66 protein-coding genes (2 of these 66 only partly in view) are annotated in these 52,668 nt (G+C 67.2%); 53 read left to right on the top strand and 13 right to left on the bottom strand.

Annotation, left to right across the window (positions count from 1 at the left end; all coding sequences use genetic code 11):
• The 3 genes in view from mmsB to DKG75_RS02225 are tightly spaced (at most 34 nt apart) and all read right to left on the bottom strand, a layout consistent with a single transcriptional unit that may run on beyond the window.
• Positions 1 to 42 carry the beginning of a 3-hydroxyisobutyrate dehydrogenase gene (gene mmsB, locus DKG75_RS02235; protein ID WP_109919443.1) on the bottom strand. 849 nt of this gene lie to the left of the window's left edge, so the window shows 42 of its 891 coding nt (coding positions 1–42); its start codon is at positions 40 to 42; its stop codon lies beyond the left edge, outside the window.
• 34 nt (positions 43 to 76) lie between these two features.
• A complete protein-coding gene (locus DKG75_RS02230; protein ID WP_109919442.1) occupies positions 77 to 1,108 on the bottom strand; it encodes an enoyl-CoA hydratase/isomerase family protein in 1,032 nt (343 codons plus the stop codon).
• Between the two features lie 3 nt (positions 1,109 to 1,111).
• Positions 1,112 to 2,254 carry an isobutyryl-CoA dehydrogenase gene (locus DKG75_RS02225; protein WP_109919441.1) on the bottom strand — a complete coding sequence of 381 codons (1,143 nt, stop codon included), beginning with the start codon at positions 2,252 to 2,254 and terminating at the stop codon, positions 1,112 to 1,114.
• 149 nt (positions 2,255 to 2,403) lie between these two features.
• Here DKG75_RS02225 and hemB point away from each other — a divergent pair, with 149 nt between their 5' ends.
• Positions 2,404 to 3,432 carry a porphobilinogen synthase gene (gene hemB, locus DKG75_RS02220; protein WP_109919440.1) on the top strand — a complete coding sequence of 343 codons (1,029 nt, stop codon included), beginning with the start codon at positions 2,404 to 2,406 and terminating at the stop codon, positions 3,430 to 3,432.
• On the opposite strand, the gene DKG75_RS02215 is transcribed toward hemB, so the two are convergent.
• Together DKG75_RS02215 and DKG75_RS02210 are read right to left on the bottom strand one after the other, a co-directional pair.
• On the bottom strand, positions 3,419 to 3,820 hold the full coding sequence (locus DKG75_RS02215; protein ID WP_109919439.1) for a type II toxin-antitoxin system VapC family toxin: 402 nt from the start codon (positions 3,818 to 3,820) through the stop codon (positions 3,419 to 3,421). The genes hemB and DKG75_RS02215 overlap by 14 nt on opposite strands.
• Complete coding sequence (locus DKG75_RS02210) at positions 3,817 to 4,068, bottom strand: type II toxin-antitoxin system Phd/YefM family antitoxin (protein WP_425086478.1); 252 nt, start codon at positions 4,066 to 4,068, stop codon at positions 3,817 to 3,819. The genes DKG75_RS02215 and DKG75_RS02210 overlap by 4 nt, the downstream gene beginning before the upstream one ends.
• A gap of 149 nt (positions 4,069 to 4,217) precedes the next feature.
• Here DKG75_RS02210 and DKG75_RS02205 point away from each other — a divergent pair, with 149 nt between their 5' ends.
• Positions 4,218 to 4,919 carry a hypothetical protein gene (locus DKG75_RS02205; protein ID WP_109919438.1) on the top strand — a complete coding sequence of 234 codons (702 nt, stop codon included), beginning with the start codon at positions 4,218 to 4,220 and terminating at the stop codon, positions 4,917 to 4,919.
• 80 nt (positions 4,920 to 4,999) lie between these two features.
• On the opposite strand, the gene DKG75_RS02200 is transcribed toward DKG75_RS02205, so the two are convergent.
• The gene (locus DKG75_RS02200) at positions 5,000 to 6,130 is read right to left on the bottom strand and encodes a type III PLP-dependent enzyme (protein WP_109919437.1); all 1,131 of its coding nucleotides are present in this window, start codon (positions 6,128 to 6,130) and stop codon (positions 5,000 to 5,002) included.
• A 145-nt stretch (positions 6,131 to 6,275) separates the two neighbouring features.
• Between DKG75_RS02200 and DKG75_RS02195 the strand changes: the two genes are divergently transcribed.
• Positions 6,276 to 7,196 carry an oxidoreductase gene (locus tag DKG75_RS02195; protein ID WP_109919436.1) on the top strand — a complete coding sequence of 307 codons (921 nt, stop codon included), beginning with the start codon at positions 6,276 to 6,278 and terminating at the stop codon, positions 7,194 to 7,196.
• A gap of 39 nt (positions 7,197 to 7,235) precedes the next feature.
• On the top strand, positions 7,236 to 8,462 hold the full coding sequence (locus DKG75_RS02190; protein WP_109919435.1) for a threonine ammonia-lyase: 1,227 nt from the start codon (positions 7,236 to 7,238) through the stop codon (positions 8,460 to 8,462).
• Between the two features lie 35 nt (positions 8,463 to 8,497).
• Here DKG75_RS02190 and DKG75_RS02185 read toward each other — a convergent pair whose 3' ends face one another.
• The 3 genes from DKG75_RS02185 to DKG75_RS02175 all read right to left on the bottom strand — a co-directional run bounded on the left by DKG75_RS02185 (position 8,498) and on the right by DKG75_RS02175 (position 10,115).
• The gene (locus DKG75_RS02185; RefSeq protein WP_109919434.1) at positions 8,498 to 8,845 is read right to left on the bottom strand and encodes a HepT-like ribonuclease domain-containing protein; all 348 of its coding nucleotides are present in this window, start codon (positions 8,843 to 8,845) and stop codon (positions 8,498 to 8,500) included.
• Entirely contained in the window at positions 8,835 to 9,137 is a 303-nt protein-coding gene (locus tag DKG75_RS02180; protein ID WP_166646421.1) for a nucleotidyltransferase family protein, read from the bottom strand. The genes DKG75_RS02185 and DKG75_RS02180 overlap by 11 nt, the downstream gene beginning before the upstream one ends.
• Positions 9,138 to 9,209: 72 nt before the next feature.
• Positions 9,210 to 10,115, bottom strand: coding sequence for a DUF2272 domain-containing protein (locus DKG75_RS02175; protein ID WP_109919432.1), 906 nt, complete (start codon positions 10,113 to 10,115; stop codon positions 9,210 to 9,212).
• Positions 10,116 to 10,210: 95 nt separating this feature from the next.
• On the opposite strand from DKG75_RS02175, the gene motA reads away from it, so the two are divergent.
• Both motA and DKG75_RS02165 read left to right on the top strand, forming a co-directional pair.
• The gene (gene motA / locus DKG75_RS02170) at positions 10,211 to 11,071 is read left to right on the top strand and encodes a flagellar motor stator protein MotA (RefSeq protein ID WP_109919431.1); all 861 of its coding nucleotides are present in this window, start codon (positions 10,211 to 10,213) and stop codon (positions 11,069 to 11,071) included.
• Between the two features lie 14 nt (positions 11,072 to 11,085).
• The gene (locus DKG75_RS02165) at positions 11,086 to 12,147 is read left to right on the top strand and encodes a flagellar motor protein MotB (RefSeq protein WP_109919430.1); all 1,062 of its coding nucleotides are present in this window, start codon (positions 11,086 to 11,088) and stop codon (positions 12,145 to 12,147) included.
• A gap of 19 nt (positions 12,148 to 12,166) precedes the next feature.
• Here the strand turns inward: DKG75_RS02165 and DKG75_RS02160 are convergent, their stop codons facing one another.
• Entirely contained in the window at positions 12,167 to 13,900 is a 1,734-nt protein-coding gene (locus DKG75_RS02160) for a cation:proton antiporter domain-containing protein (RefSeq protein WP_109919429.1), read from the bottom strand.
• 121 nt (positions 13,901 to 14,021) lie between these two features.
• Here DKG75_RS02160 and DKG75_RS02155 point away from each other — a divergent pair, with 121 nt between their 5' ends.
• The 3 genes from DKG75_RS02155 to cysN all read left to right on the top strand — a co-directional run bounded on the left by DKG75_RS02155 (position 14,022) and on the right by cysN (position 17,451).
• Entirely contained in the window at positions 14,022 to 14,471 is a 450-nt protein-coding gene (locus DKG75_RS02155) for a molybdenum cofactor biosynthesis protein MoaE (RefSeq protein WP_109919428.1), read from the top strand.
• Positions 14,472 to 14,659: 188 nt separating this feature from the next.
• The gene (gene cysD, locus DKG75_RS02150; RefSeq protein ID WP_211315705.1) at positions 14,660 to 15,553 is read left to right on the top strand and encodes a sulfate adenylyltransferase subunit CysD; all 894 of its coding nucleotides are present in this window, start codon (positions 14,660 to 14,662) and stop codon (positions 15,551 to 15,553) included.
• On the top strand, positions 15,553 to 17,451 hold the full coding sequence (cysN, locus tag DKG75_RS02145) for a sulfate adenylyltransferase subunit CysN (protein ID WP_109919426.1): 1,899 nt from the start codon (positions 15,553 to 15,555) through the stop codon (positions 17,449 to 17,451). Before cysD ends, cysN begins: the two co-directional genes overlap by 1 nt.
• Before the next feature lie 39 nt (positions 17,452 to 17,490).
• Here the strand turns inward: cysN and DKG75_RS02140 are convergent, their stop codons facing one another.
• Positions 17,491 to 17,928, bottom strand: coding sequence for a methyl-accepting chemotaxis protein (locus tag DKG75_RS02140; RefSeq protein ID WP_279573918.1), 438 nt, complete (start codon positions 17,926 to 17,928; stop codon positions 17,491 to 17,493).
• Between the two features lie 98 nt (positions 17,929 to 18,026).
• Between DKG75_RS02140 and DKG75_RS02135 the strand changes: the two genes are divergently transcribed.
• Entirely contained in the window at positions 18,027 to 18,986 is a 960-nt protein-coding gene (locus DKG75_RS02135; RefSeq protein WP_166646422.1) for an AbrB family transcriptional regulator, read from the top strand.
• Between the two features lie 373 nt (positions 18,987 to 19,359).
• On the opposite strand, the gene DKG75_RS02130 is transcribed toward DKG75_RS02135, so the two are convergent.
• A complete protein-coding gene (locus tag DKG75_RS02130; protein ID WP_166646423.1) occupies positions 19,360 to 20,049 on the bottom strand; it encodes a S24 family peptidase in 690 nt (229 codons plus the stop codon).
• Between DKG75_RS02130 and DKG75_RS22620 the strand changes: the two genes are divergently transcribed.
• The 3 genes from DKG75_RS22620 to DKG75_RS02120 are packed head-to-tail and all read left to right on the top strand — an operon-like array spanning position 20,050 to position 21,029.
• The gene (locus DKG75_RS22620) at positions 20,050 to 20,388 is read left to right on the top strand and encodes a hypothetical protein (protein WP_166646424.1); all 339 of its coding nucleotides are present in this window, start codon (positions 20,050 to 20,052) and stop codon (positions 20,386 to 20,388) included. It abuts the gene before it with no gap.
• Positions 20,385 to 20,813, top strand: a complete 429-nt coding sequence (locus DKG75_RS02125) for a hypothetical protein (RefSeq protein ID WP_109919422.1) — start codon at positions 20,385 to 20,387, stop codon at positions 20,811 to 20,813. The genes DKG75_RS22620 and DKG75_RS02125 overlap by 4 nt, the downstream gene beginning before the upstream one ends.
• Before the next feature lie 3 nt (positions 20,814 to 20,816).
• Positions 20,817 to 21,029 (top strand): hypothetical protein, encoded by a 213-nt coding sequence (locus DKG75_RS02120; protein ID WP_109919421.1) that lies wholly within the window; start codon positions 20,817 to 20,819, stop codon positions 21,027 to 21,029.
• Between the two features lie 69 nt (positions 21,030 to 21,098).
• Here the strand turns inward: DKG75_RS02120 and DKG75_RS02115 are convergent, their stop codons facing one another.
• The gene (locus tag DKG75_RS02115) at positions 21,099 to 21,473 is read right to left on the bottom strand and encodes a hypothetical protein (RefSeq protein WP_133636878.1); all 375 of its coding nucleotides are present in this window, start codon (positions 21,471 to 21,473) and stop codon (positions 21,099 to 21,101) included.
• A gap of 180 nt (positions 21,474 to 21,653) precedes the next feature.
• Here DKG75_RS02115 and DKG75_RS23670 point away from each other — a divergent pair, with 180 nt between their 5' ends.
• The 40 genes from DKG75_RS23670 to DKG75_RS01930 all read left to right on the top strand — a co-directional run.
• Positions 21,654 to 21,785 carry a hypothetical protein gene (locus DKG75_RS23670; RefSeq protein ID WP_279573919.1) on the top strand — a complete coding sequence of 44 codons (132 nt, stop codon included), beginning with the start codon at positions 21,654 to 21,656 and terminating at the stop codon, positions 21,783 to 21,785.
• A complete protein-coding gene (locus DKG75_RS02110) occupies positions 21,782 to 22,258 on the top strand; it encodes a hypothetical protein (RefSeq protein WP_109919419.1) in 477 nt (158 codons plus the stop codon). Before DKG75_RS23670 ends, DKG75_RS02110 begins: the two co-directional genes overlap by 4 nt.
• On the top strand, positions 22,255 to 24,357 hold the full coding sequence (locus DKG75_RS02105; protein WP_109919418.1) for a Mu transposase C-terminal domain-containing protein: 2,103 nt from the start codon (positions 22,255 to 22,257) through the stop codon (positions 24,355 to 24,357). Before DKG75_RS02110 ends, DKG75_RS02105 begins: the two co-directional genes overlap by 4 nt.
• A 1-nt stretch (position 24,358) precedes the next feature.
• Positions 24,359 to 25,117: an AAA family ATPase gene (locus DKG75_RS02100; protein ID WP_109919417.1), complete on the top strand. Its 759-nt coding sequence runs from the start codon at positions 24,359 to 24,361 to the stop codon at positions 25,115 to 25,117.
• Positions 25,114 to 25,683, top strand: a complete 570-nt coding sequence (locus DKG75_RS02095) for a helix-turn-helix transcriptional regulator (RefSeq protein ID WP_133636880.1) — start codon at positions 25,114 to 25,116, stop codon at positions 25,681 to 25,683. The genes DKG75_RS02100 and DKG75_RS02095 overlap by 4 nt, the downstream gene beginning before the upstream one ends.
• A gap of 35 nt (positions 25,684 to 25,718) precedes the next feature.
• On the top strand, positions 25,719 to 26,054 hold the full coding sequence (locus DKG75_RS02090; protein WP_133636882.1) for a hypothetical protein: 336 nt from the start codon (positions 25,719 to 25,721) through the stop codon (positions 26,052 to 26,054).
• Positions 26,044 to 26,319, top strand: coding sequence for a hypothetical protein (locus DKG75_RS02085; RefSeq protein ID WP_109919414.1), 276 nt, complete (start codon positions 26,044 to 26,046; stop codon positions 26,317 to 26,319). The genes DKG75_RS02090 and DKG75_RS02085 overlap by 11 nt, the downstream gene beginning before the upstream one ends.
• Positions 26,316 to 26,597, top strand: coding sequence for a hypothetical protein (locus tag DKG75_RS22870; protein ID WP_170131900.1), 282 nt, complete (start codon positions 26,316 to 26,318; stop codon positions 26,595 to 26,597). Before DKG75_RS02085 ends, DKG75_RS22870 begins: the two co-directional genes overlap by 4 nt.
• 130 nt (positions 26,598 to 26,727) lie before the next feature.
• Positions 26,728 to 27,312 (top strand): DUF3164 family protein, encoded by a 585-nt coding sequence (locus DKG75_RS02080; RefSeq protein ID WP_166646426.1) that lies wholly within the window; start codon positions 26,728 to 26,730, stop codon positions 27,310 to 27,312.
• Positions 27,313 to 27,315: 3 nt separating this feature from the next.
• A complete protein-coding gene (locus tag DKG75_RS02075; protein WP_133636884.1) occupies positions 27,316 to 27,660 on the top strand; it encodes a hypothetical protein in 345 nt (114 codons plus the stop codon).
• On the top strand, positions 27,587 to 27,973 hold the full coding sequence (locus DKG75_RS23665; RefSeq protein ID WP_342352178.1) for a DUF2312 domain-containing protein: 387 nt from the start codon (positions 27,587 to 27,589) through the stop codon (positions 27,971 to 27,973). Before DKG75_RS02075 ends, DKG75_RS23665 begins: the two co-directional genes overlap by 74 nt.
• Positions 27,974 to 27,976: 3 nt before the next feature.
• Positions 27,977 to 28,306 (top strand): hypothetical protein, encoded by a 330-nt coding sequence (locus tag DKG75_RS02065; protein ID WP_109919410.1) that lies wholly within the window; start codon positions 27,977 to 27,979, stop codon positions 28,304 to 28,306.
• On the top strand, positions 28,303 to 28,842 hold the full coding sequence (locus DKG75_RS02060) for a hypothetical protein (RefSeq protein WP_109919409.1): 540 nt from the start codon (positions 28,303 to 28,305) through the stop codon (positions 28,840 to 28,842). The genes DKG75_RS02065 and DKG75_RS02060 overlap by 4 nt, the downstream gene beginning before the upstream one ends.
• The gene (locus tag DKG75_RS02055; RefSeq protein WP_109919408.1) at positions 28,839 to 29,078 is read left to right on the top strand and encodes a hypothetical protein; all 240 of its coding nucleotides are present in this window, start codon (positions 28,839 to 28,841) and stop codon (positions 29,076 to 29,078) included. Before DKG75_RS02060 ends, DKG75_RS02055 begins: the two co-directional genes overlap by 4 nt.
• 6 nt (positions 29,079 to 29,084) lie before the next feature.
• Positions 29,085 to 29,705 carry a regulatory protein GemA gene (locus DKG75_RS02050; protein WP_109919407.1) on the top strand — a complete coding sequence of 207 codons (621 nt, stop codon included), beginning with the start codon at positions 29,085 to 29,087 and terminating at the stop codon, positions 29,703 to 29,705.
• Positions 29,702 to 30,238 carry a hypothetical protein gene (locus tag DKG75_RS02045; protein WP_109919406.1) on the top strand — a complete coding sequence of 179 codons (537 nt, stop codon included), beginning with the start codon at positions 29,702 to 29,704 and terminating at the stop codon, positions 30,236 to 30,238. The genes DKG75_RS02050 and DKG75_RS02045 overlap by 4 nt, the downstream gene beginning before the upstream one ends.
• Entirely contained in the window at positions 30,225 to 30,743 is a 519-nt protein-coding gene (locus tag DKG75_RS02040) for a helix-turn-helix domain-containing protein (protein WP_109919405.1), read from the top strand. The genes DKG75_RS02045 and DKG75_RS02040 overlap by 14 nt, the downstream gene beginning before the upstream one ends.
• Positions 30,744 to 30,808: 65 nt before the next feature.
• Complete coding sequence (locus tag DKG75_RS02035; protein WP_109919404.1) at positions 30,809 to 31,411, top strand: glycoside hydrolase family 108 protein; 603 nt, start codon at positions 30,809 to 30,811, stop codon at positions 31,409 to 31,411.
• A gap of 10 nt (positions 31,412 to 31,421) precedes the next feature.
• A complete protein-coding gene (locus DKG75_RS02030; protein ID WP_109919403.1) occupies positions 31,422 to 31,889 on the top strand; it encodes a hypothetical protein in 468 nt (155 codons plus the stop codon).
• Positions 31,890 to 31,891: 2 nt separating this feature from the next.
• Positions 31,892 to 32,098, top strand: coding sequence for a TraR/DksA C4-type zinc finger protein (locus DKG75_RS23845; protein WP_109919402.1), 207 nt, complete (start codon positions 31,892 to 31,894; stop codon positions 32,096 to 32,098).
• Between the two features lie 2 nt (positions 32,099 to 32,100).
• Positions 32,101 to 32,487: a hypothetical protein gene (locus tag DKG75_RS02020; protein WP_109919401.1), complete on the top strand. Its 387-nt coding sequence runs from the start codon at positions 32,101 to 32,103 to the stop codon at positions 32,485 to 32,487.
• 5 nt (positions 32,488 to 32,492) lie between these two features.
• Entirely contained in the window at positions 32,493 to 32,792 is a 300-nt protein-coding gene (locus tag DKG75_RS02015; RefSeq protein ID WP_109919400.1) for a VpaChn25_0724 family phage protein, read from the top strand.
• Positions 32,793 to 32,794: 2 nt separating this feature from the next.
• The gene (locus tag DKG75_RS02010) at positions 32,795 to 33,340 is read left to right on the top strand and encodes a phage protein Gp27 family protein (RefSeq protein ID WP_109919399.1); all 546 of its coding nucleotides are present in this window, start codon (positions 32,795 to 32,797) and stop codon (positions 33,338 to 33,340) included.
• Positions 33,337 to 34,770, top strand: coding sequence for a phage terminase large subunit family protein (locus DKG75_RS02005; RefSeq protein WP_109919398.1), 1,434 nt, complete (start codon positions 33,337 to 33,339; stop codon positions 34,768 to 34,770). The genes DKG75_RS02010 and DKG75_RS02005 overlap by 4 nt, the downstream gene beginning before the upstream one ends.
• Positions 34,771 to 34,772: 2 nt before the next feature.
• Positions 34,773 to 36,296, top strand: coding sequence for a DUF935 domain-containing protein (locus tag DKG75_RS02000; RefSeq protein WP_109919397.1), 1,524 nt, complete (start codon positions 34,773 to 34,775; stop codon positions 36,294 to 36,296).
• Positions 36,297 to 36,300: 4 nt separating this feature from the next.
• On the top strand, positions 36,301 to 37,596 hold the full coding sequence (locus DKG75_RS01995; protein ID WP_109919396.1) for a phage head morphogenesis protein: 1,296 nt from the start codon (positions 36,301 to 36,303) through the stop codon (positions 37,594 to 37,596).
• A 364-nt stretch (positions 37,597 to 37,960) separates the two neighbouring features.
• A complete protein-coding gene (locus tag DKG75_RS01990; RefSeq protein ID WP_109919395.1) occupies positions 37,961 to 38,914 on the top strand; it encodes a peptidase in 954 nt (317 codons plus the stop codon).
• Between the two features lie 10 nt (positions 38,915 to 38,924).
• Positions 38,925 to 39,263: a capsid cement protein gene (locus DKG75_RS01985; RefSeq protein WP_109919394.1), complete on the top strand. Its 339-nt coding sequence runs from the start codon at positions 38,925 to 38,927 to the stop codon at positions 39,261 to 39,263.
• Positions 39,264 to 39,273: 10 nt separating this feature from the next.
• The gene (locus DKG75_RS01980) at positions 39,274 to 40,203 is read left to right on the top strand and encodes a major capsid protein (protein WP_109919393.1); all 930 of its coding nucleotides are present in this window, start codon (positions 39,274 to 39,276) and stop codon (positions 40,201 to 40,203) included.
• Between the two features lie 11 nt (positions 40,204 to 40,214).
• A complete protein-coding gene (locus tag DKG75_RS01975) occupies positions 40,215 to 40,511 on the top strand; it encodes a hypothetical protein (RefSeq protein ID WP_109919392.1) in 297 nt (98 codons plus the stop codon).
• Positions 40,508 to 40,726 (top strand): Acb2/Tad1 domain-containing protein, encoded by a 219-nt coding sequence (locus tag DKG75_RS01970; RefSeq protein ID WP_109919391.1) that lies wholly within the window; start codon positions 40,508 to 40,510, stop codon positions 40,724 to 40,726. Before DKG75_RS01975 ends, DKG75_RS01970 begins: the two co-directional genes overlap by 4 nt.
• A complete protein-coding gene (locus DKG75_RS01965) occupies positions 40,723 to 41,157 on the top strand; it encodes a gp436 family protein (protein ID WP_166646427.1) in 435 nt (144 codons plus the stop codon). Before DKG75_RS01970 ends, DKG75_RS01965 begins: the two co-directional genes overlap by 4 nt.
• Positions 41,154 to 41,732: a phage virion morphogenesis protein gene (locus tag DKG75_RS01960; protein ID WP_109919389.1), complete on the top strand. Its 579-nt coding sequence runs from the start codon at positions 41,154 to 41,156 to the stop codon at positions 41,730 to 41,732. The genes DKG75_RS01965 and DKG75_RS01960 overlap by 4 nt, the downstream gene beginning before the upstream one ends.
• Positions 41,725 to 42,156, top strand: coding sequence for a phage tail terminator protein (locus DKG75_RS01955; RefSeq protein WP_133636888.1), 432 nt, complete (start codon positions 41,725 to 41,727; stop codon positions 42,154 to 42,156). Before DKG75_RS01960 ends, DKG75_RS01955 begins: the two co-directional genes overlap by 8 nt.
• A gap of 1 nt (position 42,157) precedes the next feature.
• Complete coding sequence (locus DKG75_RS01950) at positions 42,158 to 42,370, top strand: hypothetical protein (RefSeq protein WP_109919387.1); 213 nt, start codon at positions 42,158 to 42,160, stop codon at positions 42,368 to 42,370.
• A gap of 2 nt (positions 42,371 to 42,372) precedes the next feature.
• Complete coding sequence (locus DKG75_RS01945) at positions 42,373 to 43,293, top strand: phage tail tube protein (protein ID WP_109919386.1); 921 nt, start codon at positions 42,373 to 42,375, stop codon at positions 43,291 to 43,293.
• Positions 43,294 to 43,310: 17 nt separating this feature from the next.
• Positions 43,311 to 43,664, top strand: a complete 354-nt coding sequence (locus DKG75_RS23325; protein WP_243746491.1) for a hypothetical protein — start codon at positions 43,311 to 43,313, stop codon at positions 43,662 to 43,664.
• Positions 43,661 to 44,074 (top strand): DUF1799 domain-containing protein, encoded by a 414-nt coding sequence (locus DKG75_RS01940; protein WP_244913128.1) that lies wholly within the window; start codon positions 43,661 to 43,663, stop codon positions 44,072 to 44,074. The genes DKG75_RS23325 and DKG75_RS01940 overlap by 4 nt, the downstream gene beginning before the upstream one ends.
• Positions 44,071 to 51,636, top strand: a complete 7,566-nt coding sequence (locus DKG75_RS01935) for a phage tail length tape measure family protein (RefSeq protein ID WP_109919384.1) — start codon at positions 44,071 to 44,073, stop codon at positions 51,634 to 51,636. The genes DKG75_RS01940 and DKG75_RS01935 overlap by 4 nt, the downstream gene beginning before the upstream one ends.
• Positions 51,633 to 52,668, top strand: partial view of a hypothetical protein gene (locus DKG75_RS01930; protein ID WP_109919383.1) — the 5' portion only. Its footprint extends 533 nt past the window's final position; the window shows 1,036 of its 1,569 coding nt (coding positions 1–1,036); the start codon lies at positions 51,633 to 51,635; its stop codon lies beyond the right edge, outside the window. Before DKG75_RS01935 ends, DKG75_RS01930 begins: the two co-directional genes overlap by 4 nt.

Below are 52,668 nucleotides of genomic sequence, written 5' to 3'. Positions count from 1 at the left end.
ACCGCCCATGTTGCCGAGGCCGATGAAGGCGATTTTTGCCATTTGGGGCGTTTCCTCTGTTCAGACGATCGTAAAATCAGGGGGCCCAGTCGCCACCGGCGAGGGGCTGGAAGGCGCTGTCGATCTCGGCCTCGGCAACCTCGGCCAGGGTGGCCGGGCTCCATTTCGGCGCCTGGTCCTTGTCGACGATGACGGCGCGGACCCCCTCGTAGAAATCCTTGCCCTTCAGGACATATTGGCCGAGGCGGAACTCGACCTTCATATTGTCCTCGAAGTCGAGCCTGGCCCCTTCCTGCAACTGGCGCAGCGTCAGCTTCAGGCTGGTCGGCGACTTGGTGCGGATGGCCGCGGCCTGGGCCTTGGCGAAATCGCCGCCGTCGGCATCGAGCGCGGCCAGCACGCCTTCGACCGTATCGGCAGCGAAAAGGCGGTCGATCTCGGTGCGCAGCGCATCGAGGGGGGCCGAGCCGGGGTCCTGGTGGATATCGGACAGGACGGCCTCGACCGCCTCGCCCGCCGCCAGGCGATCGATGATCGCGGGCAGGTTGGCAGCGGCGGTGTAATGGGTGGCGACACCGGCGGCATAAGTATCCGCCCCCTTCAGCCGCGCGCCCGTCAGGCCGAGGTAATAGCCGAGCCGGCCCGCAAGCCGGGGCAGGAAGTAACCGCCGCCGACATCGGGGAACAGGCCGATGCCGGTTTCCGGCATGGCGAACAGGGTCTTTTCCGTCGCCACGCGATAGGGCGCATGAACGGAAATGCCGACACCGCCGCCCATGGTGATGCCGTCGATCAGGGCAACATAGGGCTTGCCATAGCGCTTGATTTCGGTGTTCAGGCGGTATTCGTCGCCCCAGAAGCGCGCCGCCCCGCCGTCGCCCGCCTTGCCGCTTTCGGTCAGGAAGCGGATATCGCCGCCGGCGCAGAACGCCTTATCCCCCGCCGCCGTGACCACCACCGCCTTGACCGCGTCATCGCCGGCCCATTCGGCCAGCTTGGCGCGCATGGCATCGACCATCGGGACATTCAGGGCGTTCAGCGCCTTCGGCCGGTTCAGGGTGACGAGGCCGATGGCGCCCCGGATCTCGAACAAGACATCTTCGGTCATGGCTCAGCGCCCCTCGATCAGCTTTCGCGCGATGATGACGCGCATGATTTCATTGGTGCCTTCCAGGATCTGATGCACCCGGAGATCGCGCAGGTAACGCTCGATCGGGAAATCCTTGAGGTAGCCGTAACCGCCGTGGATCTGCAACGCGTCGTTGACGATGTCGAAACAGGCATCGGTCGCGAAGCGCTTGCCCATGGCGCAGGCGACGGTCGCGCCCGGGTCCTTGCCGTCGAGCAGGAAGGCGCCGCGATGAACCATGAGGCGGGCGGCGTCGAGGTCGGTCGCCATGTCGGCCAGCTTGAACTGGATGGCCTGGAGCGCCGCCAGCGGCTTGCCGAACTGCTGGCGGTCGCGGGCATAGTCGGTCGCCAGTTCCAGCGACCGGCGCGCCCCGCCCAGCGAACAGGCGGCGATGTTCAGGCGTCCGCCGTCCAGGCCCTTCATGGCGATCTTGAAGCCGTCGCCTTCCTTGCCGACGATATTTTCCGCCGGCACGCGGCAATCCTCGAAGATCACCTGGGCGGTCGGCTGGGAATTCCAGCCGAGCTTGCGCTCCTGCGCGCCGAACGACAGGCCGGGGGTGCCCTTGTCGACGGTGATGCAGGTGATGCCGCCGGCGCCATTGTCCCCGGTCCTGACCATGCAGACATAGACGTCCGAAACCCCGCCGCCGGAAATGAAGGCCTTGGAACCGTTCAGGATGTAATGATCGCCATCACGCACCGCCCGCGTCTTCAGCGAGGCGGCGTCAGAGCCCGCCCCGGGCTCGGTCAGGCAATAGGAGGCCAGCTTTTCCATCGAGGCCAGGGCGGGCAGATAGCGCTGGCGCAGAGCCTCGGACCCGAAGGTATCGATCATCCACGACGCCATGTTGTGGATGGAAATGAAGGCCGCGGTCGAGGGGCAGGCCGCCGCCAATTCCTCGAAGATCAGAGCGGCATCGATCCGCTGAAGCCCGGACCCGCCGACATCGTCGCGCACGTAGATCCCGCCGAAGCCAAGGGCCGCCGCCGCGCGCAAGACATCGACGGGCAGGTGCTTCCGCTCGTCCCAATCCGCGGCATGGGGCTGCATGCGATCCTCGGCAAAGGCGCGTGCCGTGTCGCGAAAGGCGCGTTGGTCTTCGGTCAGCTCGAAATTCATGCTTCCTCCCGGTTGGCCGTGACTTTATGGCGGGGGGGTCGTGTGTCAATTCCACCCCCTTGCAGAACCATTGTGCGGCGACGCAACCCTTGCACCGGACTGTCCAAGGGATTACGCACAGGTTCAGGCCCCAGCAGCGACAGGGTATCATGGCTCGTTCCCCCTTCTTTGCCTCACCCTTCTCCGGTCCCACCTTCCCGACCACGCGGCCGCGCCGCAACCGGGCGACCGACTGGTCGCGCCGCCTGGTGTCGGAGAACAGGCTGTCGGTCGACGACCTGATCTGGCCGCTGTTCGTGACCGAGGGCGCGGGCGCGGGCAAGGAAGTGGCGGCCATGCCCGGCGTCTATCGCCACGATATCGCCGGCATCGTCGAGGCGGCGGAGGAAGCGGCCGGCCTCGGCATTCCGGCGATCGCCCTCTTCCCCCAGACCGACCCCGCGCTGAAGGATCCGACCGGCACCTATGCCGTCGACGACGACAATCTGGTCTGCCGGACCGTGCGCGCCCTGAAGCAGGCGCGGCTCCCGGTCGGCATCATCTGCGATATCGCCCTCGATCCCTATACCAGCCATGGCCATGACGGCGTGCTGCGCGACGGCGCCATCGTCAATGACGAGACGGTGGCGCTCCTGGTCCAGCAGGCCCTGGTGCTGGCGGAGGCGGGGGCCGATGTCGTCGCCCCGTCCGACATGATGGACGGGCGGATCGGCGCCATCCGCCACGCGCTGGACGATGCCGGCCACCAGTCGGTGCAGATCTGCGCCTATGCCGCCAAATATGCCAGCGCCTTCTATGGCCCGTTCCGCGATGCGGTCGGCTCCGCCGCCAATCTCGGCCAGGGCGACAAGCGCACCTACCAGATGGACCCGGCCAACAGCGACGAGGCGCTGCGCGAGGTCGCCCTCGACCTGGCCGAAGGCGCCGACATGGTGATGGTGAAGCCGGGCATGCCCTATCTCGACATCATCCACCGGGTGAAGGCGAGTTTCGGCGCCCCCACCTTCGCCTATCAGGTCTCGGGCGAATACGCGATGATCCAGGCCGCCAGCCTGAACGGCTGGATCGACGGCAAAAAAGCCATGCTCGAAGCCCTCCTCGCCTTCAAGCGCGCGGGGGCGGATGCGGTTCTCACCTATTTCGCCGCCGAGGTCGCGAAAATCCTCAAGGCGGGGTGACCAGGGCCCGGCGTACCGGGCCGCCGTAGCCGCAGATCCGGTCGTCCGCGGTCAGCAGCAACAGCCCCTCGACACGCGCCTGGGCCAGCAGCAGCCGGTCGAAGGGATCCTTGTGCAGCGGTGCCAGATCGCCGACGGCAATGGCGTGGGCCCCGGTCACCGGAACCTCCAGGTAACCGTTGTCGACCAGCGACCGCCACAGGATCGCCGGGGGCAGGGTGAAATCCGGCCGCCCCAGCCCATGCTTGATCGCCACTTCCCAGATGCTGGCGGTACTGAAATGAAGCCGGTTGGCCTCGTCGACAATCAGCGCGGCCGTCTCGTCCGACAAGCGCCCGGGAGCCAGGGCTGCCCAGATCAGGATATGCGTGTCCAGCAGCAGGTTCACGGCACGCCGTCGAACAAGGCCGCGATATCATCCTCGCCGATCGTATCGAAATCGGCCGGAACCTCGAATTGTCCGGCCAGGAAGCCCAGCCGGCGGGGCACCGCCGGGATAGGCGCCTCGAGCGGCACGACCTTCACCATCGGACGGCCGGCCTTGGCGATGATGAAGCTCTCCCCCTTCGCGGCCTGTTCGACGAGGCGCGAGAGATGAGTCTTCGCATCATGGATATTGACCATACGCACGGCCATCCCGGCACCTCAGTAAACTAATACGGGTTAGTTTATTTACCCGCCCGGTCCTGCGCAAGCCTTCACCTCCGGCGTGACGGCCGACACGGAAATGACCGGCACGTCACTTTAAGGTCGCCGCATCGACAACGACGAACGAGGTGGCGGCCATGGCGCGCCAGATGACGATCGAGTTCCGCAATTTCACCGGTCTGGACCTTTCCACGGCGGTGCCCTATCGCCGGCCGCGCTACAAGGCGCCGGGTTTCGGCGAGCAGACCATGGTGCGGGGCGCGATCACGGGTGCGGCGGCGGTTTCCAACGCCGGCAAGGTGATGGCGGATACGCTGGCGTTCGAAAATGCGGCCGCCGGTTCGGTCCGGCTTGCCGGCACCATCCCCGGGGCGACGATCGCCAAGCCTCATCCCGACATCACCTATGCCTTCGGCGGCACGGTCAGCGCCGGCGCGGTCGCCACCGTCGGGGTTTCGGGCGGCGTCTATGTCTGGGCCAAGTTCCCGGGGATCGAAGTCGGCACCTATGCCGCGGTCGCGGTCGGAGCCGCCACCAATGTCGGCTATTCGGGCGGCGGCGAGCTGACCATCTATTTCGGCTCGGCGCCGGCCATGCTGGCGGGCGATTCGATTGCGGTGGCGGTGGACATCAGCCTGGGCGGGCCGGTCACCCTTTCCGGCCAGGTGATCCTGAGCGCGCCGCCCGGCACCACCGGCACGCCGCCCCGCCTGCCGCCCGGCTGGCGGCCCGAGGTCATCGGCATCGCCTTCGCCCTGACCGCGGGCTGGAGCGTGCTGCCGGTCAGCATTTCGGTGATGCCCACCCGGACCGCGATCCGCCCGCTCGCCAGCTTCTGAGCCCGCGTGCCGGCCCCTTTGCCGGGGCCGGCACGTCGCTTCAGCATCGTCAGGCGACGTGGAAACCGGTTCGCCGTCGGTCAATCCCCGATCTCGACCACCGTATCGGTATAGAAACCGTTGAAATGGCTGGCCAGCGCATTGGAATAGGCGCCCACTTGGCCGATCTCAATCCAGTCGCCGTCGGTCACGTCGTCGGGCAGGACGAAGGGTTCGGGCAGGACATCCAGGCTGTCGCAGGTCGGGCCGAAGATGCGGAAGGGGGCGAAGTCGCGCGACATGGGCTTGCCGCCCCGGCGGATCAGGCGCACCGGCGGCGTCAGCTTGCCGATATTGAGTTCCGACAGGTTGCCGTAGATCCCGTCGTTGACGTAAAGGCTGCCGCCCTTCCGCAGGTGGACCTGGACGATCTGGGTGCAGCCTTCGACCACCAGGGCGCGGCCCGGCTCGCACATCAATTCGCAATCGGGCGGCAGGTCGAGCTTGGCCGCGGCATCGCGGATCGTCTTGAAGAATATGTCGAGCGGGGCGATCTGGGTGCCGCGGTAATGGGCCGGGAAGCCGCCGCCGACATTGAGGAAGCGGAGCTTCACCCCCGCCTCGCGCATCACCTCGCCCGCCTCGTGGATGGCGCGGGAATAGGCTTCGGGCGTGCGGCACTGGCTGCCGACATGGAAGGATATGGCCGGGACATAGCCCCGGCGCTCGACGTCGCGCAGCAGTTCGACCGTCTCCGCCTTGGTGGCGCCGAATTTCAGCGACAGGTCGAAGGCGGCGTAACCGGATGCGGTCTGCAGCCGGACCTGGATGACGTCCGGGTGCTTGCCGACGTTTTCCTCGATCTTGTCCAGTTCATCTACCGAATCGACCACCCAGGCTTCGATGCCATAGATGTGGTCGGCCGCCTCGATCGCCGCCGTGCCCTTGACCGGGTGGTTGAAATAGCATTCCGCCTCGGGCAGCAGCTCCTGGACCAGCGCCACCTCGTTCAGCGAGGCGGTGTCGAAATGGCGGATGCCCGCCCGCCACAGGCTGTTCAGCACCAGGGGATGCGGGTTGCATTTGACGGCATAGAGCACCCGGCCGGGAAAGCCCTTGAGAAAGGTCTCGGCGCTGCGGGCCAGCCGGTCGGGATGGACGCAAAGGATCGGATAGGAGGGGTTCAGCACCTCGACCACCTGATCGACACTCGAAAACCGCCGATATTTCATCGCCTTCCCTCTTGCCGTCCGCTTCAGGGGATGATGGCCCGGTGCCGTGACGAAATCATGTCACCGCCATGACGGCGCCATGGGCCTCCAAATGGACGATCCGCCGCCCCTGCCCCGCCCGCAAGCTGAAACAGGGAGGTGGACCATGACCAATGCCATTCACGCCGGCCGCATTGCGCTCGTCACCGGGGCCAATCGCGGCATCGGCTTTGAAACCGCGCGCGGCCTTGTCGCCCAGGGGGCGGATGTCGTGATCGCCTGTCGCGATGCCGGCCGCGCCGAAGACGCGGTCCGCCGCCTCGGCGCCGAACGGCCGGGCGCGCGGGTGGCGGAGGTCCCCCTCGCCCTCGACGATCTTGCCAGCATCGAAGCATGCCGCGCCGAGGTGGCGCGGCGTTACGGCCATCTCGACCTGCTGGTCTGCAATGCCGGGGTCTTCGGCGTCGAGCACGGCCATACCGCCCAGGGGTTCGAGTGGCATTTCGGCGCCAATTGCCTTGGCCATTTCGCCCTGACCCTCGGCCTTCTGCCCCTGATGGCGGGGCGGCCGGATGCGCGGGTGGTGACGGTCACCAGCGCCATGTACAGGAAAGCCCGGCTCGATTTCAGCGATCTCGACTGGCGCCGGCGCAAATACGGCAAATGGCAGGCCTATGCCGATTCGAAGCTCGGCAATCTTCTGCTGGCGGAGGAATTGCAGCGCCGGCTGGACGCTGCGGGCATCGCGGTGAAGAGCCTGCTGTCCCACCCCGGCTATGCCGCCACCAACAGCCCCTGGGGCGGGCGCTCGATCAAGCCGACGTTGATGGAAACCGCCATGCTGGCCCTCGGCAATGCCTTGATGGCGCAATCGCCGGCCATGGGGGCCGCCCCCAGCCTGCTCGCCGCCGGCGACCCGTCGGCCCGGGGCGGCGACCTCTATGGTCCCTCGCGGCTTGGGGGCATGCGGGGGCCGGCGGCCAAGGCGGACAAGAAGATCCCGCCCGATCCCGCCACCGCCGCCCGGCTCTGGGACGTGGCGTCAAGCCTGACCGGCACGAACTGGGGGTTCCGCAGCGCCGCATGACATGCTCAAGTCGGGGCTGGACCAAGGACCCCCGCCCCGATGACCACCCCCGCCATCACCATCGCCGATATCCATGCCGCCGCCGCCGCCCTGGCCGGCCAGATCATCGCCACCCCTTGCGCCGAGGCGCGGACGCTGAGCCAGATCACCGGGGCGCGCCTGTTCCTGAAGTTCGAGAACCATCAGTTCACCGCATCCTTCAAGGACCGGGGCGCCTGCAACAAGCTGCAAAGCCTGGGCGCCGAGGAACGCAAGGCCGGCGTCATCGCCATGTCCGCCGGCAACCATGCCCAGGGGGTCGCCTATCACGCCGCCCGCCTGGGCATTCCGGCGACCATCGTCATGCCCCGCACCACGCCCTTCGTGAAGGTGCGCCAGACCCGCGACCACGGCGCCCGGGTGGTGCTGGAGGGCGAGATGCTGGCCGGCGCCTTCGCCGCCGCCCAGCGCATCGCGGCCGATAAGGGCCTCGTCATGATCCACCCTTTCGACGATCCCTTCGTGATCGCGGGCCAGGGCACCGTCGGCCTTGAAATGCTGGCGGCCGTGCCGGACCTCGAAGTCCTGGTCGTGCCCATCGGCGGCGGCGGTCTGATCGCCGGCATCGCCACGGCGGCCAAGACCCTGAACCCGGCGATCCGGGTGATCGGGGTCGAGGCCGCCCTCTATCCCTCGATGTACAATGCCCTGCGCGGCACGGCGGAAGTCTGCGGCGGCATGACCATCGCCGAGGGCATCGCGGTGAAGGAAGCCGGGCAATTGACCCGGGCCATCGCCCGCGACCTCGTCGACGATATCCTTCTCGTTACCGAGGCCGACCTGGAGCGCGCCATCGGCCTGCTGCTGGCGATCGAGAAGACGGTGGTCGAAGGCGCCGGTGCCGCCGGCCTGGCCGCGGTCATGGCTCACCCCGCCCTCTTCGCCGGGCGGCGCACGGGCATCGTGCTGTCGGGCGGCAATATCGATCCCCGCCTGCTCGGCGAGGTGATCCGCCGCAACCTGGTGCGCGAGGGCCGGATCGCCGGCCTCCGGGTGCAGATTTCCGACAGCCCGGGCACGCTCGCCACCATCGCCACCCTGGTCGGCGAGGCCGGGGGCAATATCCTGGACGTTTCGCACCAGCGCCTGTTCCTGGACGTGCCGGTGAAGAATACCGACCTCGACCTCGTGATCGAGACCCGCGACGCCGAGCATCTGGCCGAAATCATCGCCCGGATCGAAGCCGCCGGCTATCCGGTGCGCCGCCTGTCGACGACGGCGGATTGAGCGGACGGCTACGCGGGCCCCGAGACATCCGTCCGCTATTTCGCGTCAAGGATCCGGGCCAGCGCGGCGTCAAGGGCCGGGAGGTCATCCCGGATCGTCAGCATGACCCGCTCGTCGAGTATGTCGTCGTAGGTATGGGCCAGCGCGTTGCGAAATCCGGCGATCATCTTCGCCGGGATAGCGTATGCGGCGAGCAGGTCGGCGGGAATGTCCCGGACAGCCGCGTCGATGGCCATGAAGGCGCGCTCGATGGCATAGCGGGTCTTGCGATCCTCCTTGATGGCCTCGAGATCGCGGCCCGCCGCCCACTCCCGGACAAGCCGGACATTGTCCCGCGCCTCGGCGATGGCGAGGGCGACCTTTCCCGATCGCTCAGAAGACATCGAGCAATTGGCTTTCCGCCACGGCACGCAGGCGGCGGCCGGGCCGCAGGGCGTCGCGACGAACGACGAGATCGACCGGCCGGCCAAAGATACCGGCCAACGCGCTCTGGATGCCGCCGACGTCGAAGGCGCTGAACAGGGGCTTCCGGCCGCCCGGCCCCTCGTCGAGATCGACCATGACGTCGATATCGCTTGCCGCGGTCGCCGCATCACGGGCGACCGAGCCGAACAAATAGGCATGCACGACCCCGAGGGCGGCAAGACCCTCGCGGTTGTCACGGAGACGTTTCACGGCTTCGTCGCGGCGCATGGCTCATTTTTACCAGGGGATGCAGGGACTGTCATCGGCCGAGCGCCGTCCCGCTCACCCGCCCTGATTGACCAGGACGGCGATCCAGTCCCGCCCGGGGGCCCAGCCGCCGGGCATGACCCGGCCCCGGGCGTCGACGGCGATGCGGCTGAGAGTCACGCCCTGGAGAACATTGCCGCCGATCGCCTCGATGCATTGGCCGGAGGGGCTGAAACTGCAACCGGCGCGGCCGACCACGATATCGCAATGCATGGGGCGCGAGCCTTCGGCGACCAATTGCCGCCAATGGCGGGCCGGGGGCGCGCTGCGCGTGGCGCAGACGAGGTCGCCCGCCCTGGGCGCCGCCTCGTCGATGCCGGCGATGCGGAAGGCGCGGCCGGCATTGGCACTGTCGGCGACATAGTCCCAATGGGTGTCGCTGTAGCGGAAGCGGCTCTCGGGCACGCCGGCGCCATAGACCACCCAGGAGACGAAGGCGGCGGACCAGGGCTCGGCGAAGGGGCTGCGCCCGACCGGCAGGCGGTCCAGCGCCTCCTGCTCGATGGCGCCGTCGGCCGCGCGAACCTCGGCGAAACCGGCCGAGATCGCGGCGATTTCCCAATAGTTCCGGTGCGGCGGCGTGGCGCACCAATATTCGGCCAGCATGGGGAAGGCTTCGCGTTCGTGCTCCCAGACCGTGGCCGCGGTCGAGGGCAGCAGCAGGAGCGAGCGGCCGGGCTGGATCTCCACCTCGCGCCGGCCCCATCTGGTCCATTCGGCGGCGGCGATCCGCACCATGGCGGCGGCCAGGCCGTCGCGCGCCGGGGCCGGCGCCCGGTCGCCGCAGGCGAAGGGCACGGGAATGTCGCCGACCGGCCGGGCGGGCAGCGCCGCCCCCGGGCGCCCGCCCGGCCGGTTGGCGCAGGACCCGAGCATCACCAGGGCAATCGCGAGGCAAGCCAGCGATGCGGCGATTTTCATGAAATCCCCCGGCCCGACACCATGTCTAAGCGGTTTGTTAACCACCCGGGGTCAGAGTACAGACAGTCTTTCGCGCTGCAACCCCGGTTTCCTCCATGCTCCTCCTCATCGGTGTCGCCGTCGTCTTCGGTTGCGTGATTTCGGGCTATGTCCTCGCCGGCGGCCATATCGAGGTCCTGTGGCAGCCGCTCGAATTCCTCATCATCTTCGGGGCGGCGATCGGCGCCTATATCATCGCCAATCCCCCCTCGGTGCTGAAGAAGAGCGGCGCCGCGCTCGGCGCCGCCTTCAAGGGGCCGCGCTACAAGAAGGCCGCCTATCTCGAACTCCTCACCCTGCTCTATTCGACGTTCAAGCTGGCGCGCAGCAAGGGCATGCTGGCGCTCGAACAGCATGTCGAGAACCCGCACGACAGCACGCTGTTCCAGCAGTTCCCGATCTTCTACAAAGACCATCACGCCCAGGTCTTCCTGTGCGACTACCTGCGCCTGATGACCCTGGGCACGGAAAACGCCTTCGAAATGGAAAGCCTGATCGACCTCGAACTCGATACCCATGCGGCCGAGGAACACGAAGTCGCCCATGCGATCCAGAACATGGCGGACGGCATGCCGGCACTCGGCATCGTCGCCGCCGTCCTTGGCATCATCCACACCATGGGCTCGATCACCGAGCCGCCGGAAGTGCTGGGCCATCTGATCGGCGCGGCGCTGGTCGGCACTTTCATGGGTGTCTGGATGTCCTACGGCTTCATCGCCCCGATCGCCAATTCGGTACGCGCGACCCATGAGGCCGAGATGCGCTATCTTCACTGCATCAAGGCCGGGCTTCTCGCCCACCTGCAGGGCTATCCCCCGGCGGTGGCGGTCGAATTCGCCCGGAAGGCCTTGCAGACCCATGTCCGCCCGACCTTCTACGAGGTCGAGGAGGCGACCCAGAAACTCCAGGCGGTTTAAGGCGCGACCAGACCATGGCCAACGGCGACAACGGGCAGGCCCCCTCGATCATCATCAAGCGGGTGAAGAAAGTCGCCGGCGGCCATCACGGCGGCGCCTGGAAGGTCGCCTATGCCGATTTCGTGACCGCGATGATGGCCTTCTTCCTGCTGCTGTGGCTGCTGAACGCGACCTCGGAAGCGCAGAAACAGGGCATCGCCGATTATTTCGACCCGGTCAGCGTGAGCGAGACCACGTCGGGCGCCGGCGGCGTCCTGGGCGGGCAGAGCATTTCGAGCGACGGCAACCGCAACAGCGGCGGCAGCCCCGCCCTGATCACCCGGATCGAGCCGGACAGCGCCACCACCGACGCCGAGGAAAACGACGACAGCCAGCCCCTCAGCGACCTCGGCCAGGGCAGCGACGGCAACCGGCAGCGGAGCGCCGACGGCGGCCAGCAATCCTCCGCCCTGACCGCCCCCCTGCCCGGCGACCAGAACAACCAGAGCAACCAGAGCAGCGCGGCCGGCGCCGACCAGCCGCCCCCGGCCGACACCCGCGCCGAAGCCATGGCGCGGGCGGAGCAGCAGCGCTTCAAGGAAACCGCGGATGCCCTGCGCCAGGCGCTGCAATCCTCGCCGGAATTGCAGGTCATCGCCTCGCAGGTGCTGGTCGACATCACGCCCGAGGGCATGCGCATCCAATTGGTCGACGGCAGGAACGAAGCCATGTTCCAGTCCGGCTCGTCGCGCATGTCGCCCAAGATGGTCGAACTGCTGGGCAAGATCGCGGCGGTGATCGGGCGCCTGCCCAACCGCATCGCCGTCGCCGGCCACACGGATGCGGCGCCCTATCGCTCGTCGACCGGCTATACCAATTGGGAATTGTCGGCGGATCGCGCCAACGCCAGCCGCCGGGTGCTGATCGATGCCGGCGTGAAGCCCGAACGGGTCTACCAGATCTCGGGCAAGGCGGCGTCGGAGCCGCTGAACCCCGACAATCCGCTCGACCCCGCCAACCGGCGCATCACCATCACCCTGCTGCGCGAAAGCCCGGTGTTGCCACCGGGCATCGCGACCGTGCCCGCCCTGCCGTGAGCGCGCCCTGCCCTGAGCGTCAGGGCAGGGCTTCCTCCGATTGGGCCGCGTTCATCGCCCGGCGGGCTTCCGCGGTTTCCTCGAAGGCCCTCTTCACCTGCGGGTGCGTCGTCATGAAGTGACGGAAGTCGCGCTTGTCCAGGGTGAAGAACTGGCAATAGTCGAGGGCTGTCACATCCGCCGAGCGGCGTTCGCCCGACAGCAGGGCCATTTCGCCGAAATGCTCGCCCGGGCCCAGCTTGATCCGGGCATCGGCGATATCGACCTGCACCCGCCCGGCCGCGATGAAGAACACCGATTCCGCCCGGTCGCCCTTGCGGATCAGGCGCTCGCCCGGGTTGGCCGTGCGATGCTTGAACAGGCTGAGCAGGTCGTGGCGCTCGTGCGGGTCGAGCTTGGCGAACATGGGGAAGCTCTCGGCCAGTTGCTGGGCCTTCAGCACCTTTTCCGCCTCGCGCGCTTCCTGGCGGATATGGGCCTTCATCAATTCGCGTTCGAGCGAACGGAGATTGGCGGCGCCCCGCACCTCGCCCTCGGCCGGCACCAGCTTTTTGGCCAGCCGGTCCATAGCGTAGAAGACCAGGGGATTCAAGGTAATGGATAGCAGCGCCCCGGCCAGGATCAGGTCCTGCCCCTCCGCCGGCATGAGTTTCAGCCCGATGCCGAGCCCGGCCAGGATGAAGGAGAATTCGCCGATCTGGGCCAGCGCCGCCGAGACGGTCAGCGCCGTCGCCATCGGATAGCCGAGGGCGAGCACGATCGCCGCCGCGATCGCCGTCTTGCCGACCACGATGATGGCCAGCACCACGAGCACGGACAGCGGCTCGTTGATCAGCACCATGGGGTCGAACAGCATGCCGACCGAGACGAAGAACAGGACCGAGAAGGCATCCTGCAACGGCATCGATTCGCTGGCCGCCTTATGCGAGAAATCGGATTCGTTCAGCACGACGCCGGCGAAGAAGGCCCCGAGCGCGAAAGAAACGCCGAAGAGCACGGCCGAGCCGAAAGCGATGCCGAGCGCGATCGCCAGCACCGACAGGGTGAACAATTCGCGCGAGCCGGTGCGCGCCACCTGGGCCAGCACCCAGGGCACCACCCGCGGCCCGAGCAGCAGGGCAAGGGCGACGAAGGCCGCCACCTTGCCGAGCGTGATGGCCAGGCCGAGCCAGAGGCCGGTCCCGCCGCCCGCCGTCTCGCCGCCATGGGCGCCGTCGACGGTGCCGCCCAGCGCCTCGGCGAAGGCCGGCAGCAGCACCAGGGCGAGCACCATCGCCAGATCCTCGACGATCAGCCAGCCGACCGCGATGCGGCCGTTGACGCCGTTGACCGCGTTCCGCTCCTCCAAGGCCTTGAGGAGCACGACCGTACTCGCGACCGAAAGGCTGAGGCCGAAGACGATCCCCGCCCCCAGCGACCAGCCCCAGATCTGCGCGATGCCGATGCCGAGCGCGGTCGCCACGCCGATCTGGGCGATCGCGCCGGGCAGCGCGATCCAGCGCACCGCCATCAGGTCGGAAGCCGAGAAATGCAGGCCGACGCCGAACATGAGCAGAATGACGCCGATCTCGGCAAGCTGGGTCGCCAGCCCCGCATCGGCGACGAAACCGGGCGTGAACGGCCCGACCGCGACCCCGGCGATGAGATAGCCGATCAGCGGCGGCAGGCGTAACTTATTGGCAAAGAAACCGAAGATGAAAGCGATAACGAAGCCGATGGCCACGGTTGCAATCAGAGACGTGTCATGTGGCATCGGCCCTCCTATTCCGGTCGAACGACAAGCGTTAAATTATGGTGGCTAAAGTCTAATATCACATCGGGTGGAAGGTTCCCCCGAAACAGGGGCATCAGGACAAAAAAATGGAACCCGGGCCATGAAAGTACAGGTTCAGACGGCGGATTTCGACGTGGGCGCCATCCTCGACGGCATGACCGGCGACGGCGGAATCGGGGCGGTCGCCTCGTTCATCGGCATCGTGCGCGATCATGGTGACAACAAGGATGTCGTCGGCATCGAACTCGAACATTATCCCGGCATGACCGAAAAGGCCCTGCTCCGCCTCGCGGAGACGGCGCGGGACCGTTTCGGCCTGACCGGCGGCATCATCATTCACCGGGTCGGGCCCTTGCGCCTCGGCGAGCGCATCGTCCTGGTCGCCACCGCCGCCCCCCATCGCGCCGCCGCGCTCGAGGGCTGCGGCTTCCTGATCGACGCGCTGAAAACCACCGCCCCGTTCTGGAAGCGCGAACTGACGGCCGACGGCGCCAGCGCCTGGGTCGCCGCCAAGGACTCGGACGACGATGCTGCCGCTCGCTGGGGCTGAGATCGGCAAAGCCCGTTGACGGGCGATTTGGAAAATGGCAATTTTCCATTTGTGAGGAAACAGGCACGGCGCTTGACCTTCCCGGTCGGCGGCGCTTATCTGCACCCTCTTCGGAAATTGCAGATTTAGCGATTTTCGTACGTAAAATTGCCTTCAACGTTCGGAAGCCGATCGTGTCCATCGACACCCTGACCCACCTGCAACGCCTCGAGGCCGAGAGCATCCACATCATGCGTGAGGTGGTGGCCGAGACGGAAAATCCGGTCATGCTCTATTCGGTCGGCAAGGACAGCGCCGTGATGCTCCATCTGGCGCAGAAGGCCTTCTATCCGTCGAAGCCGCCCTTCCCCCTGCTCCATGTCGACACGACGTGGAAATTCCGGGAAATGATCAGCTTCCGCGACAATATGGCGAAGACCCTGGGCATGGACCTGCTGGTCCATATCAACCCGGAAGGCGTCGCCATGAACATCAGCCCCTTCGTCCACGGTTCGGCGCTGCACACCGACATCATGAAGACGCAAGGGCTGAAGCAGGCGCTGGACCAATACGGCTTCGACGCGGCCTTCGGCGGCGCCCGCCGCGACGAGGAAAAGTCGCGCGCCAAGGAACGCATCTTCTCCTTCCGCTCGGCCCAACACCGCTGGGACCCGAAGAACCAGCGCCCGGAACTCTGGCAGCTGTACAATACGCGGAAGAACAAGGGCGAATCGATCCGCGTCTTCCCGCTGTCGAACTGGACCGAACTCGACATCTGGCAATATATCCACCTCGAGAACATCCCGATCGTGCCGCTCTATTTCTCGGCGGAGCGGCCGGTGGTGGAACGCGACGGCACCCTGATCATGGTCGACGACGACCGCATGCCGCTCGCCCCCGGCGAGACGCCGGTGATGAAGAAGGTGCGCTTCCGCACCCTCGGCTGCTATCCGCTGACCGGCGCGATCGAGAGCGAGGCGGACACGCTGCCCGCCATCATCCAGGAAATGCTGCTGACCCGAACCTCCGAGCGCCAGGGCCGGGTGATCGACCACGATCAATCCGCCTCCATGGAAAAGAAGAAGCAGGAGGGGTATTTCTGATGGCCCATGTCTCCGACCTGATCGCCACCGATATCGAGCAATACCTGAAGGTGCACGAGCGGAAATCGCTGCTGCGCTTCATCACCTGCGGTTCGGTGGACGACGGCAAATCGACCCTGATCGGGCGCCTGCTCTACGATTCGAAGATGATCTTCGAGGACCAGATGACGGCCCTCGAAAACGATTCGAAGAAGGTCGGCACCCAGGGCGGCGAGATCGATTTCGCCCTTCTCGTCGACGGCCTCGCCGCCGAGCGCGAACAGGGCATCACCATCGACGTCGCCTATCGCTTCTTCTCGACCGAGAAGCGGAAGTTCATCGTCGCCGACACCCCGGGCCACGAGCAATATACCCGCAACATGGTGACCGGCGCGTCCACCGCCCAGGTCGCCGTGATCCTGATCGATGCGCGGAAGGGCGTGCTGACCCAGACCCGGCGGCATTCCTACCTCGTCTCCCTGATCGGCATCCGCAAGGTCGTGCTGGCCATCAACAAGATGGACCTGGTCGATTACGACCAGGCGACCTTCGAGCGCATCCTGGCCGATTACAAGGCCTTCGCCGCCCGGATCGGCCTTGCCGATATCGCCGCGATCCCGCTGTCGGCGCTGAAGGGCGTCAACATGCTGGCCCGGGCCGAGGAAACGCCCTGGTACCAGGGCCCGTCCCTGATGGAATATCTCGAGACCGTCGAGGTCGAGGACGAGGCCCGCAAGGCCCCCTTCCGCCTGCCCGTGCAATGGGTGAACCGGCCGAACCTGGATTTCCGCGGCTTTTCGGGCCAGATCGCGGCGGGCGAGATCCGGCCCGGCGATGCCGTCCGCGTCCAGCCCTCGGGCCGCGCCTCGACCGTCGCCCGCATCGTCACCCAGGACCGCGACCTCGAGGTCGCGGTCGCCGGCCAGTCCATCACCCTGACCCTGGCGGACGAGATCGACATTTCCCGCGGCGACGTGATTTCCCGCACCGACGGGCCGGCGAGCGTGGCCGACCAGTTCGAGGCGACCCTGGTCTGGATGAGCGACGGCGCCATGCTGCCCGGCCGCCCCTACCTGATGAAGCTCGGGACCAAGGTGGTCACCGCCTCGATCACCGAGCCGAAATACAAGGTGAACGTCAATACGCTGGAACACCTGGCGGCGAAGAAGCTGGATCTCAACGAGATCGGCATCGTCAATGTCGCCACCGACCAGCCGGTCGCCTTCGACCCCTACAAGGAAAACACGACCACCGGCGGCTTCATCCTGATCGACCGCATCAGCAATGCGACGGTCGGCGCCGGCATGCTGCATTTCGCGCTCCGCCGCTCGGACAACGTCCATTGGCAGGCGGTCGACGTCGCCAAGGACCAGCGCGCCGACCTGAAGGGCCAGAAGCCGGCGATCCTGTGGTTCACCGGGCTTTCCGGCGCCGGCAAATCGACCATCGCCAATATGGTCGAGAAGAAGCTCTATGCCCGCGGCCGCCACACCTATCTGCTCGACGGCGACAATGTCCGCCACGGCTTGAACAAGGACCTGGGCTTCACCGATGCCGACCGGGTGGAGAATATCCGCCGCGTGGCCGAGGTTTCGAAGCTGATGGTGGATGCGGGCCTGATCGTCCTCGTCTCCTTCATCTCGCCCTTCCGCTCGGAGCGGCGCATGGCGCGCGAACTGGTCAAGGCCGGCGAATTCTTCGAAGTCTTCGTCGACACGCCGCTGGCGGTCGCCGAGGCCCGGGATGTGAAAGGTCTCTACAAAAAGGCGCGCGAGGGCAAGCTGAAGAACTTCACCGGCATCGACAGCCCCTATGAGGCGCCGGAAGATCCGGAAATCCACCTCCAGGCCGCCGACCTCGCCGTCGAGACCGCGGCCGACGCCATCATCGCCCACCTGGAGGGCGCCGGCGTCATCTGACGCCGGACGGCCCATCCGGGCAAGGCGCGGGGGAACGGCTCAGGCCGCCTTCACCGCCTTCAGGAAGCGGTCGACACCGGCGCGCAGCCGCTCGGCCTGGCGGTCGAGATCGCCGGCCGCGCGAAAGACGTGGTTCGACGAGGTCGAGGTCTCCGAGGCGGCATCGCGCACGCCGTCGATCGCGGTCGAGACGGCTTGGGCGCGCCGCGCCGCCTGATCGACATTGCGGGCGATCTCGCTCGTCGCCGCCGTCTGGTTGGCGAGCGTCTTCACCTCGGCCGCGACCACCGCGAAGCCCTTGCCCGTCTCCCCCGCCCGTGCCGCCTCGATCGTCGCGTTGAGCGCAAGCAGCTTGGTCTGGCCGGCGGTCGCCTCGATCAGGCGGATCATTTCGCCGATCCGGTCGGCGGCGCCGCTGAGACCGGCGACATTACCGTCGATGCAGCATTCCTCCGTGTCGCAGGGCCGTTGACGCATGGCGGTGCCCGGCCCATCCTCGGGCCGGCGGTTCGGACAGGCGCGGAAAGGTCGTGGCATTGCGTATCGGCCGGGGCGCAGGCGGCGGGAATGGCGACGTGACCATCTGGCGGCACTGGCTGGCGCTGGTCGCCCTTTCAGCCGTACTGGCCGTATTGCTCGCCGGGGCCGGGCTGCCGGCGGCCTTGCTGCTCGGCCCGATGCTGGCGGGGATCGCGCTGGCGGTTTCGGGCCGCGCGCTCGACGTGCCGGGGCGGCCCTATGCGCTTGCCCAGGGCGTGCTCGGCTGCATGATGGCGCGGGCGATGCCGCTTTCCGTCACCGGCGAGGTGATGGGCCATTGGCCGATCCTGGTCGTCGGCATCGCCGCGGTGATCGCGGCCAGCGCCGCCCTCGGCTTCGGCCTGGCGCGGCTGCGCCTGCTGCCGGGCACGACCGCGGTCTGGGGCAGCAGCCCGGGGGCCGCCTCGGCCATGGTGCTGATGGCCGAGGCTTATGGCGCCGATCCCCGGCTGGTCGCCTTCATGCAATATACAAGGGTGATCCTGGTCACGGTGATCGCCTCGGCGGTCGCGGGCGGGCACGGGCCCGAGCGGCTGCAAGCGGTCGAATGGTTCGGCCCCATCGACGGGCAGGCGCTGGCGGCGACCCTGGCGCTGGCGCTGCTGGGCCCGGTCGTCGCGGCCCGGGCGCGGATCCCGGCGGGGGCGATGCTGGTGCCGCTCGTCGCCGGCACGCTGCTGGTCCATGCCGGCGTCATGACCATCGAACTGCCGCCGCCCCTGCTCGCCCTGGCCTATGCCCTTCTCGGCTGGTGCATCGGCTTGCGCTTCACGCCGGGGCTGCTGCGCCATGCGCTGCGGGCCCTGCCGGCGATCGTCGCCGCGATGCTGGTCCTGATCGCGCTCTGTGAGGTGCAGGGCGGTTTAGGCAGAGGGCGGATGCGGGATTTGGTGGGGGATGCGGGGACCTGGTGGGACGGAAACCCGCAGGAATACAGGCATCTCAAAAAAATTCGTTCAGAAATGAGACGTTCAGGGTTCCGGAAAGCGATTTGAGCACTTTTCCGGGGCTTCCGACGATTTGTGCAGGGCGTTTTGAGCACTCGACGAGCGGCAAATGACGGGGCGGGAGAGCGCTTCGAGAGGATCGGACATGAGGTTCCTCGGCCGGCGTGAAAGATGCCCGAATAGCCTGTATTTCCGCCATTCCCTGGCCTTTTGCCAAGTCTCTCCCGAGATAAATGGGGCCCGCCTTTCACGCTTGGAAGCCGTCAAAATGCGAGTTCCGAGTTCCAGCGACAAAGTCGGAACTCCGGTTCCGACTTCGCCCGCGCGTTCCGACTTATCGTAACCCATTGAAAATAAATCAGTTTCTGGAATGGCGGGCGGCGGTGCGCAATGGAAAAGTCGGAACTGAATTTCCGGCCATTTAGAGGCTAATCATGGCACAGCGGACGCGGCCGACGATGCGCAGTTCATTCAGTGCCGCGCCTATCAAAACCTCGGGCTGGGTAGAAGGATTGTCGGAGACAATGGCCAAGCCGACCATGCGACCGTCGGCGCCACGGCCGAGGGGGGTCAGTCTTTTTACGTAGGAATGACCTGCGCGGCTGAAGGCGTAGATGCCGGAATGCTGAACCTGATCCTCGGCACCGTGAACGAGAACCAGTGCACCATCGGGGATGGTGGGGGCCATGCTATCCCCCTGCACGCGGACGATGCCGGCGCGGGCCGGATTGATACCGTTGTCGCGCAACCACGTCTTGCTGAATGCGAGGTGGCCATCTTCCGTTTCAGACACCGGCACAAGGCCAGGCCCGGCCGACACGTTGACATTGTAGCGGGCGATCAGGTTGAAATCTTGCCCCCCAACCCGCGTGTCGATCGCTGGGGGCGGTTCGAGCATGTCCGCCCTTCGTGGAGGGCCGAAATACAATTCCAGATCCAGCGCCCGAGCCAGAGCCATCAGGTTTTCCAGTGTTGGCGATCCGTAGCGCCGTCGCCCCATATTAGCGATTAGCGCGTCATTGCCCACGGCCTTCAAGGACGCATCCTTGGCCGACATCCCCAACTCTTTCAGGCGGGCCTTAACGACGGCCAATACGGCGTCCGTGTCCATTTGGCATTTCTGCCAAAATTTTACACCTGCCGCAACAGTGGGCTTGATATTGGCATCTATGCCAGTCATCATATTGGCATGAATACCAATCCCGACATCGCATCATTGCTGGCACTGGCGGAAGCCTACGCCAGCGCCCGGAATCTGGCCCTTTCATCGGTCAGTCTCTATGCAGCGCGCAATGGAGCGCTGCTGCCGCGCCTCAGGGCCGGCGCCGACGGACTGACCATCCGGCGACGTGACGCCATCGTTCAGTGGTTTTCCGACCACTGGCCGACCGATCTAGACTGGCCGCACGGCATCCCGAGGCCCCTCAAGAATGCGGCTGGTGCGGCATGAACAAGCCGACGGATGACATCGTCGCGGAGATCCATGCCGCGCTTTACGAGATCGAAGAGGCCGCCGCCGACCTGGTCGGGAAGGTGGAAAGCCTCGCGGCCGAGGAAGACGCCGCGCATCTGCACGAGTTAGTCAGGCGGCTGGCCAAGACCGCCGATGACGGGCGCCTTGGCGCCCTGTCGATCCTTGTTCGTGCAGGGTGGGCTGCTGTCGATTGTCTTGAGCGTCACCCTGCCCTGGTCCACGCGCCGACGCACTGGCATTTAAACGCCGCCGCCGACCTGCGCAAAGCCATTGGGCTGGTGGAAGAAGATCCGGGCCGCGTCACTGCCGCCCTGCGCCATGCGCTCGCGAACTCTGGGATTCCCCGCGCCCAGGTCGTCGACGACGGCGCGGGTTTCGTCTGCGACGTGCAGGGGGACTGACCGATGACGCAGCGTTACTACACCCTGGCGGTGCGCGAGGACGGCGTTTGGGCGCCGCAGTATGGCGCCTATTCGCGGGCCGATGTGCACGAGGAAATGCTCGATTATGCCGAGCGCCATGCGCTGAAAGACCTCCGCATCATCGTGACTGGCGACGGGCAGGCAGCGATTGACGCCGCTATCGCCCGGTTGAATGCCAAGCGGGGTGCGAAATGAGCACCGATTGGGATCGCGTCTGGCTGGATCTGCCTGTGCCTCGGTTCGAGATGGTACGGGCCATCGACGTCAATGCGTTTCACGGGGCGATGAAGGAGGCTCTGGCAAAGGGATACGGGTTTGCCTCACCTGAGTTCCAAGCACTGCTCGAAGAACATATTCATCGGTCGAGCCAGCCGGGAGGGTCCCGATGACCTGGTCCGGCGAGATCGCGGCCATGAAGAAGCCCACGCGGGTGCAGAAGGATCGCAGCAGCTTTTCCGGCACCCACGCAATGTCGGCCTCCAGATCATCGGCCAGGGTCGCGCATAGGCCGTCCACTGCCAGTTCAAGTGTCATGTCCAGCTCGACATTCATGCGATCGAGTAAGGGCCAGATCCGGCGTTGCACATACTCTCCGAGCATCGCCGCAGCCTCTTCATGCCTGATCACTCTGCCGTTCACGGCTTCCCCCATCGACTCGCTGTTGCAACTGTCGATGGTAGAGGGCGGCCGGGCCGGTGTCACCTGCGACCTTCCCCCCCGGCCCCCCGCAGGTGGCGTCGGCCCGGTTCGTGCCCTGTCGAATATCCGTCCCCAGCCCTGCCGTAACCTGCGAGGCCACTTCCCGGTCGAGGTGGTGGCATGACCCGGACGCTCCTGTTTCTGCTTGATGCATTGGCGGTCGGGCTCGTCCTGCTGGCCATCTTCTGTGCAGCGTTCTCGTTCGGGGCGGCGTTCGTCGCGATGACGAATGTCATAAGGGCGTGCTCATGACCCGGCGCCGCCCATCCTCCCCCACCGTGTGCAGCCCGGCGCAGATCGTGCTGTTTGCGCCGCCTGCGGTTTCATTGGTGGATCTGGACGGTCAGATCCGCGAGATGCTGGCGGATACGCTGGCGGGGGCGAAGGTGCGGCTGGGGCTGGATCGCCATGCTTTCGCGGCGGAGATGAACCGGCGGCAGCCGGGGGCGCGCGAGGTCAGCAAGAACATGCTGGACAGGTGGTGTGCACAGTCGGCCGAAGATTGGCAGCTTCCGGCCAGCCGGATCCCGGTGATCTGCATGATCGCGCAGGATTACAGGCTGCTGGAATTGCTGGCCGAGGCGAGCGGGCACAAGGCCATCCCCGGACAGCAGGCGGTGCTGGGGGAGCTGGCTCTTGCCAAGGTCGAGCAGCAGCAGGCGGCCGCCCGGGTGCGGGAATTGGAGCGGGCCGCCGCGCAACTCGCTCGGGGAGGCCGGTCATGAAGGAATGGCTTTCGGTAACTGAGATTGCCGCTCTCGCCCTCCCTGGCCTTCCGTCGACCGATCGAGGCATCCGCAAATATGCAAAACAAAACCAATGGGCTGCAAAGGAGAGAAGTGACCTTGGGGGCGGGCGGGAATATCACGTCTCGGCTTTGCCGGCTGCCGCTCGCGAGGAGTTGCGCCGCCGCGCCCTGGCGTCCGAGCGGCGAGCGGAGGTCATCGCGACGCCTGCCCCGGCGGCGCCTGCCAAGCGCGATGCCGACCTCAAGTCATGGCAGCGGGACGCCATGCTGGCACGGGTGCGCCTGGTTCATGAGGTGGAGGCGCTGGCCCGGATCGGCGGGTTGATGGCGGCTTACAAGTCGCTGGCCGAGGCGGCGGCGGATGGCGCCTTGTCGCCGGCCTTGATGCAGGCCGTGACGGCGGCGAATGCCCGCAAGGGGCTCGCGCGGGCGCTCTCGGCGGGGACGCTGCGGCGCTGGCGCGATGCCTATGAGGCGGCGGGGCGCAATCCCCTGGTGCTGGCGCCGAAGCCGGCGGCGAATGAGCAGGTGATGCCGCCGGAATGGCTGTCGCGGTTCCTGGATTTCTATGCAATCCCGTCCAAGCCGAGCGTCGCGGAGAGTTACGAGACGATGCAGCGCCTGGAACCGGGGGTTACCCTGCCGGCGCTGCGCACGGTGCATGCGGCGATCGCGGCCCTGCCGGCGGTGGAGCGCGCTAGGCGGCGCATGGGGCCGAGGGCGCTGCGCCAGATGAAGGCATTCGTCCGCCGGACCACGGATGAGCTGTGGCCCACCGCTGTTTACGTGACGGACGGCCATACTTTCGATGCCCAAGTCGCGCACCCGCTGACCGGGAAGCAATTCCGTCCAGAAATCACCGGCACGATCGACGTGGTGACCCGGCGCCTGACCGGTTGGTCGGTGGCGCTGGCCGAGGCGACATGGGGCACCATCGGTGCTTTGCGGCATGCCTTTACGACCTCGGGCGTGCCGGACATCTGGTATGTCGACAATGGCAAGGGCTTCAACAATGCGATCCTCGACGGGCTGCTTGCCCGTTTCGATGTAACCCAAACGAACCGGCTACCCTATCGGGCCCAGGCTGGCGGCGTGATCGAGCGCGCCCACCAATCCATCTGGATCCGCGCCGCCCGGCGCCTCGCCACCTATGTCGGCGTGGATATGGATACGGAGGCGCGGCAGAGGAATGATCGGGCAATCGAAGCCGACATCAAGGAAACCGGCGGCAGCCCCCGATTGATGCCCTGGCCCGATTTCGTGGCGTGGTGCGCCGCCACGGCAGACGCCTATAACGATCGGCCGCATTCCAGCCTGCCGAAGATCATTGATCCGGCGACGGGGAAGCGGCGCCACGAAAGCCCGAACGAGGCGTGGTCGCGGTGGCTGGCGGCGGGGTGGATCCCCGACACGCTGGAAGGCGAGGACGTCGATCAGATGTTCCGGCCGCAGATCCAGCGCAATGTCCGACGCTGCGAAATCGACCTGTTTACGAACAAGTATTTCTCGTTCGATCTGGAGCCCTGGCACGGCGAAGACGTGCTCGTCGGGTACGACATCCACGATGCCTCCAAGGTGTGGGTCTACACGCTTGAAGGCCGCCTGATCTGCGAAGCGGCGTGGGGCGGCAACGAGGTCTCCTTCAAGCCGCGCTCGGTTGTCGATCGGGCTCATGATCAGCGGCACAAGAACCAGGTCGGCCGCAAGCAGCGGGCCCTGGACGAGGCGGAAGGGGCGAACCGGCCGGCCCTCGAAATCGTCGCCGAGACCGCCATGCCGATGGCGCCGATCGAGCCGCGCGAGGTGGCGCCGCTGGTCCTGGTCGAGGCGGTGCCCGAGGCCGCGCCGGTTCGCGCGGCGGCGCCTGTCCGGCCGGCCTTCGGGACCGACTTTGAAATGGCGGCATGGCTGCTGGCCCACCCCGAACAGATCACCGGCACGGATGCGGACTACCTGCTGGAACAGGTAAGGCGCCGCACCGTGCAGCAAAGGCTTGAGGCCGGCGGCATCGATCCCGCGCACCTCAAATCGGTCCTCCTTGGGGCCGCGACATCTCATCAAGGGCAGGTAGGTTGATATGAAACCAGCATTCATACAGACCAGTAACACAGCGCGTTTCCTCGACGCGGTGGACGCGCTTGAGCGGCGTGGTGCCGACGAGGCGTGCCTGATGGTGGTCGAGGGCGAACCCGGCCAGGGCAAGAGCGCCACGGCGAAGTGGTGGTCGGTGCAGAACGGCTGCGTCTATATCCGGGCCAAGCGCAAGTGGTCGGGCGGGTGGTTCCTGCGGGAGCTGCTGGGCGAGCTGAGGGTGATGCCGGAGCACAGCTTCGAGAGGATGTTCGGGCAGGCGGTGAAGGCCATCGGCCTGCGCATGACGGAGGCGCGGGCATCGGGGGCGACCTGGGGCATCGTGATCGACGAGATCGACCATGTCTCGAAGGACAGCAAGATCCTGGAGACGCTGCGCGACCTGACCGACCTGACCGAAGTGCCGATGATCATGGTGGGCATGGGCCGGGTGAAACAGGCGCTGACGCGGTTCCCGCAGGTCGCGCGCCGGGTGGCGAAATACTGCGAGTTCGAGAGCCTGCCGCTGGACGACTGCCGCGCCCTGGTTCAGGGCCGTTGCGAGGTGCCGGTGGACGAAGCCCTGGTCCGCCTACTCCACCGCGTTTCGGCGGGGTTCTCGTGCGAGATCCTTGAAGGCATCGCAACCATTGAGCGGGCCGGAAAGCGCCTGGGCGGCCGTGCCGTGACCGTGCAGGACCTGGACGGGCAGCCGATCATCAACGAGCGCTCCACGGGCCGCGCCATCATCGTGAGGACGGCATGAGCGGGGTGGCGACAGCGCAGATGGCCGTGCTTTCCGCGCTGCCCGGCGATGCCTGCTTCACCGCGGGCGAGTTGGAGGCCGTCACGGGGCTTGCCGCCGACAGCATCCGGCATGCCTGCCGGGCTCTTGTCGAGCGCGGCATGCTGCAACGGCGCGAGCGCGGCTGCTGGGCGGCGACGCCCGAAGGGCAGGCGGCGGCCGTGGCCGGGGTGGCGATCATCAGCGGCCCGCGAGGCCGCCTGACCCAGGAGAAGCCGCGCACCCGGCGGGCGCCGAGCGGGCGGGACAAGATCTGGCGGGCGATCCGGGCCGAACGGAAATTCGCGATCAATGACCTGGTCGCCCTCGTCGGGCCGGAGCAGGTGGAGAACGTCAAGGATTACGTCTTCGCGCTGGCGCGGGCGGGATACCTGACGCGGCTGCGGTCCAAGGGGCGGCAATCGCGGTTCCTGCTGATCGACGACACGGGCCCCCTGGCGCCCGTTCAGCGTGACGCCCGGAAAGAGTTCTTCGACCGCAATACGGGCGCGACGCGGCCGATGAACCCGGAACAGGTGGCGCCGTGACGACAGAGGTCGCCCGTGCCCATTGGGGCGCCGACATGCCCGACTGGATCGCCGCGCTTGCCGCTGCCTGCGACAAGCGCCCGCAGAAAGAGGTGGCGGCCGCCATCAACTATTCCAACGCCGTCGTGCACGCGGTGCTGCGGCGGAATTATCCCGGCGCGATGGCGAAGGTGGAGGCGCGGGTGCGCCTGCTGCTGATCACCACGTCGGTGACCTGCCCCCTGTACGGGATGGAAATCCCCGCGCGGCGATGCCTGGAGACCCAGGACGCACCGCCATCCACCGCCAGCCTCATGGCTGCCAATCGTGCCCGCATCTGCGGGGCATGCCCCTCCGCCAAGCCCAAGAAGGAAGACGCCCATGGTCTCTGACAAGCTCGCCGGCCTGATCGCCTATCTGTCGCCGGCCCACCCCTCGCGTGCTTGCCTCGGCATGGACAAGGGCGATGTCGACCTGTTCCGCTCGCGCCTGCTGGATGCCTATCAGCAGCTCCTGCTGATGGAGGCGATCCCGCTGCATCCGGACATCATGCGGGCGCTGTCGGTCGAGGCCGCGCCCGCCGCGACCGGAAATGTCATCGCGATTGCCGATTTCCAGGCGGGCCGGCGGTCGATGTCTTCGGGGTGCGCATCGTGACCGTGAGTGCTGACGGGGTTCGCCGGAAGCTCGAAATGCTCACGCTATACAGGGCTATGAACCAGGCCTTTGCCGAAGCCCTGGCTGCGCTGCCCGCCGATACCGTGCTGACCGTCGGTGAGCAGTTGCACTGCTATGCCACGATCCTCGGGCATGCGGTCGCCGAAAACGTCCCGAGCCAGACCCAGGACACCTGCGTGGACCTGCTGGGCGTCACCATGCGCGAGGCTTGCGCGGAGGCGGCGGCTCACCCCTTGCCGGCAGCGGGGACGGCATGACGGCAGACCTTACCCGCCTTGCGCTTTCTGGCGCGATCACGGCCCCGGCGCCGCGCCGCCGGGGCTTCTTCAAGCGTCTCTCAACAACCCTTCGGAGGATCTGGAATTGAACACCGATGATATGGATCGGATGGAAGACGCCCAGGGGCGCCTTGTCTCCGTCTCCTCGATCAAGCCCGAGCATCTGATCGAGGATGGCGTGGTGCGGGCGCTGATGACGCTCGCGCTGGGCCTCTCGGAGGAGATCGCGCAGTTTCGCGCGCATGCGACGGCAGAGGTCTCGGCCCACCTGGACCTGCTGGCGGAGAAGTACGGCGCCAAGCGGGGCGGGAAGAAGGGGAACGTGACCCTCAAGAGCTTTGACGGCTCGTTGAAGGTCGAGCTGGCGATCGGTGAAACCATCACCTTCGGGCCGGAATTGGAGACCGCCAAGGCGTTGCTCGATCAATACCTCGACGAAGTCTCGGCCGGCGCGGACGAGGGCCTGCGCCGGATCGTGATGGAGACCTTCTCGGTCAACAAGGCGGGCAAGATCGACCAGAACCGTATCCTCGCGCTGCGCCGGATCGAGATCGATCACCCGCTTTGGGCGCGGGCGATGGATGCCATCGGCGATGCGATCCGGCCGGCGATGTCGCGGGAGTATTTCCGCTTCTATCGCCGACAGCCGGGCGGCCGCTATGAGGGCGTGCCCCTCGCTATTACTGACGTGTAACCCATGCCGCCCGTGCCGTGCCATCGTCCCCATCTTAGCGAGATCGACCGCCGGCTGTTGCTGCGGTCCGAGGCCCTCGGCGATGTCGCCGAGCGGCTGGCGATCGAGCAGGTGAATGCGGTGGTGGCGGGTGGCGGGCGGCCAGCTGATGCGGTGGCGATGCTCGGCAAGCCAGCGGAAGCCCGCATGAGCCTGTCCAGGGCGATCGGCAAGGTGCGGGACCATTGGCTCGGCATGGTCCGCGCCGAGCCGGCACTGCTCGGCCCGCATCTGGATGAGATCGCCGTCCGCCTGGCCCAATTGGAGGCCGAGGGACGGCCTTATGTGGAGAGACCCAATGGCAATTAAGTTTGACCTGAAAGATTACCCGGCTCCGTTAGTCGGGGCGCCGCCGAGGGGGCACAATAACCCGCCGCCCGACGCGAGCTTCGGTCTCGGTGAGAGCCTTCGGCAGATGGTCGCGCGCATTGAGCGTCTCGATGGCGAGATCGATGCGCTGAACGACGACAAGCGGGAGGTCTACAAGGAGGCAAAGGCCCAGGGGCTCGACCCGACCATCGTCCGCCAGGTCATCCGCCTGCGCCGCGAAGACGGCGGCGTCAGGCGCGAACGCAATGAAACCCTGGAGATCTATATGCGCGCCCTGGGCATGGAGGGCTAGGCCATGGCGCGCCCCAGCCCGCTTGCCGATGGCGCCCTGCGCTTTCTTTCGGTCCTGGCCCTTTGGGAAGCCAAGGCGGGCCATTCCGCCGGCTATTTCCACGGCCGGCGCGGGGCGCGCCTCCTGGACGAACTGGGCGAGTTGCGGCGCCTCACGGCTCGGCTTGCCGTCGAGGCTTCGGCGATGTCGATGGTGAGCGACCCCGCGGAAGCCGAGGAAGCGTTCCGCCGCCTGCTTGTGCGCCTTCGTGAAACCGATGCGGTGCCGTGGCCCCGCGTGATCGAAATCGTCAATGACGTGGCCGAGGCCACGGTGAAAGGGCGTGTGTCATGACGTCGAGTTGGGCGCGTGTCTGTTCCTGGGTCCTGGCCCAGCCGGTTGATCGCTGGTGGCCCGCCGCCGAGTGCATAGCGGGCGCGCCGGCTCCGAAGGCCACGGCTTACGGGTGCCTGCAACGGCTTGGCCGTTTTGGCGTCGTCATCGCTTCCGCGCAGGGGTCGGCCCGGCGGTTCCGCCGGGTGCTGGACGCCTTGCCGGTGAGGGGTAGCGGTGGCGGTCACGGGTCACTGTGGCGACCCGAGGACGACGGTCTGCTGGCGGATGATCTCGCCGAGGGTGTGCCGCTTGAGATTATTGCGGAAACGCTTGATCGGTCGAGGGCATCGATTGACGCGCGCATCCGGACGCTGGGGCTGCGCCGGCCTTGGCGCGATCATGACGGCTGGCCCTTGCCCTCGGAGGTCGAGGGGCGCTTCGAGGATGTCGACCCGCTCACGCTGGCGAGAGAGCTTGGCCGGTTGCGATCCCCGCCCCGCCTGGCGGTGGGCGGGATGGGCACCGCGGCATCGCTGTGTGTGGATTTCGCATGATGGTGCCGCCGGAGCTGTTCGATGCAGCGGCCTGCGCCCGGCGCGGCGTGCCGGTGACCGCCAATCCGTACCCGATCAACGGCGCCGACTATTTTCGTTGGCACGCCGCATGGCATGAGGCGATCGCACGAGACCCGCGCGACGAGGCGCAGCGGCGAGATCGAGAGCGTTACCGAAAGCTGGCGGAAATCTACCGCCAGTACGCCAATAGTGCGGCGCTGACCGAAATGCAATGAGGCGGCATGATGTCGATGATCCCGAAGAAGTCCGACCCCCGCCGGGCCCTGCTATCCAAGATCCACGTCGAGAAATCCAAGCGCGGGATCGAGGACGATGACTATCGTAGTGCGATTGGCCGGATAGCACCCGGCAGATCCTCCGCCGCTGACCTAACCAACCCGCAGCTGGTCCGGCTGGTGGAATGGGTGACGGGGGTCGGCCAGGCGGTGAAGACCAGGGCGACGGCTCGTGAGCGCAGCCCCCATCAGGCGAAGGCTGCGGCCTTGTGGATGACGCTCTGGTGGCTGGGGGCGACGGAAAGCCCGGCGGAAGCCGCGCTCGCCAAATTCATCAAGCGCCAGGTCGGCGTTGACGCCATCGACTGGTGGTCGGCAGCCGAGACCTCCCCCGTCATTGACGCGCTGCGATCATGGTGTCGCCGGGAGGGCCTGCGGCTGAAGCCCGGCGTCACGGCGGCGGAAGCGGATGCGCTGCTCGTCCAGGCGCAGGCAGCAAAGCTCATGGCGATGGGTGTCCAACCTCCCGATGCCGGGGGGAGACCGGCGAGCGCGGCCTTTGAAACTCGCGAGGTTATCAGGCGGCAGGGCGATCTGATCCGCGCCCATAAGGAGAAGCGGGTATGATGAAGAAGTTGCCGGCCCGTCTTGAAGAGCCCTTCGCGAGGTTCTGGAAGGTGTTTCCGAAGCGGGTGCAGCCGCTCCGCCGTTCGGCCGAGGACGGCTTCGCCAAGGCCGTGGCGCGCGGCGCCGATCCGGAATTCCTGATCAGGGCAGCAGGCCTGTTCGCGGCGCAAGTGAAGGCCGAAGACATGCCCCGGAAGTTCTTCCCCCTGGCGGCGACCTGGCTGCATCAGGAGCGGTTCGCTGATTATGCGGAGGAGCATGCTGCGCCTGCACCGGCGGCAGCGCCGGAGGGCATCGACCCGACAGGTGGGCGCCTGCTCGCGGCCGGCATCGAGCAATCGTCCATCGTGGCCTGGTTCGAGGGGGTCGAGATGTCGGTTGACGCCGCCGCCCGTCAGTTGACGGTCGTTGCCCCCAAGGCGTTCGCGCTGGACCAGATCAAGGCCCGCTTTGATCGTCATTTGCACGAGGCGTTCGGCGTCACCTCGGTGGTCTACCGAAAAGCAGGAGGTCCTGGTCATGGACTGGCATAACCCGCCGCCGTCGTTCCTGCCCGGCATCTTGGAAGCGATCGCCCGCGCAGTCTCTTTCGAGGCGGCGTTGAAGGTCGCCGCTCATTGGTCGGGCCGGCGGCACGTACCGGCGGAGCCGCCCGACGATCATCCGCTCTTCGCGCTCCTGGGCAAGCGGCCGGCCCGGGTTGTGCTTTCCATCCTCCGGGCCGACAGCCGCGCCGGCCGGCTATCGATCCCCAATGCCGCCCATCAGCGCCGCCAGCTGGCGATTGCCAACGCCTATCTCCAGGGCCTGTCCATCGCGGCGATCGCGCGCGATACCGGGATTGATCGCCGCACGGTCGAGCGCTTCGTGGCCGCGATCAGGGAAACGGTTACCCCTGGTCAGGCCGAGCTGGGGGCGCCATCCACCTGCGACAATCGGCGCGGCTGCCCCTGGTGCGGTCATCGCTTTGCGCGGCCGCGGGCCCGGGTTTCTCTCCGCCGGCCGGGGCCCTTGCCCCTGTTCGGTGACGAAGAATAGGAAAGGCCGGGGCGTCTCCGCCCGGCCTGATAGCAGGCCGCCCCGTTGCGCAAAATGGGGCGGCCATGACGACGAGCATTCCCTCCTCCCCGGCCGCGAGGCCTCACCTTGACGACGGCCGGTTTCGATCGGCCGTCGATTTCCTGCTGCGCCACGAGGGCGGGCTCGTCAATGACCCGGTCGACCCCGGGGGCATCACGAATTTCGGCGTGAGCCTGCGCTTCGCCCGGGCCGCCGGTGACCTGGATGGAGACGGTCGCCTCGATCTCGACATCGACCGCGATGGCGATGTCGATGCCGACGACATCCGGCGCATGAGCCGGGATGACGCTGCTTATGTCTACTGGCTCCACTGGTGGAATCGATACGATTACGCCTCGCTGCATCTCAGCATCGCCACCAAGCTCCTGGATCTGTCGGTCAACATGGGGGCGACCCAAGCGCACAAGATCGTGCAGCGTGCCGCGCGGGCCATGGGGCCGGAATACCGGCTGACCGACGATGGCCAGCTCGGCGCCAAAAGCCGGGCCGTGCTGAGCCGGCTGTCCAACCTCGATTTCCTGCCGGCCATCCGGGCCGAGGCCGCAGGGTTTTACCGCGGCCTCGTCATCCAGCGTCCCGCCTCCGCGAAATACCTCGCGGGCTGGCTCAACCGTGCCTATGCGTGAGAGGTGCATTTTGAAATCCTTCCCGTTCCTCACCTTCATCTTCATGGCCGCGGCGGCAGTCCCGTTGCCGGCGACGGCTGCCACCCTCGACCTCGGCCCCCTGGTCGCGCCGCTCGTCGACCCCATCCTTGCCGGCATCGGCATCGCGATTTCGGCCCTGGTCATGCGAACGCTGAACAAGGTGACGAAGTGGCTCGACCTCGACGGTGACGCCAAGGTCCGGGCGGCGATCGACGGCGCCACGTTTTCGGCCCTCGCGCTTGCGCGCGAGCAGGTCAGCGCCTTGATCAAGGGCGGTGCCAAGGTCGACGTGAATTCCGAACTGGTGGCGCGGGCCGGGAGCTATCTGGTGTCCCGCGTCCCCGACAGCCTTCGCCGCTTCGGCCTCGCCGGGGAAAGCCTGGATGCATTCGTTCGTGCCCGGGTGGCCGACATGGCCGACCCGCGCGATCTGACCGACCTGCTCAAGGGCGGCTGATCATGGACGCGGGAGACGAGGCGCAGGCGCACGCCGAGAGGGCGCGCGGCGATGTGCTCGCCGGGCATGGCGGTCGGTTCCGACCGCCATGTCTCGAATTCTGCCATGACTGCGGCGACCGTATCGAAGACGCGCGCCGACAGGCGCTGGTCGAAGTCGGCGTAACTCGCTGCATTTCGTGTCAGCAGGTCGCGGAGCGGAGGCGTTGACAATGGAGTTCATGGATATTCTGTCGCGCTGGTCGGGACCGATCCAGTTGGTCAGTGTAGCCCTGTTCGGCGTGGCCTTCCTATGGCTCCGCAGCCAGTTCGTCTCGCGTTCGGAATTTCTGGACGCGGCGAAGGCGATCGGCGAGCGCGCGACGGCGCAATCCGAGCGCCTGACCCGGGGCGATGCCAAGTTCGACTTGCTCGCCCAGAAATTCGAAACCATCCCCAGCCGCCAGCAACTGACGGAACTGGCCCTCGGGCTCGAGCGTGTAACCGGCGAGATCAGGGTCCAGGGGGCGCAACTGGCCGGTGCCATGCAGATCATGGAGCGGGTTGAAGCGTCGGTCACGCGCCATGAGACAATCTTTTCCGACGCGGCGAGGCGGTGATTGAGATGCAGGAGATTGCCCAGGCCTGGACCGCTCACCTCCGCGTGACGCTGCTGCGGGTGCTCGAAGGGCTGCCCGAGCGGGCGGCGAACGAAAGCATTCTGGCGGATGCCGTCGCCGCCTATGCGATCATGGCCACACGTGATCAGATCCGCGGGCAGATCGTGTGGCTGGCCGAACAGGGCCTCCTCCGCACCGAAGAAATCGGCGGGCTGACGCTGGCGACCTTGACGCAGCGCGGCGTCGACGTTGCCAGCGGTCGCGCCTCTCACCCGGGCGTGAAGCGTCCCAGCCCGAAGGGGTGAGGATGAGCCGGGCCTCCACCATCGACCGCCTGCCGTCCGAAATCCGCGAGGAAATCGGGCGGCTTCGGCGCGAGGGGCACCAGATTGACGAGATCTTGGCGCACCTCCGCAAGCTGGGCGTCGATCACATTTCGCGTTCCGCCCTTGGGCGCCACACCAAGGAAATCGACGCGGTGTTAGAGGACATCCGCCGCCATCGTGCGATGGCGGAAGCCATTGCGTCGGTATTCGGCGACGAGGTCGAGAGCAAAGCCCTGCGGGCCAATGTCGAAGTCCTTCAGGCACTGATTTCGCGGACCGCCAACGCCGGACCTGGCGAAGGGGCCGCCTTCGAGCCCAAGGAAGTTCAGGCACTTTCCACCGCCGTCAACCAACTGTCTTCCGCCGCGTCGAGAGACGCTGAGCGCGTGATGAAGATCGAAAGCCGCGCGATCGAGAAAGCCAAGCGCGAGGCGGCCGAGGCTGTCGACCGGGTGGCGGCCCGGCGCGGGCTCTCTGCCGAGGTCAAGGCAGAGATGAAGGCGGAGTTCCTGGGGATCGCCAGATGATCATGGCGCCGTCGCGAGAGCTGGCCGCGGGGCTCGGCGACGAGCCGTTGCTGTTGTCGTACCAGCAAGGCCTGCTCTCAACGACGGCGCTCAACGGCGTCACGATCTGCGAAAAAAGCCGCCGGGTAGGCTTCACCTGGGCAATCGCCGCCGACGCCGTACTCATGGCCGCGAGTGCGAAGGGTGCGGGCGGGATGGATGTCTTCTATCTCGCCTATGAAAAGGAGATGACGCGGGAATTCATCGATACCTGCGCGCAGTGGGCGAAGCTCTTCGACCGCGCGGCCTCGGCGGTCGAAGAATTCCTTTTCGATGGCGATGGCGACAAGGATGTCATGGCGTTCCGCATCCGTTTCGCGTCGGGTTACGAGATCATTGCGTTGTCGTCCAACCCGCGTGGCCTCCGGGGGCGGCAGGGCTATGTGATCATCGACGAGGCCGCATTCCACGACAGTTTGGACGAGGTGATGAAGGCTGCGCTCGCGCTGCGCATGTGGGGCGGCAAGATCCTCGTCATCAGCACGCATAACGGGGTGGATAACCCATACAACCGCCTGGTGGAGGAAGCCCGGACGGGCAGAAAGCCATACGCCCTTGTTAGGGTAACCCTAGACGATGCACTGCGGGCTGGCCTGTATCGCAGGATCTGCTTGACCCAGGGGAGAGCCTGGTCGCAGGCGGCCGAGGACGAATGGCGTGCTGGCCTTATCGCCGAGTATGGCGAGGCCGCTGACGAAGAGCTGTTCTGCATCCCCTCGCAGTCGGCGGGGTGCTGGATCGATCCGGTCCTGATCAGCGCCGCCACCCATCCCGACGCGGGCCGGCCTGATCTCTACCAGGGCGGCCGGACCTTTATCGGTAATGACATCGCGCGGCGGCATGACGGCTGGGTGGCCGATGCCATTGAAATGGTGGGCGATGTCATGTGGCAGCGTGAGGAGGTGATCCTGCTCAACCAGCCGTTTGCTGTCCACGATGAAACCCTTGACGACCTTGTCCGCCGTTATAGGCCGCTGCGGGTTGCTATGGACCAGACCGGCATGGGCGAAAAGCCGGTCGAGGATGCCAAGGCACGCTATGGCCAACATCGGGTTGAGGGTGTGTTGATGTCCGGCGACCGCCCGATGTCGGTCGCCCTCGCCGCGCGCCGGGCATTTGAGGAGCGCCTGGTCAGGCTGGGGGATGACCCGGACCTGCGAGCTCAGATCCGCATGATCAAGCGCCAGGTCGGCGCGACGGGGGCGCCGCGCTTGATCACGGGGCGCGACGCGAAAAGTCACGCCGACCGGGCCTGGGCGCTGTTCCTGGCGATCGCCGCGGCAAGCGACGGCGGGGCGCCGATTGAGTTCCGGGGCACGGGCGTCCGGCGGCATTTCAACCGTGTTTCGAGATTTGCGGGACCGCCCCGGGATGGCTTTTGGAGGCGCTGACAATGGTTTCAGAAGTTAAGCAAGCCGACCTCCGCCGTGAAATCGCGACGATCGCCCGCGACGTCACCGCGCCCCTGGCCGGCTTCGTCTTGCGGCCCCGCGACGAGACGCTGATCCAGCAAGGCGGCGGTCTCGGCCTCAAGCTCTATGAGGATCTGCACCGGGACCCGCATACCATGGCGGTGCTGCGCAAGCGCCGGATGGCTGTCATCGCGCGGGAGTGGGAGTTGGAGGCGGCTTCGGAGGCGCCTGTCGACGCCGCCGCCAAGGACCTGTGCGAGGCTGTGTTGAAGCGCCTGGCGTTCGACCGCCTCTGCCTTGGCCTGCTCCATGGGCTCCTGCTGGGGTATAGCGTGGCGGAGGTCGTGTGGGGAGAGGCCGTGATCGGCGTAACCAGAATAATCCCCATCGCGGCGTTCAAAAGAGGCAGCCGGCGCTTTGTCTTCGGCGCCGACGGCGCCCTTCGGCTGCTGACGGTTGAGGAGCCCGTCGACGGGGAGGCTCTTCCCCCCTTCAAGTTCATCGTCGCCGTCTTCGGCGGCGATGAAGTGGAAGACCCCTATGGGCTCGGCCTGGGGGCCACGCTGTTCTGGCCAGTCTACTTCAAACGACAAGGCATAGCCTTTTGGCTCACCTTCGTGGAGCGCTTTGCGGCCCCCACGGTGATCGGCGAATACCCGCCCAACGCCAGCGAAGCCGAGCAAGACAAAATGCTGGCGGCGCTGGGGGCGCTCAGCCAGGAGACAGGGATCATCATGCCGCAGGGCATGGCGATCCGGCTGCTCGAAGCGATGCGCTCGGGCTCGATCGACAGCTATGAAAAGCTCTGCCGCTATATGGACGAGCAGATTTCCGAAGCCGTACTTGGTGAGACGCTGTCGACCAGCGTCGTCGGCACCGGCAGCCGCGCGGCCTCACAGACGCACAACGAAGTTCGGGAAGAGCTGACCGACGCCGATGCGGATCTGCTTTCGGACGTTCTGAACACGACGCTGTTGCCCTGGATTGTGCGTGTCAACATGCCGGGCGCTTCGGCGCCGCGCCTCTGGCGGAAGAAGCCAGACGGGCAAGACCTTAAGGTCCTTGCGGAACGCGACAGCATCATCAGGTCCTGGGGCTTCGAGCCGGATGAAGACTATGTCCGGGGCACTTACGGCGGGGCGTGGAAGAAGGTCCCGCCGGGCGCAGACCTTCGCGCGGGTGCAGGTGCAGGTGCAGGTGCAGGTGCGCCCGTGCGTGCGAGTGCACCTGCACGCGAGGGGCCGGCCTTTGCCGAGCGCAGCGATGCGATTGACGAGGCGGTTTCGAAGCTCCTGGCGGAAGATGGGTGGGAACCCTTGGTCGCCGGCCTCGTCGACGGCCTCGAAAAGCAGTTGGCCAGCGCCAAAACGGAAGAGGATGCCACTGCCATCCTGTCGGAGGTTTTCGGCCGCATGGGGATATCGGCGCTGGCCGAAGCCCTCGCCAGGGCGTCGTTCGCCGCTCGCCTTGCCGGCGAAGTTGATGATCCCTTGAGCGGCGGGTGACACAGTGTCGATTACGCTCACGCCGCTGCCGCTGCAGGAAGCTATCGCAGCCATTGAGGCACGGGGCAAGCGCCTTCATCCATCATTCTCCTACCTGGATGTATGGCAGGAAGAGCACGCCCGCGCGTGGACCGTCGCGAAATCCGCCGGCTTTGACATCCTCAAGGACCTCCATAGCTCGCTCGTCTCTGCCCTCGGCAACGGCGAAACGATAGAAGCGTGGTCGCGCCGCATCCGCCCTGTGCTGGAGGACAAAGGGTGGTGGGGGCGCCGGGACGTGATGGACCCTGAGACTGGCCAGCTGGTCAGCGCTCAGTTGGGGTCGACCCGGCGCTTGAGGACGATCTTCGAAGTCAATATGCGGGTATCCTATGCGGCTGGGCATTGGGCCCAGTTCGAGCGCACAAAGCGGGCCCGGCCCTGGTTGCGCTATGTCGCGGTGATGGACGGCAACACCCGGGCTGAACACGCCGCGCGCCATAACATGTGCGCCCTCGTCGATGATCCGATCTGGGATACTTGGGCGCCGCCTTGCGGCTGGAACTGCCGCTGCACGCTGCAAAGCCTTTCGGAGGCTGATTATCGACGCCTCGGCGAGCGGGCGAAAAAGCCACCGCCGGACACCCCGCGGCAATATCTCAATCGCCGAACGGGCGAGGTCACCCAAGTGCCGGCCGGGATTGACCCCGGCTGGGCTTACAACCCGGGCAAGGCCGGCGCCCATGCCGCCGCCGCCGCGGACAAGCTGATCGATGCGCCACCGCGCCTGACTGCGGCGGCGATGCGTGATCCGGATTGGCTTACCAAGCCGTTAGCCGATGAGTTCTCGGGATGGGTGGATGCGATCGCTGCCAAGGGGCCGGTCGCGAGATCAATCTTTACCGTCCACGCCCTTGACGACGAAGTCCTTGATTTCCTCGCCGCGCAGGGCCGTCAACCGGCGAGCGGCGCGATCACCGCCCACCAAGCCGCGATTGGGCACATCGTCCGCGACGTCAAGGCAGGGGCGGGCACAGCTGCGCCGATGGATGCCATCCGCCGGCTGCCGGAAACCCTGTCGCGGGCGACGGCGATCCTCTGGGACAAGCGTGATCCCGCCCTGCTTTACGTTTTCGACGTGCCGGGGGATACCCGTCTGGGGAAGATCGTTGTCCGCATCGACTACGCCGATAAGGTCCGCCCGCCCGGGGGCCGCAAAGAAACGATCGTCACAAATTCGGTCCGAACGGCCGGGCTGGTCGAGGTTTCCCGGCTGGCGGACAGTCAGTTTTACGACCTGATTTCAGGAAGGTTGTTGTGACCGTCGAGGGGGTACGCCACCATCCCCGTAAGAGTGTCCCGCTGCCAGGGCGGGCTGACCCAACCGGACGTGCGATTTCCCGGTTGCCACGGCGGCCACATCCTCACTATGGCCCAGCGCCCGCCTGGCCGCAATAGCGCGCCGTAGAGCGTCAATTCGCCTTGCCCGCCCCATTGGGGCGCGGGACGTCCTTACCCCCTCTCAAAAATCGTTCAACCGGGGTTGCCGGGGCCGTAAGACGCCGGTCGGCGGGCGCGGTGCCGCGATGGCGGCCCGTGGGGGGATCATGGGGCGGCATCGACGCATTGTCGGGGCGTCTCCAGCCGTCCTGATGCCCGCGGGCCCCGCGCCCGAAAATGGGCCCATGAGCACGATCGACATTTTCCGGACGGGCCGTCACATCGCGGCGAGCGGCGAGGCGCTGACCTTCAGCGCGGCCGATCTCGCCGCGACCGTCGCTGCCTACGATCCCGCGACGCATGACGCGCCGCTTGTCGTTGGCCACCCGGCCAGCGATGACCCGGCCTATGGGTGGGTGGCCGGCCTTGCCGTGGAGGGCGACCTCCTGCGGGCCGTCACCCGCGACGTCGAGCCGGCCTTCGCCGAGCTGGTTAACGGGCGCCGCTTCAAGCATGTGTCCGCGTCCTTCTACCGCCCGCGCAGCCCGGCCAACCCCGTGCCGGGCGTCTGGTACCTGCGACACGTTGGGTTTCTCGGGGCGCAGCCGCCTGCGGTGAAGGGGCTGCGCACACCGTCATTTTCGGCTGCCGATGACGACGCTGTGGTCACGGTCGCCTTTTTCGAAGCGCAGCGAGAGGAACCGCGTATGACAACCCTTACCGCCGAGGACCTGGCCCGGCGCGAGGCGGAACTGAGCGCTCGCGAAGCCGCCTTGAACGCAGCCGCTGACCTTCATCGGCAGCGCGCCGTCGCGCTGGCCGCCACGGAAAATGCCGCCTTCGTCGAGAGCCTGGTCACCGGGGCCAAGCTGCCCTCCGGCTTGGCTGGCCGCACCCGCGACCTGCTCGGGCACCTGGATGCCGACACGGCCGTGGAGTTCGGCGAAGGCGAGGCGCGGGCCTCGCTCACGCCCCGCGCGGCGCTCCGTGAATTGCTCTCCTCGCTGCCGGCGATGGTCGAGTTCGGCGAGCGCGCGGCGGCCCCGGCCGATGGTCGCGGCCAGTCCGTCGCCTTCGCGGCGCCGGCCGGCTACCAGGTGGACAAGGCCAATCTGGCCCTCCACCAGCGGGCATTGGCCTACCAGCAGAAGCATCCCGAAACCGACTATCTCACCGCCGTGCAGGCGGTGAGCCGCTGAGGAGCCGGCCATGGCCCTGACCTCCATCCCCGTCCTGACCCTGACCATCAAGGCGACCGCCGCCTTGACCAAGCAGCGTTTCGTGACGCTGGCCGGCGCGGTGCCGGCGGCGGGCGCCGCCGTTGCCGGCGTGGCCCGAACCGCCGCCGCGATCGGCGACGATGTCGCCGTCGATGTGCTCGGCACCGCCGTGATCGAGGCCGGCGCCGCCGTCGCTGCGGGCGCGGCGATCGAAAGCGACGCATCCGGCCGGGCGATTACCGCCACCACGGGCGTGCAGGTTGCGCGCACGCGCACTGCCGCGGCGGCCGCGGGTGAAGCGCTTGAAATCATTTTGATCCCGAACTGAAGGCCCGACCATGACCACCTCAATGAGCAATGCCCAGGTTCGCGTCATCGATCCGATTTTGACCACCCATGCACAGGGCTACCGTCATCCCGACTATGTCGGCGAGACGCTGTTCCCCCGCGTCCCCGTCGCAGTCTCCGGTGGCCGCGTGATCGAATTCGGACTGGAGAGCTTCAGGCGCTACAACCTGCGCCGGGCGCCGGGCGCTGCGACCCAGCGGATCTCGTTCGGCTACGCCGGCAAGCCCTTCGCCCTGGTGCAGGACGCGCTGGAGGCGACGGTGCCGCGCGAACACTCGCGGGAAGCCCAGGTCCCCGGCATCAATCTCGCCGCGCGTGCCGTGAACATGGTGCTCAAGGTGGTCACGAAGAGCCTCGAAGAGGAGCAGGCGGCCATCGCCACGGCGACCGCGAACTATGACGCCAACCACAAGGTTACCCTGTCCGCCGGCACCAAATGGTCCGCAGCCACGGGCACGCCCAGCGCCGACATCGAAGCGGGCAAGGAAGCAATCCGGGCCAGCACCGGCGCCTACCCCAACGTCGCCCTGCTGTCGGCCGTCGCCTTCGCGGCCGCGAAGAACAACCCCGCTGTGGTCGAGCGCTTCAAGTATGTGAGCAAGGACAGCATCACCACGGAAATGCTGGCGGCCCTCTGGGGCATTTCGCGGGTCGTCGTCGGCGGTGCCGTCACCGTCAGCGACGGCGGGGCCTTCGCGGACATCTGGGGCAACAACGCGGTGCTCGCCTATGTCCCCAGTTCCCCGGCCGGGGCCGAGGAGCCCTCATACGGCTACACCTACACGCTGGACGGTCACCCGGTCGTCGAGCAGCCCTACTACGACAACAACGCGAAGTCCTGGATCTACCCCGTGACCATGGAGCGCTCGCCGGTGCTTTCGGGCATCGCCTCCGGTTACCTGATCCAGAACCCGGCGTAAGGGGGCAGGCGATGATCGAAATCATCCTGCTCGCCCCGGTGAAGCTCGGCCCCGGCACTCGCGCGCTCGTCGAACGCGCGCAGGCGGATGAGCTGGTCGGCCTCGGTGTCGCCGAGGCGGCGCCGCATCAAGATACCGGGGCCACCTCGACCCCTGCGCCCGCGGCCGTGTCGAATGTCGGCACTGCGGCGGGCACTGCGGCGGGCGGTGAACAGGGTGGCCATCACGAAGGGGAGGGGGAAACGGTCGAGGATACCTCCGCCCCGCCCGAAAAGGCCAAGAGCAAGGCCGGAAAGGGCTCGCGATGATCAGGCGGAACCCCTTCCGTGAGCGCGTGCCCGAGGCGCTGCCCGATCCTGGGCGGGCGCCGGAACTCTGCATCGCTCTCGCCCCGCTCGTCCTGGCGCGTGATCTCTGGGATCTCTATGACGCCTTGCCCAACAAGGCGGAGGCGACCCTCGCTCAGCGCCGCCTCGAAGAGGCCGCCTTCTGGGGCGACCGTGCGGCCGAGGTGCTGTCGTGACCTACGCCACCGCCGATGACCTGAACACGCGCTTCGGCGCCGCCGAAATCGTGCAACTCAGCGATCACGCTCATGCAGGCGCGATCGATACGGGGGTCGTCGCCCGCGCCCTGGTGGACGCGGATGACCTGATCAACTCGTATGTAGCCTCGCGCTACGCGGTGCCGCTGACCCCGGTGCCGCCCATCGTGGTCAAGTGGGCCTGCGACATCGCCCGTCTGTACCTGTATCGCGACGGGGTGCCCGAGGACGTGCGCCGCGCCTACGACAACGCCGTCAAGATGCTGGGCGAGGTCACCTCGGGCGCCATGACCCTCGCCGCCGGTGGCGTCGATGCGGCGGCCTCCGCGGCCCAAGGCGTCAAGGTGATGGCGCCGCCCCGCGTCTTCTTTCGCGATGCGTTGAGAGCGTTCGTTCAGGGGCTCAGATGACCGGCGTTTCGATCAAATTCGACGACGCTGAAGTCCAAGCCGGACTGACACGCCTGGCCGGTCGGCTGGACGCCCGGGCTGAACTGCTCGACGCCATGGGCGGTGCGGCGCTGGCGGACACCCAAGATAACTTTCAGGCGGAAGCCGATCCGGCCGGCATCAAGTGGGCGCCGCTTTCCAAGCGCACCCTGGAGCGGCGCGGCGCCGCCGCTGCCATCCTCCGTCACCGCCTGCGGCTCTATCAGTCGTTGACGTATCGTGTCGAGGGCGAGGCCGTCGAGGTCGGCACCAATGTCGTTTACGCCGGCGTCCACCAATTCGGCGGCGACATCGACCACCCAGGCGGCGAGCGGGTGGTGCACTTCCGCTTCGCGCGGAAGGGGGCCGGCAAGGACGGCGCGGGCTCGCGGCTGCGCTTTGCGAAGCGCAGCACCAAGGCGGTCGGCGCTTACGCCCAAAAGGTCCGCATCGGCTCTTACAAGATCCGCATTCCCGCGCGCCCCTTCCTTGGTGTCGGCCCGCGCCTGGTGGGCCGCATAGCCGAGGCCGTAACTGCGGTGCTCGCCCATGATTGACGCCGTGATCGCCCGCCTGCGCGCCCAGGCGATGCCGCCGCTGCGCCTGGTCGAGGGCATGGCCGAAATCGAAAGCCTCAACGGGGCTCAGCCGCGCGCGATGCCGGCCGCCTTCGTGACGCCGCTGTCGGAGCGGGCCGAGCCGGCGGGCAATACCCTGCGGCTCCGCCAGAAGGTGACCGTGCATTTCGGTGTGGTCCTTATCTGCCGCAATGTCTCGGACCTCGGCCGAGGAGGCTCGGCGCTTGTCGAGCTGAAGCCGGTGCGGGCGGCCGTCCTCTCCGCTCTCTATGGCTGGGGCGAGACGGCGGGAGTTACCCAATCGCCCATTCAGTTTTCCGAGGGCATCGTGATCGACGCGCACGCCGGGCTGGTCGCCTGGCAGGACACCTACGTGACAACCCTTTACCACCAGCAGGCCTGACATGACCAATCCCACCGATGGCGGCCGGTACGCCCGCGATCCCAAAACGGGGGCCCTCACGCTGGTGGCCCCGCCCACCGCCGAGGCCCCGCCGAAATCGGCGCCCACCGTGGCACCCGAACCTGAAGCGCCTTCGCCGGCCGGCGAGGCGGAAAGCGCCGCACAGGGTGAAGCCGCCCCGGCCGGCAAAGGCCGCAAGGCCAAGGAGGTCTGAGCATGTTCCAGTTCAAAAACAAGTTGCTTCTGCTGAAGCCCGAGACGGTCTACGGCACGGACCCGACCCCGACAGCGGCGGTCGACGCCTTCGAAACCGAAGAGCTGTCGATCCAGATCATGAGCCAGAAGGTCGAACGCAACATCGACGCCGGCGTGGACGGCAACATGGGCTTTCTGCCTGTCGGGGCACACGTCCAGGTCAGCTTCAAGGTGGCACTGGCCGGATCGGGCGTCGCCGGTACCGCGCCGGCCTACGCCGCTGCGCTGCTTGCCTGCCGGATGACGGAGGTCATCACGGCTGCGACCTCGGCCGTCTACACGCCCGCCGCCGGCACGGGCAGCAGCGCGGGGCTTTATTTCTATCACGGCGGCTGGCGGCTGAAGGTGCTCGGCTGGCGGGGCTCGTGGAAGGTCTCGGGCTCGGCGCTGGGTCTGCCGATGCTGGAATTCACCGGGCTCGGGCTCTGGGGCGGTCGCGCCGATACCGCCCTGCCCAGCACCACCCTGCCCAGCTTTATCCAGCCGTGGGAAATCTCGAAGGCCAACACCGCCGTCACCCTCCACGGGGTGCCGCTCAATACCAAGCAGTTCACCGTCGACTGCGGTCTCAGCCCGAAATACCGCAATCTCACCGAGCAGGAGGTTATCACCTCCTTCACGCGGAAGGCGGTCGGGAGCCTCCAGTTCGACGCCGTAACGCTTGCGACAAAGGATTGGCAGGCAACGGCAGCCGCCCGCACCCGTGATGCCCTCTCGATCGTCCATGGCACCACGACGGGCAATATCGTCACCATTGCCGCCCCCAAGGTGCAGGTCGAAATGCCGACTTGGAGCAATGACGACGATGTGCTGAGCGAAAGCCTGAACCTGGTGCTTTGCCCCACCACCGGCAACGACGAGCTGTCGCTGTCCTTCACCTAAGCTCAAAGAGGAAAATCATGTTCGTCTTCAAATCGCGCCGCCCCTTCGAGGCCCCTGTTACCGTTGACGTTCCGAAGGCGGATGGCAGCTTCGACAGCCACACCTTCATCGGCAAGTTCATCGTCCTGCCTGATGATGAGCGACGGTCATTGTCGGAAAATGCTGGCGGCGGTGACAAGGGCGCCAAGGCGGTGCTGGACGCATCCCTGATCGGGTGGGGCGCCGACCTGACCGACGAGAGCGGGCACCCGCTGCCCTTCTCGCCGGAGAACAAGGCCGCCCTGCTGGGCGATACGGCCATTTTCCTGGCCCTGAACGTCGCGCTCGCCACCGGCCTGATCGGCAAGGATGCCGTCCGCGCAAAAAACTGAGGGGCGCCGTCCGGCACGGCCTGGCGGCACGCCGCCGCCAGCCGACCGCTGACGGCGATCTTGCCGCAGACCTGAAGGCATCCGGGCTTTCGCCCGAGCAGGTCCAGGACTATCTCGCCAGCCGGCGCCATGCGGCTGGCGAGGATTTCGAGGTCTGGCCTGAAAATGAGGCCGCCCTCGATCTCTGGGCGGCCGTCGAGGGCCGCTGGGTTTTCGTCGCACAGGGATGGGCCGCACCGATGGGAGGCATGATGATCGAAGGCGTGCCGGCCGGCCTCGACATGCAGGCGGTGGCGATCTGCGCCGCGGCGCTGGGCCAGACTCTCGACCGGGCTCTCCTTGGTGATCTTGCGACCATGGAGGACGAGGCTCTCAAGATCCTCGCCGAGCAGCGGGCGGCCCGGCGATGAGCGATCTTGCGCTCAAAATCCGGCTGACCGTCGACGGCGGCGGCGAGGCCAAGGCCGAAATCGTCGGCCTGGGCGCCGCCACCGCCGCGATGACGGCGGACGTCACAACGGCGATCACCGCCCTTGGCGCCGGCCTCGCCAGGATCGAGGCCGCCGTCATCGGTGTCGGCGGCCAGGTCCGCGCGGCGGGCGACCAAGTCACCGCCGCGATCGGCGGCATGGCCGCCGCCACCACCCAGGCGGCCGACACTACGGTGGCCGCCACCACCCGCCAGTCGGACGCCTGGCGCTCCGTGGTGACTGCCGCCGGTGCCGCCGCTTCCAGCATTGAGGCCCTGCGCGCCCGCTATGTGCCGCTGGCGGCGGCCGAGCAGGCCCATGCCCGCGCCCAGGATGAGATCACTCTGGCCGTCCGGCTGGGCGCGATCGCCCAGGACCAGGCTGCCGCCGCCTCGGCCCGAGCCAGCGCCGCCCTCGACGAGCAGCGCCGGGCCCTCGATCCCACCGAAGCCGCCTGGCGCGGCCTGGCGGCGGCCGTTGTCGCCGGCGCCGTCGCGACCGACCAGGTACGCGCGAAATACTTGCCGCTGGCGGCGGCCGAGCAGGCCCATGCCGCCGCGCTTCGCGACATCCAGGATGCCGAGCGCCTGGGCATCCTGACCAAGGCCGAGGCTGCTGTGGCGATCGAGCGCCAGGCCCAGGCGCTCGATCGCCAGCGGGCGGCGCTGGCCGGGGCGCGCTCGGGCCTGACGGGTTACGCCGCGACCGGGCGGTTGGCCGCACACGAGGCCTCCAACCTCGCTTATCAGATCAACGACGTCGTCGTCTCCCTGGCGGGCGGCCTGAGCCCAGCTATGGTTGCCCTCCAGCAAGGGCCCCAGATCTCACAAATTTTCGGGGGCTGGGGCAATGCGGCGCGGGCGCTGGTCGGGTACCTGACGCCAGCGCGACTGGCCATCGGTGGTATTGCCAGCGCGGTGGTCGGCGGCGCTCTTGCCTACACCGGCTACCTGGCCTCGACCAAGGCTGTGGAGGTCGCCGTTACAGGTCTCGGCCGCAATAGCGGCGTGACGGTAGAGCGCCTGATCGAAGTCGCCGAAGCCTCTGCTGATGCGGCAGGCGTTTCGAAGTCTGCGTCCGTCGAGCTGGCCACGAGCTTTGTCTCGACCGGCAAGATCGGCGAGGCTCAGCTCGGCCGGCTAATCGAGATGTCGCGCGATTTCGGGGTGACGATCGGCACCGATGCTGCCGGCGGCGCCGAAAGGCTGGCTGAGATGCTGGCCGATCCCGTCAAAGGGGCGCGGACGCTTTTTGAGCAAATGGGCTTGCTCGACGGCGCCACTGCCGATTACGTGAGGACCCTGGCCGAGCAGGGCCGGCTGACGGCGTCCCAGGACGCCTTGATCGCCGGCCTGACCGGCCGCCTGGCGGATGCGGCGCAGGCAACCTCACTGCTCGGTCGAGCGTGGGAGGGGGTATACAACTGGTCCAGCAATGCGATCCGGGCAATCGGCGAATATGTCGACGATCGCGCGTCGATCGCGCTGGGTGAGGCCTCCCCGGCCGTCATTCGTCGCGAGTTGGAGGGGCGGATTGCTGCCAATGATCGCGAAATCGGCCAGTACGAGCGCGAGTTTCCGGGCCAGCGCGGCAGGCTGATCGAGCAACTCCGTGAAGAGAACCGCGGGCTGCGCCGCCAATTGGAGGCATTGCCGGCGGCACCCGCCGACCCCGCCTCAGCCTCTTCGGAGGCCGAGCGCCGCCGCCGCGATGAAGCCGCGACCCGGGCCCGCGAGGCCCCGGTGAACAGTTATGCCCGGCAGCTCCAGGATCTGCAAAACCAGGCGGCCTACTACAATAACCTGCCAAGCGGCGCGCCGGGGGAGGCCCCTGCTGCTACCGTCGCGATCACACGGCAACAGCAGGCGCTTAACGACACACTGCGCGAGACGATCGCGATTGGTGACCCCGCCGCCGCGACGCTAAGGGCACAGCAGGCGGCGATGGAGGCCCGGACCACAGCGGAAAAACGCGCCGCGGCAGAAGCCCTGAAGCGTGTCGAGCTATCGACACGGGTCATGACCGCGGAGCAGCGCGAGGCGGAGATTCGCGCCGCCGGCGACCAAGCCATCGCCGCGGGGACACAGGCCTTGGGTGAGCGCGCAGCGGCACTGACGGCCAGCCTTGCTGCGGCGGACGCCTACCTGATCTCGTCGGCCGCCGGGATGCGGGCCGACGCACAACGGGAAGCGTCGATCGAGGCCGTGACCTCCGGGGTCAACGCCGCCGTCATGGCCCAGCGCCTGCTGGCCGAGCAGGTCGCCGGCACAGCCCTGGCGGCGGCGCAGCAGGTCGCGCAGATCCGGGATCAGGCGGCGGCCCAGGCGGCAGTAAACGGGATGGTGGAGGCCGGGACGCTGACGGCTGCTGATGCCACCCGGGCATTGCAGGTCGAGCAGGCCCTACGCCCGCTGATCGCGGCGGCGGCCGTCGCCGAAGGTGACGCCAAGGAACAGCTTACCCGCATCATCACCGAGATGCGCGGCGCTATGGCGGGGGCCAACGACGAGGCGGAGCGCGCCATGGCACTGGCCGGCATCGACCGGCAGCGCCAAGCGCTGGAGTTAGCGGAATACGAGCTGACGCTGTTGGGCGAGAGCACGGCGCGGCGGGAATACCTGATCGCGTTGCGAGAAAAGGAGATCGAGCTACAGGGCCGCTACGGGGCCAACTGGCGAGAGGTCGGCGCGTCGGAATTGCGGCTTTATGAGCAGACGCTGCGCACCACCGCCGCGCTGACGGCCAGGACGGCTCAAAGCGACATCCTGACGGGTGCCTATCGCCGAGCGGGCGAGGCGATCCAGGACAGCCTTTCAACGGCCTTTCGAAAAGTCCTTGATGGCGGCGAAAATGCTTTCGAGAGTTTCGCGGATGATCTCAAAGGCCTCTTTTGGGACCTCTCTGCGGAGATCGCCGCGGCGCTGGTCTTCAGGCCGATCATCGGCGGCGTCGTCAACGCTGCCTTTGGCACAGAGGCCGCTGCCAGCCTGGGGTTGTCGACCAGCAGCGCCATGGCCTCTGCCGGCGGCCGCGGTGGATCAATCACCGACCTGATGGGACTGTCCAATCTGCTCGGCGGCGGGGCCGGCGGAGGCTGGATGGCGGGGATCAACTCTTATCTTTTCGGGACGGCCTCGACTGCGCCGGCTTCGGTCGCGGCCACCACCGGCGCCGCGCCGGGCTTCCTCACGGGCGGCGGCGTCACATCGGCAGGCAATGGCACTGCCGGGCTGTTTGGCACCTTTGGTGAGATCGGCCTCGGCTCGATCCTCGGCGCTGGCGGTGCCGGGTTTGGCATTTCTCAGTTCCTCTCCGGCTTGGCGCCCGGCAACAAATTGGTCTCCGCAGGCGGCGGTGCCGCCGCCGGCGCCCTTAGCGGGTTACTGATCACCGGCGGCAACCCCCTCGGCGCGCTCGTCGGCGGCGTTGCGGGGTTGCTCGGGGGCATGCTCAACAGCAAGCCAAGCAACATGGAGGGCGTCAACACCATCATTGACCTGTCCTCGAATGCGCCGGGCGTCGATCAGGGGCAGACCGGCAAGAAATACAGCGCGGAGAATTGGGCCGGGGCCAGGGTGGCATCTGATGCCGTGCGCGATGCGGCGCAGGCGGCCTTCGGCAAATACGCCGATCTGTCGGCGGCGGGCGTCTCGTTCGGGGTTGGCAGCCGCGATGGCTCGCGTTCCTACATCCTTGAGAACGGCGAGGTCCGGCAGGAATTCCGCGCCTCCAGCGACGAGGCCGGCATCAAGAGCCTGATCGGGCAGTCGATTGCCGCCATTGGCCGCCAGTATGCCGAGTCGCTGCCGATCGAGATGCAGAAGGCGCTGGCCAAGATCGATTTCTCCGCCGACATCGACGAGGCGCTGCGCCTGCTCGACTTCGCGGCTGGGTATCACGACACGATCAAGGCGCTGGTCGGAGGCTACGGCCTCGAAGACCAGGCCCGGAAGGCGGCGCGCGACAGCATCGAGCAGCAGGTCGAGGCGCTGAGGGTGTTCAAGGCCGATGCGGCGCGCCTCGATCTCGGCGATGCCGCCGCGGCCGTCCGCGAGTTCGGCCTGACGCTGGTCGGCCTCAAGGAAAAGAAGGCCACCGTCAGCGAGGCCGAGGCTGCTCTTTCCGCGCTGGACGAGTCCTTCAAAGTCTTCCGCGAAAACCTGGGTACCCTTGGCCTGACACTCGACGATGTCAATGCCGGTTACACTGCGTCGTTGACCAAGCTGCGGAACGATTTCAACGCCGCGCTGGATCGATCGATCACCGAGGGCCTTGGGGCCGGCTATCTGAACGACGTGGAGGACCTGCTGACCGCGCAGGGGCAGCGGATTAAGGACGCGACCGCGCTTGGTGCCGACATGGGCAGGATCTATCGGCTAAACGCGCTGGAAGTCCGCTCAAAAATCAAGGACCTGACCGCCGACCAACTCGCTGCGATCAACACGGTTGCGGGTGCCGCGGAAAGCCTTGCGTTGCAGGTCGAGATCGCCTTCCGCGGCCTGTCGACGGCGGTTGACGGCCAGATCAAAGCCTCGTCCGCCTCGGCGACCACGGCCCGCCAGAGTGCCGATGCCTATCGCGAGGCGGCGCGGTCGCTGGCGACGGCGCGGGACGGGCTGGCCCGGGGCGACCTCTCGATCCTCTCGCCCCAGCAAGTGCTGACCGACCTGCGGGGCGATTTCTTCTCGGCCTCGGCGGCGGCCAAGGGTGGCGACCAGAGCGCCCTGTCCCGGCTACCACAACTGGCCGAGGCGTTCCTCCGCGCCTCCCGGGATTACAATTCAGACACCGATGCCTATATCGGCGACTACAACCTCGTGCAGGGGCAACTGGCCGCGGCCACCGCGAGCAGCGCCGGCCTGGCCAGCGCCGCCGAGTACCAGGCCGAACTCATTGATGCCCAGACCCGCGTGCTGGAGAGCATTAGGAGCAACTTGGCGGATGAGGCCGGCGTCAACGAACTCCTGCTCCGCGAGCAGTTGGCGGCGCTGGCGGCAATCGGCGGCCTGATCGAGTCGACCAACGCCCTGACGATCGGCCAGACGAGCACGACCAGCGCCCGGCTCGTGGCCGCGGAGCAGGCGATCATCGCCGTGCGCGGCCAGATCGCCGGCGGCATCACGATCACCGACGCCGCCACCATCAACGGCCGCCTCGCCACCGTGCAGCAGGCCCTGATCGGGGTCGAGAGCGCCGAGGCGGCGAGCCTCCGCAGCACCGTCGCGGCACTACAGGTCGTCATGCAGCAGGGGCTGCTGGCGGTGGTGGCGGCGGGCCCGACCACGGCCGCGCTCGATCGCGCCCAGGCGGCGATCTCGTCAACCGACACTGCCGGCACCGCCATCCTGGCGGGCCTGATCGACAGGCTGCGGGCTGTCGCAGCCGATGGCCTGATCGCGACCGCCGAGGCGGCGCCTCTCCGCGAGGCGATCGGCCAAAGCCGCGACCATCTCGCCTACATCAACTGGAGCGAATCGGTCGCCACTCGTGGCGTGCTGGATGCCCTGTGGGTGGCGACCGACCAGGGGCTCGATCGCACGGCCCGGGCTGATGCCACCCGCCAGGCGCTGGCGGTGGCCGAGGCCGGCATCACCGACGCGACCTCGGCCTCCGGCCAGGCACTGGGCGCCCTGATCACCGCCCTCCGCGCGGCGACGGAAGCCGGCGACCTTGCCGGCGCGGTGGCGACGGGTGGGGTGCAGGCCGCGCTCGATCGCGCCCAGGCGGCGATCTCGTCAACCGACACTGCCGGCACCGCCATCCTGGCGGGCCTGATCGACAGGCTGCGGGCTGTCGCAGCCGATGGCCTGATCGCGACCGCCGAGGCGGTGCCTCTCCGCGAGGCGATCGGCCAAAGCCGCGACCATCTCGCCTACATCAACTGGAGCGAATCGGTCGCCACCCGATCGCTCCTCGATGCGCTCTGGATCATGACCGATCAGGGACTTGATCGCACGGCCAGGGCTGATGCCACCCGCCAGGCGCTGGCGGCCGCCGAGGCCGGCATCACCGACGCGACCTCGACCTCCGGCCGGGCTGTGCAGGACGTCATCGAGGCGCTCCGCTACGTGACCGCGGCCGGCCTCGGCGACGTCGAGGCCGCCGCGCCCCTGCGCCAAGCGCTGGATACCGTCCAGGCCGGGCTTGTCACCATCATGGGCACCACGACGACGGCCGTTAATGCCGCCACCGGGCAGCTGATCAGCATCGGCAAGCTGACCAGCGACCAGCTGGTGGCCCTATGGGCCGGCAATAGTCTTGCCGACTTGACAGCCGGGGCGGTCAAAGACCAGACCGGCGAGATCGTCACGGGCAATGCGCTGTCGGATGTCATGGCACGCTTGAGTGCCCAGCAGGTGGCAATTTCCGAACAAATAAAGCAGGTGATTGCTGGCGGCGATGCCGCCCAGGGCGCGCTGGTGACGGCGGTTGTCCGCGGCAATGCAACCGTCGCGGAGCTGCTGTCCCAGTACCTGGGCCTGGCCCAGGCCGAGCGCGACCGGATCGCAGCCGCGGCCGCGATCACGGCCGAGCAGGCCGCCAAAGATGCGGCTTTCGCCGAGTACAATGCCGGCGTCGGCTCGGTCGCCAATGCCGCAGCGGGTAAAGCCGGTGCTACCGTGGGCCGGGTGCTGCCGACCACCAGCCAGTCGCAGTATATCAGGCACGTCGCCGTCGACGTCGATGCTGCCGGTAATATCGCGGGCACGGCCTTGCGCAGCGCCAACGGCGCCGAAACTAACATTCCGCGTGCTCAAGCGCTGGCGGCGCAGCTGGTCGATCTCGGTAAGCAAGTGCAGTCGATCGTCGGCGGCGAGCTCCCCCCCTTTCGCGTCGAAGTCAAGGATAAGGACCTGCAAAATCAGGACGGCTCCGCCGCTCTTGAGTTGTGGATGGCTAACGGTCGCGTCGGGGTGGCCGCCGACCCCAACGATTACAAGTCGATTTATCGTGCTTATTTGCACAATCTCGACGAGACCATTAGCGGGCTGAGCGACCAGTGGCGCGGCATGCTGGAAGGTGTTGACTGGAGTGACATTACGGGTGGCTTCTATAATCTCGCCGCGGCCGCGGAGTGGACCCGAAGGCCTTTTGTCGGGTACGCCGCCGGCGGCACGGTGCAGGGCGGCATCTGGGGGGTGGATTCGGTCAAGACGATACTGGCTGGAAACGAGTATGTGGTGCGGGCCCCCAGCAACAATGCAGAAACGGGCCCCGCCCTCGACTACATCAACCGGGCCGGCCGCCTGCCGGAGGCCCTGCGCTCGTCGCCGATCGTCATCCACTCGGCCGGCGCCGCCGCCGGCGACCAGGGCGAGATGCTGGCGCAGCTGCGGGCGCTCAACGACCGCGTCGCCGCCCTGACCCTGAGCGGCCAGGGCGATGCCGACCAGGCTGCCGACCAGCGTGATGCGACACGTGCCGAAATCGCCGCCCTGCGAAGGGCGGTCGAAAACCTCTCGATGATGCTGACTAAGATGCTGGCGAGGGTCGCCGCATGACCAGGCTGCGCGCGATCGTGGCGGAAATCGCCGTCACCCCGGCCGGGGGTAGCCCCGAGGTGCTGCGCGTCAGCGACAGCCCGATCAGGCCATGGTCGCCCGCCGACCCGGCCCGGCCCAACGCCAGCGCACGCGAGCTGCTCGTCGAGGTTGGCGAGATCTCAACCGAGCTTTACGCCGATCTCTCCCGGCTGGCATCGACGGTGGGGGGCGGCGAGATCGTGCTCTCCGCCACCGGCGGAGCGCTCGCAGCCTATGCCGGCGCGACCTGGGGTGACGTCGCCATCTACTGGGGCGATACCGCAATCGACGGCACGCCCGCCCCCTGGGCGACCTGGTCGCGCTTGATGTCTGGCCGCGTCGAGGCGGTGCGCCAGGATCTCTCCGTTACTGGCCCGAGCCGGCTGCGCCTGCTCTGCTACGACCCGCGCGGCACACTCGACGAGGCGGTGCAGGGCCGCACTTACTTGGGCACCAATAGCGGCGCGGCCGGCTATGAGGGCACGAGCGACGACCTCATCGGCAAGGCGGTGCCGATCGCGCTGGGTGACCTGACGCGGGCCAATATCTCGCCCCCCTGCGTTAACACGGCACGGCAGGTGTATCAGCTCAACGACGGCGGCGACTACAGTGACGAGATTTTGCGTGTCGGCGGCGGCGACGCCGGCGCCACCATGGCCGGCGACCTGTCGTCAGCGGATTTCGACGCTTCGATGGCGCCGGCGTCGGGGGCCTATGTCAGGGACCGGGCCAGGGGCCTGGTCATGCTGGGCGGCGGCATCATCTCGGCCGCCCTTAGCGCGACCCTCAAGGGCGCGGTCGGGGGCGCCTATGTCGCGACCGCACCGGGGCTGATCAAGCGACTTCTTGAGCGCCGCGGCACCCCGGCCGGCCAGATCGGCGGGACCTTCGGCGCTGTGTCGGCACCGGCGCCGGTGGGCCTATGGATCGAGGGCGCGACCTCATATCGCTCAGTGATCGAGACCCTGGCGGCCAGCATGGGCGGCTGGGTCGCGCCGGACAGTGTCGGGG

The organism is Zavarzinia compransoris (assembly GCF_003173055.1).
In the GTDB taxonomy this organism is placed as follows: domain Bacteria; phylum Pseudomonadota; class Alphaproteobacteria; order Zavarziniales; family Zavarziniaceae; genus Zavarzinia; species Zavarzinia compransoris.
This window is presented reverse-complemented; position numbering and strand designations above follow the sequence as displayed.

What these genes read in the sequence shown, in the direction of transcription:
- DKG75_RS02195 (WP_109919436.1), top strand. Translation starts at nt 6,276, where the DNA reads ATGACCAATGCCATTCACGCCGGCCGCATTGCGCTCGTCACCGGGGCC.
- DKG75_RS02010 (WP_109919399.1), top strand. Translation starts at nt 32,795, where the DNA reads ATGAGCCGGGCCTCCACCATCGACCGCCTGCCGTCCGAAATCCGCGAG.
- DKG75_RS01935 (WP_109919384.1), top strand. Translation starts at nt 44,071, where the DNA reads ATGAGCGATCTTGCGCTCAAAATCCGGCTGACCGTCGACGGCGGCGGC.
- DKG75_RS02085 (WP_109919414.1), top strand. Translation starts at nt 26,044, where the DNA reads ATGGTCTCTGACAAGCTCGCCGGCCTGATCGCCTATCTGTCGCCGGCC.
- DKG75_RS02225 (WP_109919441.1), bottom strand. Translation starts at nt 2,254, where the DNA reads ATGAATTTCGAGCTGACCGAAGACCAACGCGCCTTTCGCGACACGGCA.
- DKG75_RS02230 (WP_109919442.1), bottom strand. Translation starts at nt 1,108, where the DNA reads ATGACCGAAGATGTCTTGTTCGAGATCCGGGGCGCCATCGGCCTCGTC.
- DKG75_RS01980 (WP_109919393.1), top strand. Translation starts at nt 39,274, where the DNA reads ATGACCACCTCAATGAGCAATGCCCAGGTTCGCGTCATCGATCCGATT.
- DKG75_RS02015 (WP_109919400.1), top strand. Translation starts at nt 32,493, where the DNA reads ATGCAGGAGATTGCCCAGGCCTGGACCGCTCACCTCCGCGTGACGCTG.
- DKG75_RS01950 (WP_109919387.1), top strand. Translation starts at nt 42,158, where the DNA reads ATGACCAATCCCACCGATGGCGGCCGGTACGCCCGCGATCCCAAAACG.
- DKG75_RS01985 (WP_109919394.1), top strand. Translation starts at nt 38,925, where the DNA reads ATGGCCCTGACCTCCATCCCCGTCCTGACCCTGACCATCAAGGCGACC.
- DKG75_RS02035 (WP_109919404.1), top strand. Translation starts at nt 30,809, where the DNA reads ATGACGACGAGCATTCCCTCCTCCCCGGCCGCGAGGCCTCACCTTGAC.
- DKG75_RS01970 (WP_109919391.1), top strand. Translation starts at nt 40,508, where the DNA reads ATGATCAGGCGGAACCCCTTCCGTGAGCGCGTGCCCGAGGCGCTGCCC.
- DKG75_RS02140 (WP_279573918.1), bottom strand. Translation starts at nt 17,928, where the DNA reads ATGCGTCAACGGCCCTGCGACACGGAGGAATGCTGCATCGACGGTAAT.
- DKG75_RS02095 (WP_133636880.1), top strand. Translation starts at nt 25,114, where the DNA reads ATGAGCGGGGTGGCGACAGCGCAGATGGCCGTGCTTTCCGCGCTGCCC.
- DKG75_RS02130 (WP_166646423.1), bottom strand. Translation starts at nt 20,049, where the DNA reads ATGGACACGGACGCCGTATTGGCCGTCGTTAAGGCCCGCCTGAAAGAG.
- DKG75_RS02000 (WP_109919397.1), top strand. Translation starts at nt 34,773, where the DNA reads ATGGTTTCAGAAGTTAAGCAAGCCGACCTCCGCCGTGAAATCGCGACG.
- DKG75_RS02060 (WP_109919409.1), top strand. Translation starts at nt 28,303, where the DNA reads ATGACGTCGAGTTGGGCGCGTGTCTGTTCCTGGGTCCTGGCCCAGCCG.
- motA (WP_109919431.1), top strand. Translation starts at nt 10,211, where the DNA reads ATGCTCCTCCTCATCGGTGTCGCCGTCGTCTTCGGTTGCGTGATTTCG.
- DKG75_RS23670 (WP_279573919.1), top strand. Translation starts at nt 21,654, where the DNA reads ATGACCCGGACGCTCCTGTTTCTGCTTGATGCATTGGCGGTCGGGCTC.
- DKG75_RS02040 (WP_109919405.1), top strand. Translation starts at nt 30,225, where the DNA reads ATGGACTGGCATAACCCGCCGCCGTCGTTCCTGCCCGGCATCTTGGAA.
- DKG75_RS02165 (WP_109919430.1), top strand. Translation starts at nt 11,086, where the DNA reads ATGGCCAACGGCGACAACGGGCAGGCCCCCTCGATCATCATCAAGCGG.
- DKG75_RS02155 (WP_109919428.1), top strand. Translation starts at nt 14,022, where the DNA reads ATGAAAGTACAGGTTCAGACGGCGGATTTCGACGTGGGCGCCATCCTC.
- DKG75_RS02190 (WP_109919435.1), top strand. Translation starts at nt 7,236, where the DNA reads ATGACCACCCCCGCCATCACCATCGCCGATATCCATGCCGCCGCCGCC.
- DKG75_RS02110 (WP_109919419.1), top strand. Translation starts at nt 21,782, where the DNA reads ATGACCCGGCGCCGCCCATCCTCCCCCACCGTGTGCAGCCCGGCGCAG.
- DKG75_RS02050 (WP_109919407.1), top strand. Translation starts at nt 29,085, where the DNA reads ATGATGTCGATGATCCCGAAGAAGTCCGACCCCCGCCGGGCCCTGCTA.
- hemB (WP_109919440.1), top strand. Translation starts at nt 2,404, where the DNA reads ATGGCTCGTTCCCCCTTCTTTGCCTCACCCTTCTCCGGTCCCACCTTC.
- DKG75_RS02055 (WP_109919408.1), top strand. Translation starts at nt 28,839, where the DNA reads ATGATGGTGCCGCCGGAGCTGTTCGATGCAGCGGCCTGCGCCCGGCGC.
- DKG75_RS01955 (WP_133636888.1), top strand. Translation starts at nt 41,725, where the DNA reads ATGATTGACGCCGTGATCGCCCGCCTGCGCGCCCAGGCGATGCCGCCG.
- DKG75_RS02065 (WP_109919410.1), top strand. Translation starts at nt 27,977, where the DNA reads ATGGCGCGCCCCAGCCCGCTTGCCGATGGCGCCCTGCGCTTTCTTTCG.
- DKG75_RS02020 (WP_109919401.1), top strand. Translation starts at nt 32,101, where the DNA reads ATGGAGTTCATGGATATTCTGTCGCGCTGGTCGGGACCGATCCAGTTG.
- DKG75_RS02175 (WP_109919432.1), bottom strand. Translation starts at nt 10,115, where the DNA reads ATGAAAATCGCCGCATCGCTGGCTTGCCTCGCGATTGCCCTGGTGATG.
- DKG75_RS01975 (WP_109919392.1), top strand. Translation starts at nt 40,215, where the DNA reads ATGATCGAAATCATCCTGCTCGCCCCGGTGAAGCTCGGCCCCGGCACT.
- DKG75_RS02005 (WP_109919398.1), top strand. Translation starts at nt 33,337, where the DNA reads ATGATCATGGCGCCGTCGCGAGAGCTGGCCGCGGGGCTCGGCGACGAG.
- DKG75_RS02080 (WP_166646426.1), top strand. Translation starts at nt 26,728, where the DNA reads ATGGAAGACGCCCAGGGGCGCCTTGTCTCCGTCTCCTCGATCAAGCCC.
- DKG75_RS02045 (WP_109919406.1), top strand. Translation starts at nt 29,702, where the DNA reads ATGATGAAGAAGTTGCCGGCCCGTCTTGAAGAGCCCTTCGCGAGGTTC.
- cysN (WP_109919426.1), top strand. Translation starts at nt 15,553, where the DNA reads ATGGCCCATGTCTCCGACCTGATCGCCACCGATATCGAGCAATACCTG.
- DKG75_RS23325 (WP_243746491.1), top strand. Translation starts at nt 43,311, where the DNA reads ATGTTCGTCTTCAAATCGCGCCGCCCCTTCGAGGCCCCTGTTACCGTT.
- DKG75_RS02090 (WP_133636882.1), top strand. Translation starts at nt 25,719, where the DNA reads ATGCCCGACTGGATCGCCGCGCTTGCCGCTGCCTGCGACAAGCGCCCG.
- DKG75_RS01960 (WP_109919389.1), top strand. Translation starts at nt 41,154, where the DNA reads ATGACCGGCGTTTCGATCAAATTCGACGACGCTGAAGTCCAAGCCGGA.
- DKG75_RS02125 (WP_109919422.1), top strand. Translation starts at nt 20,385, where the DNA reads ATGAACAAGCCGACGGATGACATCGTCGCGGAGATCCATGCCGCGCTT.
- DKG75_RS02205 (WP_109919438.1), top strand. Translation starts at nt 4,218, where the DNA reads ATGGCGCGCCAGATGACGATCGAGTTCCGCAATTTCACCGGTCTGGAC.
- DKG75_RS02200 (WP_109919437.1), bottom strand. Translation starts at nt 6,130, where the DNA reads ATGAAATATCGGCGGTTTTCGAGTGTCGATCAGGTGGTCGAGGTGCTG.
- DKG75_RS02120 (WP_109919421.1), top strand. Translation starts at nt 20,817, where the DNA reads ATGACGCAGCGTTACTACACCCTGGCGGTGCGCGAGGACGGCGTTTGG.
- DKG75_RS02075 (WP_133636884.1), top strand. Translation starts at nt 27,316, where the DNA reads ATGCCGCCCGTGCCGTGCCATCGTCCCCATCTTAGCGAGATCGACCGC.
- DKG75_RS02185 (WP_109919434.1), bottom strand. Translation starts at nt 8,845, where the DNA reads ATGTCTTCTGAGCGATCGGGAAAGGTCGCCCTCGCCATCGCCGAGGCG.
- DKG75_RS01990 (WP_109919395.1), top strand. Translation starts at nt 37,961, where the DNA reads ATGAGCACGATCGACATTTTCCGGACGGGCCGTCACATCGCGGCGAGC.
- DKG75_RS02100 (WP_109919417.1), top strand. Translation starts at nt 24,359, where the DNA reads ATGAAACCAGCATTCATACAGACCAGTAACACAGCGCGTTTCCTCGAC.
- DKG75_RS23665 (WP_342352178.1), top strand. Translation starts at nt 27,587, where the DNA reads ATGAGATCGCCGTCCGCCTGGCCCAATTGGAGGCCGAGGGACGGCCTT.
- DKG75_RS02105 (WP_109919418.1), top strand. Translation starts at nt 22,255, where the DNA reads ATGAAGGAATGGCTTTCGGTAACTGAGATTGCCGCTCTCGCCCTCCCT.
- DKG75_RS23845 (WP_109919402.1), top strand. Translation starts at nt 31,892, where the DNA reads ATGGACGCGGGAGACGAGGCGCAGGCGCACGCCGAGAGGGCGCGCGGC.
- DKG75_RS01945 (WP_109919386.1), top strand. Translation starts at nt 42,373, where the DNA reads ATGTTCCAGTTCAAAAACAAGTTGCTTCTGCTGAAGCCCGAGACGGTC.
- DKG75_RS02160 (WP_109919429.1), bottom strand. Translation starts at nt 13,900, where the DNA reads ATGCCACATGACACGTCTCTGATTGCAACCGTGGCCATCGGCTTCGTT.
- DKG75_RS02210 (WP_425086478.1), bottom strand. Translation starts at nt 4,068, where the DNA reads ATGGCCGTGCGTATGGTCAATATCCATGATGCGAAGACTCATCTCTCG.